Origin of the sequence: Streptomyces sp. NPDC088194 (assembly GCF_040702025.1) — a bacterium.
Lineage (GTDB): Bacteria > Actinomycetota > Actinomycetes > Streptomycetales > Streptomycetaceae > Actinacidiphila.
This window is the reverse complement of record NZ_JBFBIV010000023.1, coordinates 55,470-113,140: the sequence shown is the minus strand read 5'-3', so window position 1 is coordinate 113,140 and position 57,671 is coordinate 55,470. Positions and strand designations below refer to the sequence as shown.

The 57,671-nt window shown below is 72.2% G+C and carries 47 protein-coding genes and 1 pseudogene (2 of these 48 cut by a window edge); 18 read left to right on the top strand and 30 right to left on the bottom strand.

Going from position 1 to position 57,671, the window contains the following annotated elements; all coding sequences use genetic code 11:
• Positions 1-69, top strand: the 3' portion of a protein-coding gene (locus tag AB0399_RS15465; protein ID WP_366411614.1) for a helix-turn-helix transcriptional regulator. 891 nt of this gene lie to the left of the window's left edge; 69 of the gene's 960 nt are visible here — the last part of the coding sequence; the start codon falls outside the window, past its left edge; it ends in the stop codon at positions 67-69.
• 60 nt (positions 70-129) lie between these two features.
• Here the strand turns inward: AB0399_RS15465 and AB0399_RS15460 are convergent, their stop codons facing one another.
• Both AB0399_RS15460 and AB0399_RS15455 read right to left on the bottom strand, forming a co-directional pair.
• Positions 130-2,562 carry a tetratricopeptide repeat protein gene (locus tag AB0399_RS15460; RefSeq protein ID WP_366411613.1) on the bottom strand — a complete coding sequence of 811 codons (2,433 nt, stop codon included), beginning with the start codon at positions 2,560-2,562 and terminating at the stop codon, positions 130-132.
• A gap of 181 nt (positions 2,563-2,743) precedes the next feature.
• Positions 2,744-4,171 (bottom strand): PLP-dependent aminotransferase family protein, encoded by a 1,428-nt coding sequence (locus AB0399_RS15455; RefSeq protein ID WP_366411612.1) that lies wholly within the window; start codon positions 4,169-4,171, stop codon positions 2,744-2,746.
• Between AB0399_RS15455 and AB0399_RS15450 the strand changes: the two are divergent.
• Positions 4,170-5,087 (top strand): annotated as a pseudogene (locus tag AB0399_RS15450) (DMT family transporter); the annotation flags it as partial. The gene AB0399_RS15455 and the pseudogene AB0399_RS15450 sit on opposite strands and share 2 nt — an antisense overlap.
• Positions 5,088-5,749: 662 nt before the next feature.
• On the opposite strand, the gene AB0399_RS15445 reads toward AB0399_RS15450, so the two are convergent.
• On the bottom strand, positions 5,750-6,661 hold the full coding sequence (locus tag AB0399_RS15445) for an LLM class flavin-dependent oxidoreductase (protein WP_366411611.1): 912 nt from the start codon (positions 6,659-6,661) through the stop codon (positions 5,750-5,752).
• Positions 6,662-6,722: 61 nt separating this feature from the next.
• Between AB0399_RS15445 and AB0399_RS15440 the strand changes: the two genes are divergently transcribed.
• Complete coding sequence (locus tag AB0399_RS15440) at positions 6,723-7,184, top strand: MarR family winged helix-turn-helix transcriptional regulator (RefSeq protein ID WP_366411610.1); 462 nt, start codon at positions 6,723-6,725, stop codon at positions 7,182-7,184.
• Positions 7,185-7,406: 222 nt separating this feature from the next.
• Here AB0399_RS15440 and AB0399_RS15435 read toward each other — a convergent pair whose 3' ends face one another.
• Positions 7,407-8,528: a Gfo/Idh/MocA family oxidoreductase gene (locus AB0399_RS15435; RefSeq protein ID WP_366411609.1), complete on the bottom strand. Its 1,122-nt coding sequence runs from the start codon at positions 8,526-8,528 to the stop codon at positions 7,407-7,409.
• A 91-nt stretch (positions 8,529-8,619) separates the two neighbouring features.
• Between AB0399_RS15435 and AB0399_RS15430 the strand changes: the two genes are divergently transcribed.
• Complete coding sequence (locus AB0399_RS15430; protein WP_366411608.1) at positions 8,620-9,255, top strand: TetR/AcrR family transcriptional regulator; 636 nt, start codon at positions 8,620-8,622, stop codon at positions 9,253-9,255.
• 561 nt (positions 9,256-9,816) lie between these two features.
• Here the strand turns inward: AB0399_RS15430 and AB0399_RS15425 are convergent.
• The 5 genes from AB0399_RS15425 to AB0399_RS15405 form a co-directional block, all read right to left on the bottom strand.
• Complete coding sequence (locus AB0399_RS15425; RefSeq protein WP_366411607.1) at positions 9,817-10,890, bottom strand: alkene reductase; 1,074 nt, start codon at positions 10,888-10,890, stop codon at positions 9,817-9,819.
• A gap of 343 nt (positions 10,891-11,233) precedes the next feature.
• Positions 11,234-11,722 carry a MarR family transcriptional regulator gene (locus AB0399_RS15420; RefSeq protein WP_366411606.1) on the bottom strand — a complete coding sequence of 163 codons (489 nt, stop codon included), beginning with the start codon at positions 11,720-11,722 and terminating at the stop codon, positions 11,234-11,236.
• A gap of 185 nt (positions 11,723-11,907) precedes the next feature.
• Entirely contained in the window at positions 11,908-12,822 is a 915-nt protein-coding gene (locus tag AB0399_RS15415; RefSeq protein WP_366411605.1) for an NADP-dependent oxidoreductase, read from the bottom strand.
• A gap of 315 nt (positions 12,823-13,137) precedes the next feature.
• Positions 13,138-14,196, bottom strand: coding sequence for an ornithine cyclodeaminase family protein (locus tag AB0399_RS15410; protein ID WP_366411604.1), 1,059 nt, complete (start codon positions 14,194-14,196; stop codon positions 13,138-13,140).
• Complete coding sequence (locus AB0399_RS15405; RefSeq protein ID WP_366411603.1) at positions 14,193-14,948, bottom strand: helix-turn-helix domain-containing protein; 756 nt, start codon at positions 14,946-14,948, stop codon at positions 14,193-14,195. The genes AB0399_RS15410 and AB0399_RS15405 overlap by 4 nt, the downstream gene beginning before the upstream one ends.
• A 251-nt stretch (positions 14,949-15,199) precedes the next feature.
• Here AB0399_RS15405 and AB0399_RS15400 point away from each other — a divergent pair, with 251 nt between their 5' ends.
• A complete protein-coding gene (locus AB0399_RS15400; protein WP_366411602.1) occupies positions 15,200-16,543 on the top strand; it encodes an amidohydrolase family protein in 1,344 nt (447 codons plus the stop codon).
• Complete coding sequence (locus tag AB0399_RS15395) at positions 16,540-17,604, top strand: membrane dipeptidase (RefSeq protein WP_329373350.1); 1,065 nt, start codon at positions 16,540-16,542, stop codon at positions 17,602-17,604. The genes AB0399_RS15400 and AB0399_RS15395 overlap by 4 nt, the downstream gene beginning before the upstream one ends.
• A 34-nt stretch (positions 17,605-17,638) precedes the next feature.
• Here AB0399_RS15395 and AB0399_RS15390 read toward each other — a convergent pair whose 3' ends face one another.
• The 11 genes from AB0399_RS15390 to AB0399_RS15340 all read right to left on the bottom strand — a co-directional run bounded on the left by AB0399_RS15390 (position 17,639) and on the right by AB0399_RS15340 (position 31,479).
• Positions 17,639-18,574, bottom strand: coding sequence for a LysR family transcriptional regulator (locus tag AB0399_RS15390; RefSeq protein ID WP_329373348.1), 936 nt, complete (start codon positions 18,572-18,574; stop codon positions 17,639-17,641).
• A gap of 163 nt (positions 18,575-18,737) precedes the next feature.
• The gene (locus AB0399_RS15385; protein ID WP_366411601.1) at positions 18,738-19,502 is read right to left on the bottom strand and encodes an SDR family oxidoreductase; all 765 of its coding nucleotides are present in this window, start codon (positions 19,500-19,502) and stop codon (positions 18,738-18,740) included.
• Entirely contained in the window at positions 19,499-20,257 is a 759-nt protein-coding gene (locus tag AB0399_RS15380) for an SDR family oxidoreductase (RefSeq protein WP_366411600.1), read from the bottom strand. Before AB0399_RS15380 ends, AB0399_RS15385 begins: the two co-directional genes overlap by 4 nt.
• Positions 20,254-21,162 (bottom strand): SMP-30/gluconolactonase/LRE family protein, encoded by a 909-nt coding sequence (locus AB0399_RS15375; protein ID WP_329373342.1) that lies wholly within the window; start codon positions 21,160-21,162, stop codon positions 20,254-20,256. Before AB0399_RS15375 ends, AB0399_RS15380 begins: the two co-directional genes overlap by 4 nt.
• Entirely contained in the window at positions 21,159-22,688 is a 1,530-nt protein-coding gene (locus AB0399_RS15370; protein WP_366411599.1) for an altronate dehydratase family protein, read from the bottom strand. Before AB0399_RS15370 ends, AB0399_RS15375 begins: the two co-directional genes overlap by 4 nt.
• Positions 22,689-22,916: 228 nt before the next feature.
• Positions 22,917-24,017 (bottom strand): ABC transporter permease, encoded by a 1,101-nt coding sequence (locus AB0399_RS15365; RefSeq protein ID WP_366411598.1) that lies wholly within the window; start codon positions 24,015-24,017, stop codon positions 22,917-22,919.
• Positions 24,010-25,014, bottom strand: a complete 1,005-nt coding sequence (locus tag AB0399_RS15360; protein ID WP_366411597.1) for a sugar ABC transporter substrate-binding protein — start codon at positions 25,012-25,014, stop codon at positions 24,010-24,012. Before AB0399_RS15360 ends, AB0399_RS15365 begins: the two co-directional genes overlap by 8 nt.
• The gene (locus tag AB0399_RS15355; RefSeq protein WP_366411596.1) at positions 25,011-26,102 is read right to left on the bottom strand and encodes an ABC transporter permease; all 1,092 of its coding nucleotides are present in this window, start codon (positions 26,100-26,102) and stop codon (positions 25,011-25,013) included. Before AB0399_RS15355 ends, AB0399_RS15360 begins: the two co-directional genes overlap by 4 nt.
• Positions 26,099-27,604 (bottom strand): sugar ABC transporter ATP-binding protein, encoded by a 1,506-nt coding sequence (locus AB0399_RS15350; RefSeq protein WP_366411595.1) that lies wholly within the window; start codon positions 27,602-27,604, stop codon positions 26,099-26,101. Before AB0399_RS15350 ends, AB0399_RS15355 begins: the two co-directional genes overlap by 4 nt.
• A gap of 488 nt (positions 27,605-28,092) precedes the next feature.
• A complete protein-coding gene (locus tag AB0399_RS15345; protein ID WP_366411594.1) occupies positions 28,093-29,616 on the bottom strand; it encodes an altronate dehydratase family protein in 1,524 nt (507 codons plus the stop codon).
• Between the two features lie 468 nt (positions 29,617-30,084).
• A complete protein-coding gene (locus AB0399_RS15340) occupies positions 30,085-31,479 on the bottom strand; it encodes a ricin-type beta-trefoil lectin domain protein (protein WP_366411593.1) in 1,395 nt (464 codons plus the stop codon).
• Between the two features lie 364 nt (positions 31,480-31,843).
• Here AB0399_RS15340 and AB0399_RS15335 point away from each other — a divergent pair, with 364 nt between their 5' ends.
• Complete coding sequence (locus AB0399_RS15335; RefSeq protein WP_366411592.1) at positions 31,844-32,905, top strand: MoxR family ATPase; 1,062 nt, start codon at positions 31,844-31,846, stop codon at positions 32,903-32,905.
• Positions 32,902-34,704, top strand: a complete 1,803-nt coding sequence (locus AB0399_RS15330) for a VWA-like domain-containing protein (protein ID WP_366411591.1) — start codon at positions 32,902-32,904, stop codon at positions 34,702-34,704. Before AB0399_RS15335 ends, AB0399_RS15330 begins: the two co-directional genes overlap by 4 nt.
• Positions 34,705-35,106: 402 nt before the next feature.
• Here AB0399_RS15330 and AB0399_RS15325 read toward each other — a convergent pair whose 3' ends face one another.
• From AB0399_RS15325 to tdh, 4 genes are all read right to left on the bottom strand, one after another.
• The gene (locus AB0399_RS15325) at positions 35,107-35,913 is read right to left on the bottom strand and encodes a DUF6461 domain-containing protein (protein ID WP_366411590.1); all 807 of its coding nucleotides are present in this window, start codon (positions 35,911-35,913) and stop codon (positions 35,107-35,109) included.
• A gap of 103 nt (positions 35,914-36,016) precedes the next feature.
• Positions 36,017-36,937, bottom strand: a complete 921-nt coding sequence (locus AB0399_RS15320) for a LysR family transcriptional regulator (protein ID WP_366411589.1) — start codon at positions 36,935-36,937, stop codon at positions 36,017-36,019.
• A 4-nt stretch (positions 36,938-36,941) separates the two neighbouring features.
• Positions 36,942-38,153 carry a glycine C-acetyltransferase gene (locus AB0399_RS15315; RefSeq protein WP_366411588.1) on the bottom strand — a complete coding sequence of 404 codons (1,212 nt, stop codon included), beginning with the start codon at positions 38,151-38,153 and terminating at the stop codon, positions 36,942-36,944.
• A gap of 129 nt (positions 38,154-38,282) precedes the next feature.
• Positions 38,283-39,311 (bottom strand): L-threonine 3-dehydrogenase, encoded by a 1,029-nt coding sequence (tdh, locus tag AB0399_RS15310; RefSeq protein ID WP_329373318.1) that lies wholly within the window; start codon positions 39,309-39,311, stop codon positions 38,283-38,285.
• A 436-nt stretch (positions 39,312-39,747) separates the two neighbouring features.
• On the opposite strand from tdh, the gene AB0399_RS15305 reads away from it, so the two are divergent.
• The 7 genes from AB0399_RS15305 (at position 39,748) to AB0399_RS15275 (ending at position 48,664) form a co-directional block, all read left to right on the top strand.
• Complete coding sequence (locus AB0399_RS15305) at positions 39,748-41,883, top strand: ROK family protein (RefSeq protein WP_366411587.1); 2,136 nt, start codon at positions 39,748-39,750, stop codon at positions 41,881-41,883.
• Positions 41,884-41,909: 26 nt separating this feature from the next.
• Positions 41,910-42,806, top strand: coding sequence for an ABC transporter permease (locus AB0399_RS15300; protein ID WP_329374575.1), 897 nt, complete (start codon positions 41,910-41,912; stop codon positions 42,804-42,806).
• Positions 42,799-43,725, top strand: a complete 927-nt coding sequence (locus AB0399_RS15295; RefSeq protein WP_329373314.1) for an ABC transporter permease — start codon at positions 42,799-42,801, stop codon at positions 43,723-43,725. Before AB0399_RS15300 ends, AB0399_RS15295 begins: the two co-directional genes overlap by 8 nt.
• Complete coding sequence (locus AB0399_RS15290; protein ID WP_366411586.1) at positions 43,725-44,726, top strand: ABC transporter ATP-binding protein; 1,002 nt, start codon at positions 43,725-43,727, stop codon at positions 44,724-44,726. The genes AB0399_RS15295 and AB0399_RS15290 overlap by 1 nt, the downstream gene beginning before the upstream one ends.
• Positions 44,701-45,717, top strand: coding sequence for an ABC transporter ATP-binding protein (locus AB0399_RS15285; protein WP_329373309.1), 1,017 nt, complete (start codon positions 44,701-44,703; stop codon positions 45,715-45,717). Before AB0399_RS15290 ends, AB0399_RS15285 begins: the two co-directional genes overlap by 26 nt.
• Before the next feature lie 60 nt (positions 45,718-45,777).
• The gene (locus tag AB0399_RS15280; RefSeq protein WP_366411585.1) at positions 45,778-47,373 is read left to right on the top strand and encodes an ABC transporter substrate-binding protein; all 1,596 of its coding nucleotides are present in this window, start codon (positions 45,778-45,780) and stop codon (positions 47,371-47,373) included.
• Between the two features lie 100 nt (positions 47,374-47,473).
• Positions 47,474-48,664, top strand: a complete 1,191-nt coding sequence (locus tag AB0399_RS15275) for a Gfo/Idh/MocA family oxidoreductase (RefSeq protein WP_329373305.1) — start codon at positions 47,474-47,476, stop codon at positions 48,662-48,664.
• Between the two features lie 78 nt (positions 48,665-48,742).
• Here AB0399_RS15275 and AB0399_RS15270 read toward each other — a convergent pair whose 3' ends face one another.
• A complete protein-coding gene (locus AB0399_RS15270; RefSeq protein ID WP_366411584.1) occupies positions 48,743-49,837 on the bottom strand; it encodes a DUF4037 domain-containing protein in 1,095 nt (364 codons plus the stop codon).
• A gap of 172 nt (positions 49,838-50,009) precedes the next feature.
• On the opposite strand from AB0399_RS15270, the gene AB0399_RS15265 reads away from it, so the two are divergent.
• Both AB0399_RS15265 and AB0399_RS15260 read left to right on the top strand, forming a co-directional pair.
• Positions 50,010-50,180 (top strand): hypothetical protein, encoded by a 171-nt coding sequence (locus AB0399_RS15265; protein ID WP_329373301.1) that lies wholly within the window; start codon positions 50,010-50,012, stop codon positions 50,178-50,180.
• Positions 50,181-50,398: 218 nt separating this feature from the next.
• A complete protein-coding gene (locus tag AB0399_RS15260; RefSeq protein WP_329373299.1) occupies positions 50,399-50,791 on the top strand; it encodes a PPOX class F420-dependent oxidoreductase in 393 nt (130 codons plus the stop codon).
• 143 nt (positions 50,792-50,934) lie between these two features.
• Here the strand turns inward: AB0399_RS15260 and AB0399_RS15255 are convergent, their stop codons facing one another.
• The 5 genes from AB0399_RS15255 to AB0399_RS15235 all read right to left on the bottom strand — a co-directional run bounded on the left by AB0399_RS15255 (position 50,935) and on the right by AB0399_RS15235 (position 55,118).
• Positions 50,935-51,903: an aminoglycoside phosphotransferase family protein gene (locus AB0399_RS15255; RefSeq protein ID WP_366411583.1), complete on the bottom strand. Its 969-nt coding sequence runs from the start codon at positions 51,901-51,903 to the stop codon at positions 50,935-50,937.
• Positions 51,893-52,462, bottom strand: a complete 570-nt coding sequence (locus AB0399_RS15250) for a universal stress protein (RefSeq protein WP_366411582.1) — start codon at positions 52,460-52,462, stop codon at positions 51,893-51,895. Before AB0399_RS15250 ends, AB0399_RS15255 begins: the two co-directional genes overlap by 11 nt.
• Positions 52,463-52,644: 182 nt before the next feature.
• Positions 52,645-53,451: a helix-turn-helix transcriptional regulator gene (locus tag AB0399_RS15245; RefSeq protein WP_366411581.1), complete on the bottom strand. Its 807-nt coding sequence runs from the start codon at positions 53,449-53,451 to the stop codon at positions 52,645-52,647.
• Positions 53,444-54,013, bottom strand: a complete 570-nt coding sequence (locus AB0399_RS15240; protein WP_329373291.1) for a carboxymuconolactone decarboxylase family protein — start codon at positions 54,011-54,013, stop codon at positions 53,444-53,446. The genes AB0399_RS15245 and AB0399_RS15240 overlap by 8 nt, the downstream gene beginning before the upstream one ends.
• A gap of 289 nt (positions 54,014-54,302) precedes the next feature.
• A complete protein-coding gene (locus AB0399_RS15235) occupies positions 54,303-55,118 on the bottom strand; it encodes a class I SAM-dependent methyltransferase (RefSeq protein WP_366411580.1) in 816 nt (271 codons plus the stop codon).
• Positions 55,119-55,607: 489 nt separating this feature from the next.
• Between AB0399_RS15235 and AB0399_RS15230 the strand changes: the two genes are divergently transcribed.
• Positions 55,608-57,671: the 5' portion of a lectin gene (locus AB0399_RS15230; protein WP_366411579.1), read on the top strand. The gene runs 1,341 nt beyond the window's last position; the window shows 2,064 of its 3,405 coding nt (coding positions 1-2,064); the start codon lies at positions 55,608-55,610; its stop codon lies off the right edge, out of view.

Below are 57,671 nucleotides of genomic sequence, written 5' to 3'. Positions count from 1 at the left end.
CCCCCGCCGGACACCGCCCCGCGCCCGTCATCCCGGGGGCACCGGGCGGAGGGCCCTGGCCGGGCGTGATGGCCGGCCCGCTGTTCCCGGCTTCCCCGGACGCGCCCCCTGCGCGTCGCCGGACGATCGTCACCCGGCATCGGGAGTGTCCTCGTCTGTCCGGAGCATGCCCTGCCATCTGGCGAGGTTGTTCCGGGCCGTACGGGTGCTGGCGTGGTCGGGGCCGAGCACCCGCGCTATGTCGTCCAACAGCTCGGCGAAAGCGGCCGCGGCACCCTCCACATCCCCCGCCTCCCCGCGGAAGTAGGCGAGGTCGTTCCGCGCGATGAAGGTGTCCGGGTGGTCGGGGCCCAGCACGCGCACCGAATCCTCCAGCAGCTCGGCGAAAGCAGCCACAGCGCCCTCCGTGTCCCCCGCCTCCCCCCGCGACTTGGCGAGATTGTGCCGGATCGTGAGGGTGTTGGGGTGGTCCGGGCCCAGTACCCGCAGCGAATCGTCCAGCAGCTCGGCGAAAGCGGCCGCAGCGGCCGCCATGTCCCCCGCCTCCAGTTGCAAGTAGGCGAGATTGTGCCGAACGGCGAGGGTGTCGGCGTGGTGGTCGTGGCCCAGTACCCGCACCATGTCGTCCAGCAGCTCGGCGAAGGCGGCGGTGGCGCCCTCCACGTCCCCCGCCTCTTTTCGACGTGAGGCGAGATTGTGCCGAAAGATGAGGGTGCTCGGGTGGTCGGGGCCCAGCACCCGCAGCGAATCGTCCAGCAGCTCGGCGAATGCGGCCGCGGCGCCCTCCACGTCCCCCGCCTCCCCGCGGAAGTGGGCGAGGTTGCTCCGGACGATGAGGGTGTCCGGGTGGTCGGGGCCCAGTATCCGCACCATGTCGTCCAGCAGCTCGGCAAAGGCCGCGGCAGCACCCTCCACGTCCCCCGCCCAGCCCTGCCACTCGGCGGAGTTGTTCCGGGCGCCGAGGGTGAAGTAGCTGTCGGGCCCCAGGTAGCGGGCGACGGTCTGCGCCAGCCGGCCGAAGTAGTCCCTGGCGGCTGTCGCCTGACCGACCCCGCCGAGGCTGCCACCGGCCTCGTACAGCACCTTGTGCGCTTCCGGCTGGTACAGGGCCTGCTCCGAGTGTCCGGCCAGGACGGCGGTGTTGGCGCGGAGCGCCTGGGCCAAGGCGGTGCCGTACTCGTTGTCCGGCCAGGCGGCGAGGAGGGCGTCGGCCGCGGCACGGGCGAGGTGGTCGTGCCGGCCGAGGGTGAGCGTGTCGCGGACGGCGCGCTGGACGAGCTGGTGCACGCGGACGGCCTGGTGGGGAGTGCCGGGGGTGTGGTCGATGAGGCTGAGGCGATGCAGGGCGCGGAGCGCGAGCGTCGCCTCCCTCGGTGTCACCGGGTCCGGTTCCCCGGCTGGGTCCTGCCCGGTGGGAGTGCGGTGCGCGGCGAGGTGGGTGCGCGCGGGTTCGCTGGTCAGGACGGTTTCGGGGATGCCGTTGGGATCGAGCAGGGCGGCGAGTCGGAGCATGGGGCGGGCCAGGCCGACCGGGCGGAGGGTGTCCGCGCGGTCGACGGACAGGGACCAAGCGGCGGCCAGGGCCACCGGCTGGTCGTCGGGGAGCCGATCAGGGGCGGCGTCGGCGAGTGTGGTGGCGCGATCGGCCAACTGCTCGCGGTAGGCGGCGACATCGTCTCCGGAGTCGACGAGGTAGGCGGCTGCCTGGGACAGGGCCAGGGGCAGGTGCCCGAGATCGCGGGCCAGGGCGGCGAGGCGGTCCGCGGGCTCGGTGCGGTGGTGGGCATGGAGGGACGCGGCGAGGTAGGTGACGGCCTCGTCCGGGGTGAACAGGCCGACCGGCACCAGGTGTCGGCCCGCTCCGGTCAGGGCGGCGTCGCGGCGGCGGGTGGTGACCAGGGTGTGGCCGTACGGGCTGTCGGGCGGCCACAGCCCGCGCAGGTCGTCGGGATCGGCGACGTCGTCCAGGACGACCAGCCACCGGCACGGCCTGGCCGCGGCCTTGGGCGTCATCCAGGCCAGGAAGGCCGCCGCTGCCTCGTCGGGGGCCTCGGGGTCGGCTCGGCACAGTTCGACGCCGGCCTGCGCATAGCTGCTCACCACCGGGGAGCGGTCGCTCGCGGTGACCCAGACCAGGACGTCCACGCTGCCGTCCTGCCAGGCGCGGCGGGCGTGGTCGGCGGCGATCTGGGTCTTGCCCACCCCGCCCATGCCGGTCAGGACCTGGCCGGGCACACCCGTGGCGCCGCCGCCGGCCGTCATCCGCAGCAGGTCCGCTTCGGTGCGGCGCTGGAACGGCCGCGCCCTGGGCGGGATCGTGCCGATCTGATGCGGCCAGGGAGCCGGTTCCCGCGGGCCGCGGTGCTGGTGGACCACGGTCATGTTCCCGCTGATCGCGGTCGCGCCGGGACCGGTCGCGGTCGCGTCCCCGGTACCGGATACCTCCTGCACCGGGGAGGCCGGCGCCGTACCGGAGGAACTGCCGGGGGCGGGGCCGCGGTAGCCGCTCACCGCGTTCCCGCCGTCCTCGGCGTGTGCGTCGCCGGTACCGGTCACGCGCACCGCGGCCCCCTGCGCGCGATCTCCGGGCCCATCCCGACCATCCCCTCGTCCCCCTCGCCCCACTCGCCCCACTCGCCCCACTCGCCCCACTCGTCCAACGGCCGTGCGGCATAACGACGTTACCCGGGAAGAGCCGACACGGCAGCCGCTCGCCCCGGGTCCCTCGGGCGGCAGCCCGCCTTCACAGTCCCGGAGCCGTCTCGGCGAGCGCGCGGGACAGCCGCTCGACTCCTTCCACGATCTCCTCGGGGCCCGCGGTGGCCGCGAAGGCGATCCGCAGGTGGGGCGCCGGGGCCTCCGCCGGGAAGTAGGGGCGGCCGGGGGAAATGGCCACGCCCGCGCGGAGGGCGGCGTGCGTCAGCGCGGTCTCGTCGGTGCCGTCGGGCAGCCGCAGCCACAGGTGGTAGCCGCCGAAGGGTACGGGTTTCGGGACCAGGCCGGGGAGTTCGCGCTCCAGGGCGGCGACCATGGCGACGCGCCGCTCGCGCAGACCGGAGGCGACCGCGCGCAGATGGCGCGGCCAGGCCGGGGCGCCGACGAGTTCGAGAGCGGCCTCCTGGAGGGGGCGCGGCACGAAGAAGTTGTCGACGAAGTGGACGGCGCGCAGCCGCTCCAGCGCGGGGCCGCGGGCGATCATGGCTCCGACCCGCAGGTTGGGCGATGTCGGCTTGGTGAGGGACGTGATGTGCACGACGGTGCCGTGCCGGTCCTCGGAGATCAGCGGGGGTGGCAGCGGGTCGCCGTGCCCGAGGTGGCGGGCGAAGTCGTCCTCGATGACGAACGCGCCCGCGGCGTGCGCGATGTCGAGGACCACGCGGCGGCGCGCGTCGGCGAGGACGGCGCCGGTCGGGTTCTGGAAGAGCGGCTGGCACAGGAACACCCGGGCGCCGCTGGCGGAGAAGGCGTCGGCGAGCAGGTCGGGGCGTACCCCGTCCGCGTCGATCGGTACCGGTACGAGCCGCAGACCGGCGGCACGGGCGACGGCCAGCACCCCCGGGTAGGTGGGCGATTCGACGAGGACCGGTGCTCCCGGGGGTGCCAGGGCTCGCAGCGAGGCGGTGAGGGCCGCCTGCCCGCCCGCGGTGACCAGCACCTGGGCGGGTCCGACGCCGGCGCCTCGGCCGAACCAGGTGCGCAGCGCGGTCAGCCCGTCCACGGGCGGCCGTTCCCAGGCACCGGCCCGGCGGGCGGCCCTGGCCAACGCGGTGCCGAGCTCCCGCTCGGGCGCGAGAGTCGGGTGCAGGTAGCCCTCGTTGAAGGGGATCACGTCCTGTGCGTGCGTGGCGAAGTTGGCCAGCACCCCGGAGGCGTCGACCACGCGCGGCGGGCCGTCCGGGTCCTGCGTGGTCAACGCCACCTGCTGCCAGGATGTGTCGATGCTGTCGATGCGCGCCGCGTGGTTCGGCGCGCGGTAGGTGCCGGCGCCGGGGCGGAGGATGACCAGGCCCTCGGCCGCGAGGGTCGACAGCGCGCGGGAGACGGTGACCGGGCTGACCCGGAACCGCTGCACCAGTGTCCGGCTCGACGGCAGTTTCTCGCCCGGGGAGAAGCGGTTCAGCTCCGCCCGAAGTGATTCGGCGACGGCGGTCGCACTGCTATCGTCGTTCATGAGAGATGACAATAGCGCTACCATAGCGGCCGCGGTACCGGTTGCCGGTGCCGTGCCAGGCGATTCGACCCCGCGCGGCACCCTGCTCGCCTGCCTCGGGGTCGCCGTCTTCTCGCTCACCTTTCCCGCCACGCACTGGGCGTTGAGCGGCCTCGGGCCCTGGAGCACGGTGAGCCTGCGTGCGGTGCTGGCGGCCGCGGTGGCCGGAGTGTTCCTCTTCCTGGGCCGTGTCCCGCTGCCGGACCGGGAGCACTGGCCGGGACTGGCCGTGGTCGCCCTCGGGGTGGTCCTCGGCTTCCCGTTGCTGACCACGCTCGCCCTCGGTACCACCGACACCTCGCACGCGGCCGTCGTGGTGGGCGCGCTCCCGCTGTGCACCGCGGTCATCGGCGCCCTGCGCACCGGCGTACGGCCGTCCCTCACGTTCTGGGTCGCGGCCGTCGCCGGCGGAGCCGTCGTGGTGGGCTTCGCCCTGGGGACGGGCGGCGGGGCGCTCACCGCGGGGGACGGCTACCTCTTCGCCGCGCTGCTGGTGTGCGCGGCGGGCTACGTGGAGGGCGGTCGGCTGGCCGCGGTGATGCCCGGCTGGCAGGTGGCCGGCTGGTCGCTGGTCGGCGTACTGCCCCTGACGGTTCCGGGCGCGGCGGTCGCTCTTGCCTGTGAACCGGTGCGGCTGACCGGCGAGTCGGTGGGCGGGCTGGTGTGGCTCGCGGTGGTGGCGCAGTTTCTCGGTCTGCTGGTCTGGTACCGGGGGCTGGCTGCGATCGGGGTGGCCCGGGCCAGCCAACTCCAGCTCGCGCAGCCCGTGTTGACCCTCGTCTGGTCGGCGCTGCTGCTCGGCGAGCACCTGGGGGCAGCGACCCTGCCGACGGCGGTGGCGGTGCTGGTCTGCGTGGCGGCGACCCAGCGGGCGCGGACGAGGACGGCACCCGCGGACAGCCCCCGCATTCCCGCCCGGTTCGACGAGGAGCCCGCGCGGGTCGGGTCCGAGGATGCGGGTGTCGGCGGTGCCGGGATGGGCGCTGCCGGAGTGGGGGCGCCGGAATGGGGGGTGCCCGGGATGGGCGCTGCCGCTGACCGCCTCAACCTCGATCCCCGGCTCGACCCCGACCACTGATGCGGACGCGAGCGCTTTGACCAGGCCGAACGCGCACGTGATGCGCCCGGCGAGGCGGCGCCGGGCGCTCATCGCGCCGAGCGGCTCCCCGGCCCCGAAGGTGAGCGCCACGGGGAAGCCCGCCACGGCTGCCCTGGCCGCCCTCACCCTGCTCATCGCGCTCGCCGCAGCAGCCACCCAGTCCTTGCTCGCCCCGTTCACCACCACCAGCACACTCGCGAGCGCTGCCGCGCTGCGCGACATCCCGCCCGACTACCTCACCCTCCACATCGACGCCGCCCGCACCTGCCCCGGCCTCTACTGGACCGTCCTCGCCGCCAGGCGACGACTACGCCGGCGCCAGTCGGCGCCAGTCGGCGCCGGACCTGCGGGACGGCGAAGACGATGCGGACGTGTGGAGTTGCCGCGGCTTCTCGGCAGCCGGCCACGCAGGTTGCCGGTGTCGGTTGAACAAAGGCCGGTCAGGCGCCCTTCTCACGGACAGGGGTGATGATCTCGTCGACGAGCCAGCGGGCGGGCTTGTCCGGGTAGGGGCGGGGCAGCGCGAGGACGACGTGTCGGATGCCGGCAGCGGCGAGTGCGTAGACGTGGGCGCGGGTGGTTGCGGGGTCGGCGTAGTCGACGATGATCTGCGCGGAGCGGGTGATCTCGGCGGGGTCGCGGCCGATCGCCGCGCAGTGCGCGTCCAGGACGCGGGCGCGCTCGGCGATCCGGTCGGTGCTGTTGTGGGGCGGGCCGGGGATGTTCCAGATGTCGGCGTGCTCGGCGATGATCCGCAGGGTGCGGTCGCCCCAGCCGCCGAGCAGCAGCGGTGGGCCGCCGGGCTGGACCGGGCGGGGTCCGTTGCGGGTGCCGCGCAGGGTGGTGAAGGCGCCGTCGTGATCGAAGACCTCCTCGGTCCACATGCTGCGCAGAATGGTGATCGTCTCGGTGAGGCGGGCCAGACCCTCGCCGGGGCTCGGGAGCGGGAGGCCGTAGGCGGCGTACTCGGCGACGGCCGGGTTGGGGCCGTCGGGCTGCCGGGTTCCGCCGACGCCCAGGCCCATGATCAGGCGCCCTTCGGAGATCACGTCCACGGTGGTGGCGATCTTTCCGAGGTGGGCGGGGGCGCGCAGCACGTTGCTGGTGACGAGCAGGCCGAGACGGAGCCGGGTGGTGCGAGCGGCCAGTGCGGCCAGCAGCGTCCAGCCCTCCAGGACGGCGCCGCCGGGCGGCCCGGCCAGCGGCATCAGGTGGTCCCACAGCCAGGCGTCGTCGAGTTCGGGCAGTTCGTCGGCTTCTTCCCAGACGCGGAGGATGTCGTCGTAGGCCAGGTGCATGGGCGTCGTCTTGACGCCGAAGCGGAGTGCGCGGTGAGGTACGTCAACAGGCATGACCATCAGCCTAGTTGATCGTCAGGACTGCTGATGATCAGATGATGGTTAAGGTTTGGGGATGGCAGAGAATGACGACGACGGGGCCGCGGTCGAGGAGTTGCTCGGCACGCGGCTGGGCTACCTGCTCAAACACGCGCAACTGCGGCTGACCGAGCACGCCGGGCCCGCACTGGCCCCGTTCGGGCTGGACGCACGGGAGTTGGCGGTGCTCGCGGTGCTGGCGGCGGGCCGCCCGCTGTCCCAACTGGAGGCCGCGCGGCGGCTGGGCGTGGACCGTACGACGATGGTCGCGCTCGTAGACGCGCTGGAGGGCAAAGGGCTGGTGGAGCGGCGCCGCAGTGCGGAGGACCGCCGCCGCAACGTCGTTGAGTTGACCGAGCGGGGCAGACGGGCGCGGGCCGATGCGGAGGACGCCCGCGAGGCGGCGGAACGCGAGTTCCTCGCCCCACTCGGCGAGAAGGACGCGGCGCGCCTGGTGAAGTCGCTGCAGGTGCTGATCAGAACGCCGAACGGGCCCTGAGCGGGCCCTCGTTCAACCGGAATGCCTCGGCGGAGGTCCGACCAACGGGTGCTCGCCGAACCGGGTCTGGGCGAGGAAGCTCCCGAACGAGGACCGGCGCGGACCGGCGCGGCCCGACCGCGCTCTTCCGGTCGCACATCAACCCGTACGGAACCTTCCGCCTCGACATGGACGAACGGCTCGGCCTCGCGACGGCAGCCACTCCCCGATCAGTCCGGCCTGTCAGCCCAAGCGTTGCCGGGTGCCCGTATCCGCGGAGAGCCTGATCGCGTCAAGCAGGCGGTGCAGCCGCAGGCCGGCATCGAAGTCCGGGACGCTGCGTGAGCCGGTGCGGAGGTCGAGAGCCAGCCGGGCGTACATCTGGGCCACGTTGAAGCTCTCGGCGGCGGGATCGAGCCCGGAGACCCAGCGGTACCGGCTGGGAACGGGCAGCTCTTGAAAGGTGCCGTCCGCATCACCTGGCCCTTGCAGGCGCAGTTCACCGATCTGGATGCCTGCTGGGCCGGCAGCCCCGGTGGAGACGATGGCCAGGTCTCCCTTGGTGCCGGAGATTTCCAGTCGGGTCCCGGCGCCGGTGACCTTGGCGTCGTGGACGTGGGCCGACACGACGGCACCGCTGGTGAGGGTCGCGTTGAGAAGGAGGTGGTCGGGGGTCGTTGCCTCCACGGTGTCACCGGTACCGGCGATGGTACGGACCGGGTGCTGGCCGGACACCATCGCCGACAGGTCGCTGATGCCACCGAGCAGGTACTGCACCGCGTCGAGCGTGTGCCCGCCGGCGACCTCAAGCGTCCCGGCACCGTTGTTGCGATCGAGGGTGTAAGCCGCCCAGGCGGGAATCCGCTCCCCAGGTCCCTTCCCGCGGGCGGCGTGAACGGTCGCCGAGGTCACGCGTCCTACACGACCATCGGCGACCAGCTCGCGGGCGTAGGCGATCGCCGGGGCATACCGCGCCTGGAGCCCGAGCACGTGGTGCACGCCCGCGCCGTGGGCTGACTTCGCGAGGGCCGCGGCCTCCTGGGTGGTTCGGGCCAGCGGCCACTCGCAGTACACGTGCTTGCCGGCCGCCAGCGCCGCCTCGACCAGTTCGGCGTGCGCAGGAACCTTCACGGTGATGACGACCAGGTCCACCTCAGGGTGCTCGGCGAGTTGCCCGGCGTCGGTGAAAGCGTGCGCGGCCCCGAACTCCCGCGCCGCGGCCCGCGCGCTCTCGGGGCGGCTGGTGCCGACCGCGGTGATGCGGTACTCCGGCAAGGCCAGCAAGGCCGGGACGTGCGCCCGGGCGGCCCAGCCTCGGTCGGGGCTCGCCCCGATGATGCCCACGCGGATTCTCTTCGCTTCCATGGCAGCCCCCCAACCAAACGGACCGATCTTGTCCGGTTGAAGACTCTAGCCAAGCGGACAGGATCGGTCCAGTTATCGCTAGGATCAGCGCATGGACCAACCGCGCAGCACAGTGGACCGCCTGCTCGTCGACGAGTCGGGCCGTCGCCCCCGCGCCGACGCGCGGCGCAACGTCGAGCGCCTGGTGGAGGCCGCGCGAGTCGCGGTTGCCGAAACAGGCGTTGAGGTGTCCGCCCACGAGATCGCGCGCCGGGCAGGCGTAGGTGTCGGCACCTTCTATCGCCGCATCCCCTCCCTTGACGCGCTCCTGGAGATGGTGCTCGTGGAGATCCTCGACGAGATCTCGGACGTGGCCGATCAAGCCCTGGAGGACCCGGACGCCTGGAACGGACTCCGCACGTTCGCCGGGACTTACGTGCGCCTGCGGGCAGAGAGCTGCGGCGTCAGCGAGGCACTCGGCGGGGCCTGCGGGGTCACTCTCACCCAGCGCCTGGAGGACCTGCGAGGACGGATTCGGCGTCTCGTGGAGCGCGCCCAAGCGGTCGGCGCCATGCGGACGGACGTCGCCTGGCAGGATGTCCCCTTCCTGCTCGCCGCCGCCGCGACTGGTGAGCGCACCCTGGACATGCGAGCGGGCGGTCGGCAGTGGGAGCGCAACCTCCAGATCATTCTCGACGGACTGCGCACGACTCAGCCGAGCACACTGCCGGGCACTGCGCCGACCTGAATTCCGACCCCGATGTCTCCAGCTGGGGCGGAGCGTCGGCGAACGACCGTCTGCCGACTCTCGCGCCCCTGACCACGAACCCGCAGGTGGACAGTGTCGGCAACTCGCGTCGACGATCAACGGCGGTGAACCGTCCGGCCGATGGATTCCGACGACGCTCCTCGGCTACTGCCGCACATCGACGGCCGACCGGAACCCCGATCATCCGATCGACGCACCTCTCCCCCACGGCCTGTCCAACGGCTCTACGGCACGCGAGTAGTGCTCCGGCATCTACCGGGAGGCACGGCCCCGGAGGTACGGCCCGGATCTCGCGGATGGTGCGGCCGGATACGTCCGCGTGCGTGATTCGTGTGCCGCACGGTCCCACGGCCGGGCGGGCGCGAACCGGAGCCGCGGCGGCGTACTCGGTGACGCCCATCCACCGGCCACGCGAGTGCGGGCCGTTCCGGTCGGCGAGGTGCAGGTCACGCAGGCGGGACAGGCCGCCCGAACAAGGTCATCCGCCGACCCGGCAGGAAGCCACGTCCGGGCTCGGCCCGTCCCGCGTTGCGACCTGCCCTACAGGTGCGGGTAGTCGGTGTAGCCGTGGTGGTCGCCGCCGTAGAAGGTGGCGGGATCGGGTGTGTTGTACGGGCCCTGGGCGGCCAGCCGGGCGGGCAGGTCGGGGTTCGCGAGGAACAGCGCCCCGAAGGCGATCATGTCCGCGGTGCCGTCCTGGATCAGGGTGAGGGCGTCCGGGCCGGTGCGCTCGGGGAGGGTGAACGGGTTGAGGATGAACGTCGAGGGCCAGGTCTTGCGCAGGCGTGCGGTCAGCGTTCGGTCGACTCCTTCGAGCATGTGCAGGTAGGCGAGGTTCAGCTCGCCGAGCTTGGCGACCAGGGTGGTGTAGGTGTTCTCCACGTCCGCCGCGTCCTTCTCGGCGATGTCGTTGTAGGGGTTGCCGGGCGAGATGCGGAAGCCGGTGCGGTGGCCGCCGATCGCCTCCGCGACGGCGGCGGCCACTTCCAGGCCGAAGCGGACACGACCGGTGACGTCGCCGCCCCAGTCGTCGGTGCGCTGGTTGGTGTTGGGTGCGAGGAACTGGTGGATCAGGTAGCCGTTCGCGCCGTGGAGTTCCACGCCGTCGAAGCCGGCGGCGATCGCGTTGCGTGCCGTGTCGGCGAAGTCGGCGATGGTGCGGGTGATGGCGTCGGTGTCCAGTTCCCGCGGGGTGACGAAGTCCATCGGACCCTGGTGGGTGAACACCTGGCCCCTGGCGGCGACGGGTGAAGGCGCGACCGGGCTCAGACCGGCAGGAAGCAGGCTGGGATGGCTGAGGCGGCCGGTGTGCATCAACTGCGCGAAGATCACTCCGCCTTCGCGGTGGACGGCATCGGTGACCCTGCGCCAGGCGGCCACCTGCTCCGGCGCATGCAGGCCCGGCGTGTCGGGGTACCCCTGGCCGACCGGCGAGGGCTGTATCCCCTCGGTGACGATGAGGCCGGCACTCGCGCGCTGGCTGTAGTAGGTCGCCATCAGATCGGTCGCGGTGGCCCCCGGCCCGTAGGCCCGGCTACGGGTCATCGGAGCCATCACGATGCGGTTGGCCAGCGGGCGGCCGGCGACGTCGATCGGAGCGAATGCGTCCATCATGGAATCTCCCTGTGGTCACGGAGGAGGGAAGAAGGGTCGCCTGCGGCACGGCCGAGGCCGGCGGGGAACCCGAGTGGCGCGCGAAGGCGCGGGGCTCCCACCTGCTCGGGCGTGTGTGGCGGGCGTGTATGTACGTGCGTTTCCTGGCTGTTGCCAGGCGCGTGCGACGCACCGGTGAGACGGCCGCTCGGGCACGGCGCTCACAGATCCGCGCGGAGCGATGCTTTCTTCTTGGGCTGCCCGGACTACCCGGACTGGCTGAACGGCCTGGGCTGACTGGGCTGACTGGGCTGACTGGGCTGCCCGTTGGACGATTCCGGGCAGCCCTGGGGAACCGGGCCGCTCAGCCGAGTTCGGCGCCAGGCACGGGGCGCCCGTGATCCCCGATCGACTTCTCGATCGTGTACGCACACGCGGTGAACGCTGCGATCTGATCAGCAGTCAGGTCGCGCACGGAGAGCTGCTCCAGGGTGCGCCACATGTCGGCGATGGGCTCCTGAAGGGCCCGGCCGGCATCCGTGAGGCTGACCACCATGACCCGCCGGTCGTGGGCGGCCGGTTCCCGCGTGAGCAGTCCGGATTCCTGCATGCGGCGCAGTGACTTGGAGACGGTGGAATGGTCCAGGCCGACACAGCCCAGCAGTTCGGCCTGGGTCTGGCCGTCCTTGTCGAAGAGCTGCATCAGCAGCAGTTCCTGCCCAGGGTGCAGGTTCATGGCGCGCAGCATGGCGGCGGCGCGGGCGCGGTGGGCGCGAGCGAGCTGGAAGATGGCGTAGCTCAATCGCCCGTCACGCGCCGTGGCCGGCGGCTCGGGTGAAGTGCTGTCGGGCATCGCTACTCCATGGGCATGGTGAGTGGACAAGGTGCGGAGGCAGGCGGCGTGTGCGGCTACGGGGATCGTACGAGCCGGCTCGCGTGCGGTGGCATCCGCACGGCCGTGTTCTCAGCAAGCCGGTACGCCGGTAAGCCTGCAATCCGATACGCCGGTACGCCGCCTCAGGAGCCCGCACCTGCTGTTCAGTTGACGGTGAGGACGATCTTGCCGCGGTTGTGGCCGGCATCGCTGGCCTGCTGCGCCTTGGCGGCTTCCGCGAGCGGGTAGGTGGCCCCGACCGTGGTCACCAGGGTGCCGTCGCCGGCCTGCAGAGCCAGTTCGGCCAGCCGGGCGGCGGAGCGGCGCTGCGGGCCCTCGGCGAAGACGACACCGAGTTCGCGGGCGCGGAAGTCGGCGGTGGTGACGATCCGGTCGGTGCCGCCGCGCAGCGTGATGGAGTCCTCCAGGGCGCCCTTCCCCGCGGCGTCGAAGACAGCGTCCACCCCCTCGGGGGCGAGGGCCCGGACCCGTTCGACCAGGTTCTCCCCGTAGACCAGCGCGGTGGCGCCGAGCGAGGCGACGTACTCCTGGTTGGCCGGGCCGGCGGTGCCGATGACGCGGGCGCCGCGGGCGACGGCCAGTTGGACGGCGATGGTGCCGAGCGCACCGGACGCGCCGTGGATCAGCAGCGTCTCGCCCGAGGCGAGGCCGAGCAGGTCCAGCACTCGTTCGGCACCGTCGCTCGCCACGGGCAGCGCGGCGGCGTGTGCCCAGTCCAGCCCGGCCGGCTTGTGGGCGAGAACGGACGCGGATGCCACGGCGTACTGGGCGTAGGAGCCGGTGTCGGACCAGCCCAGCACCTCGTCGCCTTCCTTCAGGTGGTCGACCCCCTCACCGACGGCGTCGACCACACCGGCGATCTCCCCGCCGGGCACGGCGGGGAGCGTGGTCGGGAAGATCGCCTCCATGCCGCCGGAGCGGATCTTGCCGTCCACCGGGTTGACACCGACGGCCCTGACGCGGACGCGTACCTGGCCGGGGCCCGGCTGCGGGACCTCGATCTCCGCCTCGTGCAGGACCTCGGTGCCGCCGAACGTGTCGAAAACGATGGCCTTCATGACTGCTGCCTCCCCAAGGATGACGTCACCGGCCACCTTTACGTGGCCAGCCACATAAAAAGTACCACCGTTTATGTGGCTAGCCAAGTAATTGCTCGGCGAGGAGGGCGCGGTCGCGACGAAGGGGCTCCGGAGGGGCGCCGATCTTGGCCTTGCCGCGGCGACGCGCGAACCCGTTCGCGGACCGGGCGGACCGGGCCGGGCGGACCGGGCTGCGTGGACCGGGTTGCGTGGACCGGGCCGGGCGGCGCCCGGGAGTTACGGCCGGCGAGGTGCCGAACGTGGCAGCGACGGTGTCGCCCTCGAAGCCGACGCCTACGAAGCCGACGTCATCGACGGTGAGGCGCCCGGCGGCCCTCCGCGCGCAGCGGCTCCCGCACTCCCGCGACGCGCCAGGTGGGCGTCGTGCGCCACGCGGGCGGCTGCCACGTCGAGGGCGGCGTGCCCGGTGGACTTGAACAAGGTCAGCTCGGTGGCGTCGCGGCGGCCCGGGCGCGAGCCGCTGAGCACGGCGCCGAGGAGGGTGAGCCGGGACGGGTCGACGCCCTGGAGTTCGTGGGCGCCGGCCGGGGGCGGGGCGGCGGCCGCGCCGTCCCACTCGGCGAACAGGAGCGCGTCCCGGACGGTGGCCGAGTCGACCTCAGGACCGCCCGAGCCGCCGACGGAACTGACGTGGGCACCGGGCCGCAGCCACGCGCGGTCCACGACGGGCTCGCGGGCCGCGGTGCAGCACAGGACGGCGTCGGCGCCGCGGACCGCCGACTCGACGCAGGGCGCGGCCACGACGCCGTGCCGGGCGGCCAGCGCGCGGGTGCGGTCCGGATCGCGCCCGGCCACGGTGACGGTCGGCGCGGCGCCGTCCGGCCAGGGGAGGCGACGGGTCGGGAGGTCGCCCTCGGGCGCGCCGAGGACGGCGGTCAGCAGGGTGAGTTGGGCGTCCGCCTGGGCGCCCGTGCCGATCACCGTGACCTGCTCGGTGCCCGGCCGGGCCAGGGCCAGCAGGGCGGCGGTCGCGGTGGCCGCGGTACGCAGGGCGGTCAGCGGTTCGGCGTCGACCAGGGTGAGCAGGCGCCCGTCCGTCTCGTCGAACAGGGCGACGACGCCTTGGTGCGCGGTGCGCCCGGGGTGGGCCGGGTCGTCGAAGACGGTGACCAGCTTGGCAGCCAGCCCGAGGCCGGGGACGTGGGCGGGCATCGCACCGAGCAGGCCGTGCGGCCCGAAGGCGGCTATACGGGGCGGCGCGGAGACGGCCCCCGCGGCGATCGCGGCCAGGGCGGCGCCGACGGCGTCCAGCAGCCGCAGCGGGTCGAGCGCGGCCACGGTGGCGTCGTGGCCGAGGACGGCGGGCCCGGACTCCCGCTCCCCCGCGGTCATGCCGCGCCCCCCGGTACGCCCAGAGCGGCGGCCAACTCCTCGACCGCCGCACGCAGTTCGTCCCGCAGCCGGGAGAGGTTCGGCTCCTCGAACTCCGGAGTCGGCCCGACCAGGGTCAGCGCGCACAGCGGCCGGCCGTCCGGGGTGAGGACGGCGCGGCTGACGGACGCCACCATCCGCTGGGTGCGGCCGATCTGCACGCCCCAGCCGGTGCGGGCCGTATGGTCCAGGTCGGCGAGCAGACCGTCGGGGCCCTCCAGGGGATGGCCCGCGGCGGCGGCCGCCGCCAGGTAGGGGGCGCGGGTCCGCTCGTCCATGGCGGCGACCAGGGCCAGCGGACCGGCGAACCGGTGCACCGGCAGGAGTTCGTCGCGCAGGTCGCTGATCATCTCCAGCCGTGCCGGGCGGACCACGTCGACCACACGGGACCGGTCCTCCTCGGGGACCTGGAGGTTGACCATCGTCGCGGTGGCCGCGGACAGCCGCTCCAGTACCGGCCGGGCGATGCCGACCAGGGAGTGCGCGGCGGTCGCCCGCGAGAGCTGGAGCACGACGGTGCCCGGCAGGTAGCGGTCGCCGATGCGCATCACCCAGCCGCGGCGGACCAGGTCGGCCAGCACCCGGTGGGCGGTGGGACGTTGCAGGCCGAGGGGGTCGGCGATCTCGCTGAGCCGCAGCGGGCGGCCGGACCGGGCGACCGCTTCCACCAGGTCCAGGGCCTTGTCCACGGCGGAGTTGCCGGACGCGGGCACGGAGCGGTCCTCTCGTTGTCGGCGCCGGGCGCCGCGTTGCCGGCACCGGGCGGCCCGGACGGGTCCGCGGACGCCCGCGCGCTCCGCGCCGGCGGAGGTCGCCGGACGCGCGGGGCGCCTCGGCCTCCCCGGCGGCTCGCGGGCGGGTCCGCCACCCCGTCCGAGGGGCGGGTAGGGTGGCCGCTGTTCCGACCAACGGATCACCTGTTGCAAGCAATGTAACAGTCCGGGCCTGGAGGGAGAACCGACCCATGAGTGACGAGCCCGTCGCCGCCCCGACGCCTTTCGCCCCGGCGCCGGCCGGCACCGTGGTGCTCTACCGTGGCGCGACCCTCGTCGACGGCACCGGCGAGGCCGGCCGCCCCGGGACCACGATCGTGGTCGACGGCGAGCGGATCGTACGGGTCGCCGCCGACGCCGAGGTCGACCCCGCCGACTTCCGCGACGCCGAAGTCGTGGACGTGACGGGCGCGTTCGTCCTGCCCGGCCTGATCGACTCGCACCAGCACCTGGCGACACCGCCCAACCGCCCGGTCGCCGAGGCCGTGTTGCGCCGCGACCTGTTCGGCGGCGTGACCACGGCCCGCGACATGGCCGACGACCTGCGCCAGGTCGGCGACCTGGCCCGCGCCTCCCGGGTCGGCGAGATCCCCGCCCCGGACCTGTACTACGCCGCGCTGATGGCCGGCCCGACCTTCTTCGACGACCGGCGGACCTGGCAGGTCTCCCAGGGCGCGATACCGGGCCGGAACCCGTGGATGCAGGCGGTGGACGAGGACACCGACCTTCCGCTCGCCGTCGCCATGGCGCGCGGCACCTCCGCCACCGCGATCAAGATCTACGCGGACCTGCCGGCGGACCGGGTCGCCGCCATCACGGCGCAGGCGCACCGGCAGGGGCTCCTGGTCTGGGCGCACGCCGCCGTGTTCCCGGCGAAGCCGGGCGAGGTGGTCGCCGCCGGAGTCGACAGCATCTCGCACGCGAGCCTGCTGGTCCACGAGGCCGCAGAGGGACCGCTGATCCGCTACCGGACCAAGCCGCCGGTGGACGCGGCCCGGTTCGAGCGGGGCGACGACCCGGCGATCGAGGCCCTGTTCGGGATGATGCGCGCCCGGGGCACGATCCTGGACGCCACCGCGTCGATGTGGGGCAGGATCGCGGCCGAGGCCGGCGACGCCGCGGAACCACGCGAGCGCGCCCTCGCCAACGACGCCGTCACCGCCGCGATCACCGCCCAGGCCCACCGGGCCGGTGTGGAGATCTCCACCGGCACCGACAGCGACCCGGACCCCGCCTCGGCCTGGCCGCCCCTGCACGACGAGTTGGTCCACCTCCACGAGCGGTGCGGCATGACGCCCCTTCAGGTCATCCGCAGCGCCACCCTGATCGGCGCGCGCAGCCTCGGAGCCGAGCACGAGCGCGGCACCGTCGAGGAGGGCAAGATCGCCGACCTGGTCATCCTCGGCGCCGACCCGGCGGCCGACCTGGCCGCCGCCCTGCGCAGCGTCCGCACGGTCGTCAAGCGCGGCCGCCCGCACCACCGTGCGGACTTCGTCGAGCCGGCCCCCGCCACGGGAACGGCGGTGGCGAAGTGAGCACCCGCACCCCGCTGATCGTCAACGCCCTCGGCGAACTGCAGAACCCGAACGCGTCCGCGGAGACCGCCGGGTCCCTGGTCCAGAGCAGCAGCGACATCCGCGTCGACGAACGCACCGTCGCCGACGCCCGCGCCTCGGGGCTGACCGCCGTGAACATCACGCTCGGCTACACCATCGGCGACATGGAGCCCTACCCGCACACCCTCGCCGAGATCGAGGTGTGGGACGGCATCCTCCGCGACCACCGGGCGGACCTGCTCAAGGTGCTCACCGCACGGGACATCCTCCGCGCCCGCGAGGAGGGCCGGATCGGCGTGGTCTACGGGTTCCAGAACGCGGTGGCCATCGGCCGTGACCTGGACCGGGTGGCGGAGTTCGCCCGCCTCGGCGTCCGGGTCGTGCAGCTGACCTACAACCAGGCGAACCACATCGGCGACGGCTCCATGGCACCGCAGAACCGCGGGCTCAGCCCCTTCGGACGGGAGGTCGTCGAACGGCTGGGCGAGCACCGGCTGATGGTCGATCTCTCCCACAGCGGCGAGAACACCTGCCTGGAGGCGGCCCGGATCGCCGGCGCGCCGGTCTCGATCAACCACACCGGCTGCCGGGCGCTGTGCGACCTGCCGCGCAACAAGACCGACGAGGAACTGCGCCTGGTCGCCGAGCGCGGCGGCTTCGTCGGGATCTACTTCATGCCCTTCCTCGCCGCCTCCGGCCACCCCACCGCCGACGACGTGGTCGAGCACCTGGTCCACGCGGTGAACGTGTGCGGCGAGGAGGCGGTCGGCATCGGCACCGACGGGCCGGTGACCGCGATCGACGACCTCGACGGCTACCGGGCCACGCTGGCCGAGCACGTGGCGGAGCGCCGCCGCGCCGGGGTCGGCGCGGCCGGGGAACGCGCCGACACCTTCCCCTTCGTGGTGGACCTGCGCGGCGTCGACCAGTTCCGCAGGCTCATCGGGTTGCTGGAGCGGCGCGGCTGGTCCGAGGAGCGCATCGCCCGGGTCATGGGCGGCAACTTCGTCCGCTACGCCGAGCGGATCTGGGGAAGCTGACCGCACGTCGGTTCCGCGCGCCGACCGCGACGGCTCACGCCTCGGCGTGCAGCGGCCGTACGCCCGCGGGCAGCGGTGTGTGCTCCTGGGCGTGCAGGAAGGCGCAGACGGCCGCGTTGCTGGAACGCCGCCGGGTCCAGAACAGGGCGACGTCGCGGTGCGCGGTGGGCGACTTGATCCGGCGGACCGCGAGCCCGTCGACCGGCGTGGTCTGCACGGCGAGTTGGTTGATGACGCCGATGCCGAACGCGGAGCGGACCAGGGCGACGAGAGTCGCGGGGTGGTCGGTGAGGTAGGCGACGTCCGCCTTCGACTCGTACTCCCCGAGCATGTGCCGCAGGTCGAAGCCGCCGCCCTCCTCCTCCGAACCGGCCGGGTTGCCGATCAGCGGCCGGGACAGGATGTCGTCGATGCCGATCAGGGGTTCCGCGGCGAGCGGATCGCTGTCGCGCATCACCGCGACGATGTCCTCCCGCCAGATCGTGCGGTGGCACAGCGTGGGTTCACGCATCTTCGGCAGCGTGGGCCGGAACGCGATGTCGACGACACCGGTCGCGACGGCCTCCTCCAAGGTGGCCGCCGTCCCCTCCCACAGCTCCACGGTGAGCCCGGGGCACTCGGACTTCAGGACCTGCAGCAGCGCCGGCAGATAGGTGGAACTCACCGACGGGTAACTGGCGACGGTGAGGTGCGCGACGAACTGGTCCTGCGTGCTGCGGGCGGCGTCCACACCGCGCTGCAACTCCTGGAGCGCCGCCTGGGCGTGCCCGTAGAAGAGCTCTCCGGCCGGGGTGGTGCAGATCGGGCGGGCCTTGCGGTCGAAGAGCGAGACGCCCAGGGCGTGTTCCAGCGCGGCTATGTGCGCGCTCACCCGCGACTGCGAGAGGTGCAGGGTGTGCGTCGCGGTACCGAATCCCCCTCGGTCGGCGACCGCGAGGAAACTGCGCAGCCACGCCGTCTGCAGAGACATCGCGTCGCGCGTCACCATGGTTCCCTGTTCTGACGGGAGACCATCGTCGCCGGTGGAAAGGGTCACTGGAGTTCCTTTCGTGTGCGGGCCAAGCTACCCCCGCCGACGCCGACGCCTCTAGGGATGTGCTCGCGGACAGCCGGGCCGGGCCGGGCCGGAGCCGTCAGGCCGCGGTGAGGCCGCCGTCGATGATCAGCGCGGTCCCGTTGATGAAGCGGCCCTCGGGTCCCGCGACGAACGCGATAGTGGCCGCGACCTCCTCGGGCGAGCCGAGCCGCCCGTCCAACTGCCGGGCGGCCATGGCCTGCCGGGCCGCGGCCGGGTCGGGTGCGTTCGCCACCATCGTGTCGACCCACTCCGTCGCCACGGTGCCGGGGCAGATCGCCACGCACCGGATGCCGTCCTTGGCGTGGTCGACCGCGATGGCCCGGGTGAGGCCGACCAGCCCCGCCTTGGAGGCGCAGTACGCGGCCCGCCGCGGCAGGCCCACCTGGCCGGCGACCGAGGCGACGTTGACGATCACCCCGCCGCCGCTGTCGAGCATCAGCGGCAGCATCGCGCGGGCGGTCAGGAACGGCCCGGTGAGATTGACCGACAGCACGCGGTCCCAGTCCTCGTCGCTGGTCTCCAGCACCGTGGCGGCCAGGCCGATGCCCGCCACGTTGACCAGCAGGGCGGGTGCGCCGCGGGTGACGGCGACTTCACGGGTGACCGAGCCGACCTCGTCCGGGTTGCGCAGGTCGGCGGGGAACGCCCGCGCCGCGCCGCCCGCGTCCTCGATCTCCGCGCGGGTCCGGGCCAGGCCGTCCCGGTCGACGTCCATCAGCGCCAGGTCGTATCCCGCCTGCGCCAGCCGGTGCGCGGTGACCCGGCCGATGCCGGAGGCCGCGCCGGTGACCACCGCGACCCGCGGGCGCGCGGCGCTCACGTGTACGCCAATCCGGGCAGCGCGCCGTCCATGGCGTAGCCGCCGTCGACGTCGAGGCAGGCGCCCGTGGTGAAGCACGCCTCGTCGGACGCCAGGTAGCAGATCGCCGCCGCGATCCACTCGGGCGGTGCGATGCCCAGGGGCACCCGGGAGGCCAGTGCCCGCTCCACGTCGGGCGTGTAGATCGGCGCGCTCATGCCGGTGCGCACCGGCCCGGGCCGCACGCAGTTGACGGTGACGCCGTGCGGCGCGAGTTCGGAGGCCATCGTGCGCGTCATCGCTTCGAGGCCGCCCTTGGTCGCGGTGTACGGGGCGGCGCTCGGTTCGGAGACCACCGCGTGCACCGACGAGACGTTGACGATGCGGCCGCGGACGTCCGCCTCGACCATCATCCGGGCGACGGCCTGGGCGAGGAAGAACGTGCCGGTGAGGTTGACCGCCATGACGCGGTCCCAGTCGGCGCGGCGCACGTCGAGGAACGGTGCGATGTGCAGGACGCCCGCCACGTTGGCGAGCACGTCGACCCGCTCGTAGCCCTCGCGCAGGGTGGCGGTCAGCACGTCGGCGGCGTCCTCGTCGGCGATGTCGAGGCCGAGGGTGCGCAACCGGTCGGTGCCGGCTTCCGGCCAGGGCTCGTCATGGCGCAGGTCCACGGCGAGCACGCGGGCGCCTTCGGCCAGCAGCCGGACGGCGGTGGCGCGGCCGATGCCGGAGTTGGCACCGGTGACGACCGCGACTTTGTCGGTGAATCTCATTGATCGCCTGCTTCTTCGGTTTCTTCGATCGTGAGGGCGGTGGTGAAGACGTGTCCGGGCAGCCCGGGTGTGGTGGCCTCGCGGCGCAGCACGGCGCCGGACAGCGGCCACTGCCGGAGCTGGTCGTCGGTGAGGCCGTGCGAGGCGGAGGTGATGTACATCGTGCGCAGGCCGGGGCCGCCGAAGGCGACGCTGGTGGGCCGCAGCACCGGCAGCGCGACGCTCTCGCGGACCGATCCGTCCGGGGCGAAACGGGTGAGGTGGGCGCCGTCCCAGAACGCGCACCACACGTCGCCGGCCGCGTCGACCCGGAGCCCGTCGGGGACGCCGTCCAGGCCGGTCGTGTCGGCGAAGACCTCGCGCTCGCCGATCGAGCCGTCGGCGAGGTCGAAGCGGTAGGCGTGAATGCGGTGCTGCCGGGAGTCGACGAAGTACATCCGCCGGCCGTCGGGCGACCAGTCGATGCCGTTGGAGCAGTGGAAGCCCTCGTCGGCCGTGCGGTAGGTGCCGTCGCCGTCGAGCCGGTAGAGCCGTCCGTCCGGGCCGGACTCGCTGTCCTCCAGCGACCCGGTCCAGAAGCGTCCGGTCGGGTCCACGCCTCCGTCGTTGAAGCGGCACGACGGGCGGTCCGCCTCCGGGTCGGCCAGCAGCCGCCGCCGTCCGGTGCGCACCTCGACGAGGTGCCAGCCGTCGCGCAGGCCCGCGACCAGGACGCCGGGGTCCTCGGTGAGCCCGAGGCAGCCGACCTGCACGCCCAGCCGCAGGACGTGCGGGGCGTCGTCGCCCTCCGTCCGGCTGAGGATCTCCCCGGCCACGATGTCCACCCAGTACAGCGTGCGGGTCCGGGCGTCCCACAGCGGCCCTTCCCCCAACCGGTACCGACCGGGCGAGAAAACGTCCGTCACAGTACGGCTCCCATCCGCCAGGGCGCGATCTCCTCCGCGCCGAAACCGAGTTCCTCGGACTTGCTCGACCGTCCCGACGCGGTGTCCACCAGCAGCTCGAACAAGCGGGTGCCGTGGCGGACCTGCTCCGCGTGCGACAGGGCGGGTCCCGCGTCGAAGTCGACGTCGCCCGTCATGTGCCGGAACAGCCGGGTGGTCGTGCTGATCTTCACGCAGGGCACCGGGCGGGAGCCGAACAGCGAGCCCCGACCGGTGGTGAACGCCAGCAGGTTGGCGCCGCCGGCAACCATGCCGGTCGCCGACACCGGGTCGTACCCGGGGGTGTCCATGAAGGTCAGGCCGGGTGCGGTGACCGGCTCGGCGTAGTCCACCACCGCGTTGAGCGGGCTGGTGCCGGCCTTCAGCACCGCGCCGAGCGACTTCTCCCAGATGGTGGTGATACCGCCCGCGCGGTTGCCGGCGGACGGGTTGTCGTCCAGTGCGGCGCCGTTGCGGCGGGTGTACTCCTGCCACCAGCGCAGCAGTTCGTCGATGCGCCCGGCCAGCTCCGGCGTGGCCGCGCGGTCTTTCAGCAGGTGCTCGGCGCCGTGGATCTCGGGTGTCTCACCGAGCACGACCCGGCCGCCGGCGGCCACCAGCAGATCGGCGGCCACGCCCAGGGTCGGATTGGCGGTCAGGCCCGAGTAGGCGTCGCTGCCGCCGCACTGCAGGCCGAGGACCAGCTCGGACACCGGGATCGGCTCGCGCCGCGGCCGCGCCGTCCGGTCCGCCAGGCGGGCGATCCGGCGCAGTCCCTCGGCCACCGCGGCGGCGGTGCCGCCGTGGTCCCGGATCGTCAACTCCTCGACGGGGGCGGCCCCGAGGCCGCTCTCCACCTGGCCGGCCTCGCCCCCCAGCCCGACCAGCAGGACGCCGGCGATGTTCGCGTGGGCGGCGTAGCCGTGCAGGGTCCGGCGCAGGATGTCCGCGCCGGGGCCACCGTCCGGCGTGTCGCGGCCCAGGTCGTGGGTGAGGGCCACGACTCCGTCGAGGCCGGCCCGGCCCGCGTGCGCCGCGCCCGCCGCCTGGGCGACGAGCCGTGCCACGGTCGCCGACGACCCGGTGGCCGGCAGCACGGCGAGGTAGTTGCGGGTGGCGGCCCGCCCGTCCGGGCGCCGGAAGCCGAGGAAGTGCTCGCGGGTGGGCGCCGCGGGCGGCTGCCACCCGGCCGTCGCCGCACCGCGTGCGGACGAGGCGGCCGGCTCCCGCCCCACCCCCATGTTGTGCAGGTGCACATGGTCCCCGGGCGCGATGTCCGCCGTGGCGTGGCCGATCGTCTCGGCGTACTTGCGCACCGCGGCGCCGCGCGCGATCGCCTTCAGCGCGATCTTGTGGCCGGCCGGGATGTCGCCGCGTGCGGGCACGGCGCCGGTGTCGACGGCGACTTCCGTGCCCGCGGCGACGTCCGCCAGGACGAGCCCCACGTTGTCGGGACCGGGACGGGCGACGAGCGGAGTGACCAACTGCTGGTGTGGATCGTCAATCACCCGGAATCCAATCGCACACGTCCGTGCCGGCTTCCTGCCGGCCGGTTGCGGACAAGGAACAATGAGGGACCGGAGTACGGCCGCGGCCGTAGTCCCGATCATAGGGAGCGGTTCTCCGTGCCGACAGCGCGTCCGGCGGAAGAGCGTCATCCGGTATGCGGATCGGCCGGCCGAAGGCGGCGTCGGGAGAAGGCGGCCGCGGGAGCACCCGGCCCACCGTCCCGCCGGTCAGGCGGCGGCCGTCCGCGGCCGCACCCAGCGGGCGAGGCCGTCGGCACTGGCGGCCAGGAAGATGAGCGCGCCGGTCACCATCTGCTGGTCGTAGGAGGCCAGTCCCAGCAGACTCATCCCGTTGGAGAGGAACCCGAGGAACAGCACCCCTGTCGCGGTGCGCAGCAGGCTCCCCCGGCCGCCGAACAGGCTGGTCCCGCCCAGCACGACTCCGCCCACGACGTTGAGCAGCAAGGGGCTGCCCATACTCGCGCCGGCCCCGGCCAGTTCGGAGGTCAGGACGACGCCCGCCAGCGCCGAGAACAGGCCCGCCACCGCGTAGACGCCGACCTTCACCCGGCCGACGCTGACGCCGTTGACACGGGCGACCTCCTCGCTGGCGCCCAGCAGGATGACGCGGCGTCCCCAGGCCGTACGGGTCAAGGCGATCTGCGCGCACACGTACAGCCCGAGCGTCATCCACACCGCGTACGGCACGCCGCCGGGACCGTCGATGCTGAAGTCGATGAATCCGGCCGGCACGGGGGCGATGGTCCTGCCGTGGCTGAGCAGCGTGGTGCCGCCGCTGACGACGTACAGCGCGGCGAGGGTGACCGCGAACGGCACGACGGGCAGCCTGGCGACGAGCAGGCCCACCAGTGCCCCGATGCCGGCGCCGACCAGGAGCGCGAACGCGATGCCCGCCGGGACGCTGTGGACGGTGGTGATGACCCAGGCGCCCGCGACACCGCTCGCCCCGATCACGCTCCCGGTGGACAGGTCGATGCCCCCGGTGAGGATGACGAAGGTCGCCCCGATGGCCGCGATCGCGACCACGGTCGACTGGCTGAACACGTTGATGATGTTCGAGGACGTCAGCAGCCCGTCGGTGGTCACGCTCAGCACGACGATCAGCACGGCGAGGGCCGGCAGCATCGACAGGTCCGCGAACCATGCGGGCCGGCGGACCGGATCGCGCAGCCGGGCCAGGGGCGCCGGTCGCGGTCGGGCGCCTACGCCTGCGTCGGCGTCGGTGTCGGTGTCGGTGTCGGTGTCGATTGCCGGGGTCACGGGGGCGGACGCGTGCGCCGGGTCCTCACCGGTCCTGGAGCTAGCCACCACAACCCCAGACCCGGGACTCGGTGGCCGCGCGGTTGGCCTGGTCGAGGGTGACGCCGGCGCTGCGGACCGTCCTGGGCACGACGTCCTTGCCGGCCAGCGCCGTGGTGATCGACGTGACGGCCTCCTTGCCGAACTGGTCGACGCGGGTGGCGATGTCGGCGTCCAGGGTCTTGTCGCGGATGGCCTTGCAGCCGTTCTGGTCGCCGTCGATCGTCACGAGGAAGACGTGTTGGGGGTCGCCGACCGGTGCCAGCCGCTTGGCGGTGGTCAGTGCCGACTGCACGGACGGCAGGAGGAAGTCCGAGGGGACGAAGACCGCGTTGATGCCGGGGTTCTTCTGCAGCGCGTTCGAGGTGCCGTCCAGCGCCTGGGACGGGTCCCAGTTGGTGGGCACCTGGCTCACCACGGTCACCTTCGGGTTGCCCTTGAGGGTGTCGCCGAACCCGTCCCGGCGGCCGATCGCGTTCTGGTCGGTCAGCGCGCCCACCAGTTCGAGGACCTTCAGCGGCTTGGTCCTGGCCGCCGCGATGAACTCGTCCGCCGCCAACTCGCCGTCGGCCTTGGGGTCTCCGGTGATCTGGAAGGAGATGTCCTGCTCGTCGGCGACCGCCCGGTCGATGGTGACGAAGGGGACGTGGCGGGCCTTGGCCAGGCTGATCGAGGAGGCGATCTGCTTGCCGTCCTGGGCGATGACGATCAGGGCGTCGACCCGGCGGGTCTGGATCAGGTCCTGGATCTGCGACGCCTGCTTCTGGGCGTCCTGGTCGGCGACGTCGAAGACCACCTTGTAGCCGGCCGAGGCGGCCGCCTTCTGGATGGCCGACTTCTCCGACGTGCGGACCGCGTTGAGCAGGTCGAAGCTGACCCCGATCGTGCCGTGGCCCTTTCCTGACGCCGCTCCCGAGCCGGACGTGGAGGTAGGGCCGCAGGCCGCGAGTGCCAGGGTCGCCATGGCGGCCACGGCCGCGCATCGGGCAACGGGGTACCGTCTCATCTGAACTCCTTCATCATGGTTGCGCCGGCTTCCGCCGGCTCGGTCCGGCCCCTGCCCCACGGAGCGCCACCGGCCGGCGCGACCGCCCGGACCAGCTCCCGCCACCGCACCGCGGCCGCCAGAACGGCGACGAGCAGCACCGCGCCCCGCACGATGTCGAAGACGTAGGGCGAGGCTCCCGAGAACACCAGGCCGGTCTGCGCGGTGGTGAGGACGAGCGCGCCCAGCACGGTGCCGGTGACGCTCCCCCGGCCGCCGAACAGGCTGGTGCCGCCGAGGACCACGGCGGTGACGACGGTCAGTTCGTACCCCTGGCCGATGGACGGCTGCACCGCGCCGAGGCGGCCGGTCTGGGTCAGGGAGGCGAGCGCGGCCAGCAGTCCGGCCAGCGCGTACGCCCCGACGGTGACCCGCCGCACGGGAAGGCCCGCGTGCACGGCCGCCTCCCGATGGGAGCCCACCGCCTGGAGGTACCTGCCGAACACGGTGCGGCTGAAGAGCAGTCCCCCGCCGACGGCCGTGCCCGCCGCCAGCCATACCGGCACGGGGACGCCGAGCGCGGTCGCCGTGCCGATCCCGCGCAGGTTCGCCGGCAGGGTGATGTTCTGCTGGCCGGTGATGTGCCCGCCCGCGCCGCGGAAGACCTGGAGCGTGGCGAGGGTGACGACCAGGGCCGGCACCCGGGTCGTCGCGACCGCGGCGCCGTTGACCAGCCCCATGCCCACGCCGGCCGCCGCGACCGCGAGGAAGACCAGGCCGGCCGGTCCGCCGGACAGGGCGTCGCTGGACTCGATGGCGGCCGCCAGGAAGAGCATCGAGCCGACGGACAGGTCGATGCCCGCCGTGATGATCACGTAGGTGGCGCCGACGGCGGCTATGGTCAACGGGCTCGCCTGGACGGCGATGTTGCGGAAGTTCGCGGTGCCGGCGAAACCGCCGTAGGACACGGACAGCGCGGCCAGCAGGACCAGGAGGACGGGCAGCAGCGGCTGCCGCCGCACACCGGCGAGAAGAGCGTCGCGGACGTAGCGGACATCGCGGATGTCGCGGATGTCCCGGACGTCGCGGACCCGGGTGGCCGGCTTCATCGCCCGCCTCCCGTGGCGAGCCGGATGACCGCTTCCTGGGTGGCCTGCGAGCGGTCCAGGACACCGGCCAGGGCGCCGTCGTACATGACCCCGACGCGGTGGCTGAGGCCGAGCACCTCCTCCATCTCCGAACTGATCAGCAGGATCGCGGAACCGGCGCGGGCCAGGTCGACGAGCAGGCGGTGGATCTCCGCCTTCGCGCCCACGTCGATGCCCCGGGTCGGCTCGTCCAGGATGATCAGCCGGGGCCTGCCGGCCAGCCACTTGCCGATCACGACCTTCTGCTGGTTTCCCCCGCTCAGCGAACGGCCGCCTGACTCCAGCCCGCCGCGCGCGACCAGCCGCACCTTGGCGGCGAGTTCCCCGGTGAGACGGCGTTCCGCGCCGCTCCTGAGCCAACCGCCCCACCGGGAGGCGGACACCGAGCCGAGCACGACGTTGGACAGGCTCTCCCGGATGGGGCGGTCGAGGAACAGCCCCTCGTGCGCCCGGTCCTCGGTGACGAACGCCATTCCGGCCGCTATCGCGGCCCGCACGTCGCCACGGCGCAGCGGTTTTCCGTCGACCTCGATCCGCCCCGCCTTGCCGCCGAGCCCGAAGACGGCCCGGGCGACCTCGGTGCGGCCGGAGCCCATGAGTCCCGCCAGTCCGAAGATCTCCCCCTGGGCGATGTCGAACGAGATCCCGTGCACCCGCGCGTTGTCGTCCAGATCCCGTACCGACAGCATGACGTCGGGCCGGGGCCGTGGAAGAGCCGGATGTCCCCGGGCCAGTTCGCGGCCCACCATGAGCGATTCGAGGGTGGTCCGGTCCAGTTCAGCCGTCGGCCGGTCGCCGACGACGCGTCCGTCCCGCATCACGACCACCCGCCCGCTGAGCCTGGCGATCTCCTCCAGGTAGTGGGAGATGTAGAGCACCGCCACTCCGTCGTCGCGCAGTTGCTCGACGATCCGCATCACCAGCTCGCGCTCGTCGAGGTTCAGCGAGGCGGTCGGCTCGTCGAAGACGACGGCGCGCGGGTCGGCGGCGAGCGCCTTGGCGATCTCGACGAGTTGGCGCTGCCCGGCGGCCAGGTCCCGCACCACCGCGTCGGGGCCGAAGCGGGCTCCGACCCGCTGGAGGAGGGGGGCCGCGATCCGCCGCAGCCGCCCTGGCCGTACGACCGGCGACCGCCCGGTGCGAAGCCGCCCGATGAGGATGTTCTCGGCGACCGTCAGGTCCGGGAAGAGGCTGGTCTCCTGGTGGACGGTGGCCACACCGGAGTGCCTGGCGCCGCCCGTGCCGGCTGCGGGCCCGGCCCCGCCGAACTCGACCCGTCCGGCGTCGGGCCGCAGGATGCCGCCGATGAGGTTCTTCACCGTGGACTTGCCCGCGCCGTTCTCCCCGGCCAGCGCGACGACCTCGCCGCCGGAGACGGTGAAGGACACGTCCTGGACCGCGGCGACGCCACCGAACGACTTCGACACGTTGCGCACCGCGAGCGTCGGCGCCCGGCCGGTCATCCTCGGCTCGCAATCCCGGCGATCGGGGTTGCCCGCGCCGGCGACGCGCAGCCCGCCGTCGCGTCAGCCGGGCAAGCGGTGCCCGGCTGCGATGTGCCGATCCGCCCCCAGTGCTCAGACATGCTTCCTCCGTGGAGTTCCGGTCCTGTGTACGTCGGCGGGCTCGCGTCCTTCCGCCGTCGCGCTCTCGTGCATGCCGAAGGGAATGGCAGGGGACGGCCCTTGGTACCGCTCTTCTCCCGGCGTCGAATTCCCGCTCGTCAGGATGCGATCGACGCTAGGCCCCGGGGTCGCGGGTGTGAAGTTCGTGTTTCAGCAGGCGTCAATCCGTTAACCGGATAGCCGCCCTGCCCACCGCCGTCGCCAAGCGGCGGGCATGCCTTTGCACCGCGCCGCGGAGGCCGACGGTTCGCTATTCCGGCGATTCGCGCGGGGCGGGGCAGAACAGGGCAGGGAAGGTCAGGACAGGAAGGGTCAGCGAGTGGCGGTCACAGCACCGCGCCCATCCGCCACGGCGTGATCTCCTCGGCGCCGAAGCCGAGTTGCTCCGCCGTGGTCGGGTGTCCGGACGCGGTGTCCACGAGGGCCTCGAACAGCAGCCGGCCGTGTGTCACGTGTTCCGGGCGGGCCGTCGCCCGTCCACCGTCGAAGTCGATGTCGCCGCTCATGGCCTGGTAGAGCCCGGTGGTGGTGCTGATCCGTACGCACGGGGTCGGGCGGGAGCCGAACAGCGAGCCGCTGCCGGTGACGGAGGCGAGCACCGTCGCTCCCCCGGCGACCATGCCCGTCGCCGAGACCGGGCCGTGCCCGGGGGTGTCCATGAGCGTCAGCCCTGCTCCGGTCACCGGATCTGCGTACCCGACGACGTGCTCCACCGGGGCGGTGCCGGCCTTCAGTACGGCGGCCAGCGACTTCTCGCCGAGCGTGGTGATGCCGCCGGCCCGGTCCTCCCGCGTGGGTTCGCCGTGCGGGCCGGCGCCTTCGCGGGCGGCGTACTCCCGCCACCACGCGAGGAGTTCCTCGATACGGACGGCGACGCCGGAGGTCGCGGCCCGGCGGCGCAGAAGGTGCCCGGCGCCGTGCAGGGCGGGTGTCTCGCCGAGGACCACCCGCCCGCCCGCGGCCACCAGCAGATCGGCGGCGACGCCCACCGCCGGGTTCGCGGTGATCCCGGACCAGGCGTCGCCGTCGCCGGACTGCAGTCCCAGGGTGAGTTCGGCCAGCGCAACGGGTTCCCGGCGCAATGTCCTTACCTCGGCGACGAGTTCGGCGACCTGGGCGAGGGCCGCCCGCACCGCCGCCGCGGTGCCGCCGACGTCCTGGATGGTCACGGTGGTGTCCGCCACGTCGCCGAGGGCGTTCCCGGGCTGGTTGATCTCGCAGCCGAGGCTGACCACAACCGCCCCCACCACGTTGGGATGCGTGGCGTATCCGTGCAGTGTGCGGCGCAACAGGCCGTCGCCCGGGGTCCCTTCGGCCATCCCGCAGCCCAGGTCGTGGGCGAGCGCGATGACGCCGTCCAGGCCGGGCACGCCGGCGTGTTCGCGTTGCGCGGCCTGCGCGACCATCCGGGCCACGGTGGCCGAGCAGTTCACGGTGGGCACGATCGCGATGTAGTTGCGGGTCGCGCCCCGGCCGTCGGGGCGGCGGTAGCCGAGGAAGTGGTCGCGGGTCGGGGCGGCCGGCGGGGACCAGGCCGGCGGGGCGGACCACCCGCGCTCACCGGGGTGGTCCTGGCCGGGCCCGAGGTTGTGCAGATGGACGTGGTCGCCGGGTCTGATGCCGGTCAGCGCCACCCCGATGACCTCGCCGTGCCTGCGGACCGGCTGTCCGGCGGCGACCACGCGCACCGCCACCTTGTGTCCGGCCGGGATGTCCGTGGCGGCCGGGACCGTCGTGCCCCCGACCATGACGGGAGCGCCGCCCGGCGCGTCGCCGAGGACCACTCCGACGTCGTCGACGTCCGGGCGCAGGACCAGCGGCCGGACCGGGGTGAGGGCCTCCCCGTTCATACCGTGGCCTGCCGGGCGGTACCGATCGCCGGGTGCGGCATTTCCCCGAGCCTTTCGGCAACGTGCCGGGCCCCGGCGCGCGTGACGCGCATTCCCTTTGCGGAGCGGTCGTTCAGGAAGCGGTCGGGGCCCGGAGGGGGCCCCGGGGAGCGAGTCGTCATGTCACCGACGGTAAATTCCCGTTCCGGAAAACCCAAGTGCGAGAATCGGCAGGCGTCCATCCGGATTTCGGATCTTTCCTCCGGCGAAACGGGCGCCTTACGGAAACGGGCCGGCGGTTTCGTGATTCTCCCGGCGGCGGGCTTCTCCCGTTGGCGGTTCGCCCGGGCGGCGGATCGCCCGGGCGGCGGTTCGCCCAGCGGTTCGCCCGGGCGGCGGTTCGCGGGAATGCCCGCCGCCGGTCACGGTGACGGTTCCCGTGGCCGGCGGCGCGCGTACGCGGTGGCGGTCCCTGCCTGTAGGGCCTGCCTACAGGGTCTGCCACTTCTGGTTGTCGCCGTTGCCGCAGGACCAGAGCTGGACGTTCTGCTCGCTGTACAGGTCCGCGTCCAGGCAGAGCTTGGAGCCGGCGTTGCGGATCGTCCCGTCGGAGAACTGGTACCACTGCTGCCCGGCCCCGCCCTGGCAGTCGTCGATGACCACATGGGTGCCGTTGGTCGTACCGGAACCCGCGGCGGCCAGGCACTTCGTCCCGCCGTACACGGTGATCGTCCCGTCGGAGTGCCGGGTCCACTGCTGGTTGTCACCGCTGCCGCAGGTCGTGACCTGGACCTGGACGCCGTCGGCCTGCGACGCGCCGGGCACGTCGAGGCACGCGTCGTAGCCGACGTTCTGCAGCCGGGTGGTGTCCGAACTCGGCGTGCCCCAGGCGTACTTGAGACGGTTGACGGCGGTGGGGTTCGGCGTCCACAGCGGCAGGTTCTGGGTGCTGCCGCTGTCGAAGCCGCTGAAGAGCCGGAGGATGTTCAGCGAGTCGTGGTCCGGGCTCGTGGTCCTGCCGCCGATGCCGTGGCACCAGATGGCACCGAGGTTGTACTCGCGTATGACGTCGGTGATGGCCCGCAGGAACGCGACTTCCTTGGGGGTGGTGGCGCTCGGAGTGGCGTCGTAGTCGATGCCGTTGTCGGCGTCGGCGCCGAACTCCTCGATGACGGTGCGCGAGGGGCAGTTCCCCATGTACGTCTTGATGTCGTTGACCCAGTCGTCGTAGCTCCGCGCGCCGTAGGGGAAGGCGTAGCGGTGCATCGCGAGGTAGACGCCGTCGAAGCGGGAGTCACCGCACAGCGGTCGCAGGTCGCTGCCCCAGCCGCCCGAGTCGGCCTCGGCGCCCTCGATGAACATCCGGTTCCTGGGCAGGCCGTTGGCGCTCTCGCGGGCGATCCAGTTGGCGGCGAAGTCCAGCCACTGGGCGGTGGTGAAGCCGACCGGCTCGTTCATCGGGTCGAAGTAGACCAGCGGGTTGGACAGGTACTTGGCGACCTCCGTGTCCCACATCTGGTTCCAGGTGGGCAGGTAGCTGTCGGCGATCTTGTTGCTGCCGTCCTCGGACCAGTAGCACAGGATGACCTTGAAGCCCTTGGCGGTCGCGGCGTCGATGACGGCGTCGTAGGTGTGCCAGTCGGCGGTGGCCGGGTTCATCGGCAGCCGGACGGTGTTGGCGCCCAGCGTGCTCTGGAACGTGGCGAACATCGCGTCGGCCTTGCTCCTGGCCGAGTTGTAGTCGTCGTCCGCGGACAGTCCCTGCAGCACGAGCCGGTCGGGGGTGAAGTTATCGCCGAGGCGGGACCAGTGCACGCCGTGGAACTGGCTGGGGTCGAGGCCGCTGTCGGCGGCGGCGGCCGGGGATGCGGTGGACAGCGTCATGAGCGGCACCGTAGCGAGCAGGGCCAGGGCACACAGCATCCAGGCCAGCACGCGGCGAGGGAGACGGGTGCGCGCGGAGGCGGGGGCGGGGTCTTCGGGGTGGTTGGCAACGGGAGTGGGGGGCGGCATGACTTCCTCTCCGGCTTGGCGCGCGAGAGTGGCCGGACGTGGCCGTGAATTCACCGCAACGCGCCGTTGACAGGGTGGAAACGAAGCTATCCGCGCTCCCCACGTGCGTCGATCGCGTCTTTCGGAACACCCGTATCCGTGTGGCGAATAGCGGCCCTGGAAAACGAGGTGCGACTGCCCTCGCCGCCCCCGTACGCTGGGCGAACAGAAAATCCCCGGCGGAGGAGCCAACCGCTTGCAGGCCGCGATAACCGTCACGCCCACCCAGATCCCGGACCTCCTCCTGGGCCTCGCCACGGTCCGCCCGGTATTCCTCTGGGGCGCCCCCGGCATCGGGAAGTCCTCCCTGGTGAGGAAGTTCGCCGACTCCCTGGGCCTTGAGTGCGTAAGCCTGCTGGGCACGCAGCTCGCCCCTGAAGACCTGATCGGCGTGCCGCAGATCCGCGACGGCCGCTCCGTGTTCTGCCCGCCGGAGGCGATCGCCCGCGACGAGCCGTACTGCCTCTTCCTGGACGAGCTCAACGCCGCGACCCCGGATGTGCAGAAGGCGTTCTACTCTCTCATCCTCGACCGCCGGATCGGCAACTACGAACTCCCGGCAGGCTCGATCGTGATCGGCGCCGGCAACCGCGCCACCGACAACGCCCTGGCACGCCCCATCGCCTCCGCACTCGTCAACCGCCTCACCCACGTCCACCTGCGTGCCTCGGCCACCGACTGGCTGGTGTGGGCGGGCGAGAACGGCATCCACCCCTGGGTGGTGGACTACCTCTCCGACCGGCCCGACCACCTGTGGTCGCAGCCGCCCAAGACCGAGGAGCCGTTCTCCACGCCCCGCTCCTGGCACATGCTCTCCGACGCGCTGCACTCCTTCGGGCCGGCGCTGGACGAGGAGACGCTGAAGGTCGTGGCTCACGGGACGCTGACCCCCGCCCACGCCGTCTCCTTCTGCGGGTACGCCAAGATCGTGCGACACACCTACGGCATCGAGGCGATCATCAAGGGAGACGCCTCCTGGCCCCGCCGCATCGAAGACCGCGACCTGCTCTACTACCTCGCCGAGGCGTTCCGGGGGCGGCTCGTCAAGGAGCTCCCGGCCCGGCGCGAGCACGCCTCGGCCGCCGTGCGCGAGACCGCCTACCGCGCCAAGTCGCTGCTCGTCCAGCTCGCCGAGATCTCCGTCGAGGTCGCCCAGACCGTCATCGCCGAGGACGCCGACGGCAACCCGGTGCTGCCCGCCTGGTTCCTGGTGGAGGCCGCCCGCGACATGCCGCGCCTGGTCGAGGCCCGGCGTTGAGCCGGTCCCGCAAGCAGGGCGCAGACCGCCCCGACCCGGCCGCCGAGGCTTTCGCCGCCGGCGTGGACCTGGTGGGCCGCAACCCCGCCCTCGCAGCCATCGACGCCGACTTCGTCCGCGCCCAAGGCAACGCCGACGCCCCGGGCCAGGGCCTCGTCCGGGCGGACTCCAATGGGCGGGTGAACGTCCACCCCACCCGCCGAGCCGAACCCGGCGAGTGGGCCTGGGCGCTCGCCCATGCCCTCCTCCACCTCGGCTTCGGCCACCTCCCCGCCGCCAAGGAGCCCCGCGAGCAGCCCGACCGCTTCGACCTCGCCGCCCGCTGCACCGTCGTCAACCGTTTCCTCACCACCTTCCCCATCGGCACCACCCCCGACCACCTCCCCACGAGTTACCCCGACGGCGACGAGGAGCAGCTCGCCGCCCGCTGGCGTAAGACCGGCGTCCCGGCCGCCTACGAGCGGTGCGGCACCGCGGACGGCGAACCCGACCAGTTGCTGGTCCAGTGGCCGCACTGGAACACCGTCCTGCCCGACCGGCAACTCGCCTTCGCGTACGCCCTGACCCGTACGGTCTCCGCCGCGATGGACGTCGCGGGTGGCCGCCGGGACCGGCTCACCGGTGAGCGCGTCGCCCAGCGTCCCTGGGATCGCGCCCTCAACTGGTTCGTCTCGTCCTACCCGCTGCTCGGCGGCCTCGCGGCCGGACTGACCGTCGTCGCCGACGCCGAACTCGCCCGCGTGCACGACATCTCCGTGGCCGCCGTGGACGCCACCGCCGGCGAGATCTACATCAACCCGCTCAAGCGGTTCACGGACGAGGAGTGGCGGTTCATCCTCGCCCACGAGATGCTGCACGCCGCGTTGCGCCACGGCGGGCGCCGCGGCTCCCGCGACCACTATCTCTTCAACGTCGCCGCCGACTACGTCATCAACGGCTGGCTGACGGAGATGAGCGTCGGCGCGATGCCCGAAGGGCTGTTGTACGACGCCGAGTTGAAGGGTCTGTCGACCGAGGAGGTGTACGACCGGATCACCACCGGGCTGCGACGTGGCCGGCGCCTTGCGACCCTGCGCGGCAAGGGCGCCGGCGACATCCTGGGCGAACCACTGCCCGGCCGTCCCGCCGACCCCGTCGACCTCGACGAGTTCTACCGGCGCGCCCTCGTCCAGGGCCACCAGCTGCACACCGACCGACAGCGTGGCCTGCTACCGGCCGGACTGATCCAGGAGATCCGCGCGCTCGCCCACCCGCCCGTCCCGTGGGATGCCCAACTGGCGCGCTGGTTCGACGAGTTCGTGCCGCGGCCCGAGCTGGTACGCAGCTACTCCCGGCCCGCCCGGCGCCAGGCCTCGACCCCCGACATCCCGCGCGCGGGCCGCTCCTTCCCGCCCGAGGAGGTCGCCCGCTGCACCTTCGGCGTCGTCCTGGACACCTCGGGCTCGATGTCCGGCCCGCTGCTCGCCAAGGCACTGGGCGCGATCGCCTCCTACGCCGAGGCGCGCGACGTGCCGGCCGCCCGGGTGGTGTTCTGTGACGCCGCCGCCTACGACGCCGGGTACCTGGCGCCAACGGAGATCGCCGGGCGGGTACGGGTCAGGGGACGCGGCGGCACGGTCCTGCAACCCGGCATCGACCTGCTGCAGCGGGCCGACGACTTCCCGCCGACGGCCCCCGTCCTGGTGATCACCGACGGCTGGTGCGACGTGCTGCGGGTCCGCCGCGAGCACGCCTACCTGATCCCGGAGGGCGCGGGGCTGCCTTTCACCCCGCGCGGACCGGTCTTCCGGGTGCGCTGACCGGCAGGGCCGCTTCACCGCAAGGGCTCCCCGCAACGTCACCTGGCCCGCTTCGCCGGTCCCTTCTCAGCCCGCGCGGTCTGGGGTGCCGCCGCCGGTGTGGTCGTGGAGGTGGCGCTCTCGCCTTACCAGGCAGGGCTGGTGACGAAGTGGGTGTCGTAACGGTGTTGCCCGGTGAGCAGGCTGTCGCGGCCGGCTTCGCCCCGGCGGGCGGGCGGCCACCCTCCGGCCGGCGCGGTTCGGCGGCGGTACCCGCCGGTCGGCTGTGCTGGGGCGCCGCCCCCGTCTCGACCCGTCCGGCCGCGACCTGCCGGCGCCGGCGCCGGCGCCGGCCTCCGACCAGCGCTCCGCCGCATGGTCGGCTCCGCGGCCAACCCCCGAGGGGCTTCCGGAGCCGACCGCTCAGACCGTGTCCTCCGGGGCGGAGAGGGGGTCGATCCTCGGGTGGTCGGCCTCCGCGCGGCGGCGGGAGGCGGCTTCCTCGATCCGGGCACGGGTGAACTTCCGGTAGAAGCGCTCGCCGTGGGCGTCGGTGATGTCGACGACGACGGTGGTCCACTCCTCGGCGGGCTCGTCGGGGACGAGCCCGAGCCGGTAGTGCGCGTCCCGGAGCACTTCCTCCGTCAGCCGGACGCCGGTGAGCCGCTCGGTCAGGGCGAGGACCGCCGCCTTGTCGTCGGTGCCGCCGCTCCTGCGGTCCTCGTCCCGGAGGTCGCAGCCGACCTCGCGCATCATCGGGAGGAGGGCGTCGGGGGTGCTGCCGCTTCTGAACGTGGGCCCTTCGAAGGTGGTGCGCAGCTCCCCGTCCTCGTACCAGGAGAAGCCGTTGATGGGCTTGCCGCCGTTGCGGGAGTGCTCCACGGCCCGGCCCCCCGCCGAGAGGGCCTTCATGAAGCGCGGCTGGATGCCCGTGCCGCCCCGTGCGAGTTCCCAGACGAGTGTCCAGTCGTCGTCCTCCCCCGGCACGGTGAACGCGCCGGCGAGGAAGGAGCTGTCCGAGTGGTCCAGCTGGTCGCACAGCTCGTCCTGAAGCTGGATCAGCTCCTCGACCCCCGCGCATGTGCCCTGCGGCTCCGCGCCCATGACCCGCAGCACCTCCTCCGGGGGCACGCCCCGCACCAGGGCCAGGCTGTAGCCGCACTCCAGCGCGTGGCCGAAGAGCGGGGAGGAATGTATCCAGGCGTAGTCCTGCGCGGTCACCGAAGTCATGGGCCGATTCTGACCGCTGCCACCGACAGTGCGGCCCTCCCCGCCGACCCGTGGCATCAAGGCGCCCTGACGCGACCGCCTGTGGCGCGGCGCCTCGCGCCGGTCAGTCCGCGTCGGGGCTCGCCGTGGCGGCTGCCTCCTGGAGTTCCGAGAGGACCGGGCGGATCAGGGGGTGCTGCTCGGCGCCGCGCCGGACCGCGGCGAAGACCCGGCGGGTGGCGGGGCTGCCGGCGACGGGGCGGATCACGACGTCGGGCAGGTGCACCCCGCGCAGCGCGGAGCGCGGCACCAGCGCGACACCCGCGCCGACCCCGACCAGCGCGGCGACCGCGCGGAAGTCGTCGGACGAGTGCGCGACGCGGGGCTGGAAGCCCGCCAGCTCGCAGGCGAGGGTGACCACGTCGTGGCAGGGGTTGCCCGGGTAGGGGCTGATCCAGTACTCGTCGGCGAGGTCCTCGACCCGGACCCGCTCGCAGTCGTACAGCCGGTGGCCGCGCGGCAGGACCGCGTCGAAGGGCTCGGCGTACAGGGCCACCCGGGACAGCCGCTGGTCGTCGTCGCGCGGCGCACCGCGGTACTCGACCGCGACCGCGACATCCGCGTGCCCGTCCAGCACCATGGCCAGGCTCTCGTCGCCCTCGGCGTCGCGCACGCGGACCCGGATGCCCGGGGACGACAGCGTCAGCGCGGCCATCGCCCGGGCCAGCACGGTGGTGATGCCTGTGGCGAAGGACACCACGGTCACGGTGCCGGCCGCCCCGCCCGCGTAGGCGGCGAGCTCGGCCTCGGCCCGCTCCAGCTGGGCCAGCACGGTGCTGCTGTGCGCGACCAGGATCTCCCCGGCGGCGGTCAGCCGGACCCCGCGGCCGTCACGCACCAGCAGCTGGTGGCCGACCTCGGCCTCCAGTGCCGCGAGTTGCTGCGAGACCGCGGAGGGGGTCAGGTACAGCACGGCGGCCGCGGCGGTCACCGTACGGTGGTCCGCCACGGCCCGCAGGGTTCGCAGCCGGCGCGTATCGATCACCTGGTCATCCTGCCAGGGACTCCCGGGCGGCCACGAATGCCGCGACGGCCCGCTCGACGTCCTCGGCGGAGTGGCTCGCGGACAGCTGCACCCTGATCCGGGCCTTGCCGTGCGGCACCACCGGGTAGGAGAAGCCGATCGCGTAGACGGAGTGCTCCAGCAGCAGGTCGGCCAGCCGCCCGGCCTGTTCGGCGTCGCCGATCATGACCGGGACGATCGGGTGGCCGCCCGGCGCGAGCTCGAAGCCCTCGTGGGTCATCCGCTCCCGGAACAGCGCGGTGTTCTCCTGGAGCCGGGCCCGCAGCAGCGGTCCCGGGCCCGCCTCGGAGTCGTCCTCCAGCAGGTCGAGCACCTTCAGGGAGGCGGCCGCGATCACCGGGGCGAGGGAGTTGGAGAACAGGTACGGCCGGGAGCGCTGGCGCAGCAGCGCCACGATCTCGGCGCGGGCGGCGACGTAGCCGCCGGAGGCGCCGCCGAGCGCCTTGCCGAGGGTGCCGGTGAGGATGTCGATCCGGTCCATCACGCCGTGCAGTTCGTGGGTGCCGCGCCCGCCGGGGCCGACGAAGCCCACCGCGTGCGAGTCGTCCACCATCACCATGGCCCCGTAGCGGTCGGCCAGGTCGCAGATCTCGTCCAGCGGGGCGACGAAGCCGTCCATGGAGAACACGCCGTCGGTGACGATCAGCTTGCGGCGCGCGTCACCCGCCTCCTTGAGCCGCTGCTCCAGCTCGGCCATGTCCCGGTTGGCGTAGCGCAGCCGGCGGGCCTTGGACAGCCGGATGCCGTCGATGATGCTGGCGTGGTTGAGCGCGTCGGAGATCACCGCGTCCCGCTCGTCCAGCAGCGTCTCGAAGACGCCGCCGTTGGCGTCGAAGCACGAGCTGTACAGGATCGTGTCCTCCATGCCGAGGAACGCCGACAGCCGGGACTCCAGTTCCTTGTGCACCTCCTGGGTGCCGCAGATGAACCGCACGGAGGCCATGCCGTATCCCCAGCGGTCCAGCGCGTCCTTCGCCGCGGCCACCACGTCGGGGTGGTCGGCCAGGCCCAGGTAGTTGTTGGCGCAGAAGTTCAGCACCTCGCCGGGGCGGCCGCCCGCGGTCACCTCGACGGTGGCGCTCTGCGGTGTGCCGATGACGCGCTCGGGCTTGTGCAGACCGGCGGTGCGGATCTCGTCGAGGGTGGCGCGCAGATCCGCGCGGACGGAGTCGAGCATCGGGAGGGTCTCCTTGAGGCGAGGGGCGGGAGCCGGGGGCGAGGGGGCAAGTGCGGGTGCGGGTCCCGGAGTTCGGGACATGGCGCGGTGCGGGTACGGCGGGCGGCGCGGGACGTACGGCCGGAGCGCTCAGGCGGTCCAGTCGAGGATGACCTTGCCGCAGCGCCCGCTCGCCGCGTCGTCGAACGCCTCGTCGAAGTCCTGGTACGAGTAGCGGCCGGTGATCACCGGGCTGAGGTCGAGACCCCCTTCGAGCAGCACCGACATGGCGTACCAGGTCTCGTACATCTCCCGCCCGTAGATCCCCTTGAGGGTGATCATCGACGTGACGATCCGGGCGAAGTCGACGGCGAACTCCTCGGCCGGCAGGCCGAGCAGGGCGATCTTGCCGCCGTGGGTCATGTTCGCCACCATGCTGCGCAGTGCCTCGGGGCGGCCGGACATCTCCAGGCCGACGTCGAAGCCCTCGCGCAGCCCCAGCGCGCGCTGGCCCTCCTCGATCGTGGAGGTGCGCACGTCCACCGCGAGGCTCACCCCGACCCGCTCCGCCAACTCCAGCCGGAACGGGCTGACATCGGTGATCACCACGTTGCGGGCGCCCGCGTGCCGGGCGACCGCAGCCGCCATGATCCCGATCGGGCCGGCCCCGGTGATCAGCACGTCCTCGCCGACGAGCGGGAAGGACAGCGCGGTGTGCACGGCGTTGCCGAACGGGTCGAAGATCGCGGCGACGTCCGGGTCCACCGGCACCCGGTGCACCCACACGTTGGCGGCCGGCAGCGTCACGTACTCGGCGAACGCGCCGTCCCGGCCGATGCCCAGGCCGACGGTGCTGCGGCACAGGTGCCGGCGTCCGGCCAGGCAGTTGCGGCAGGTGCCGCAGACCAGGTGCCCCTCGCCGCTGACCCGGTCGCCCGCGGCGATGCCGGTCACGCCGGGCGCGACCTCGACGACGTCGCCGACGAACTCGTGGCCCAGCACCAGCGGGGTGCGGATCGCCTGCTGCGCCCATCCGTCGTACGCCCGGATGTGCAGGTCGGTGCCGCAGATGCCGGTGCGCAGCACCTTGATCAGGACCTCGCCCGGGCCGAGCGCGGGCTCGGGCACGTCCGTGAGCCACAGGCCGGGCTCCGCCTTCGCTTTCACAAGTGCCTTCACCGGCGGACTCTCCTGAGCTGGGTGGGATCACCGCGACGTGACCGCCGTGGCGATCCCACCTTTCCGCCCCGTGCCGCGCCGGGTCCATCGAGGGTTTCTTAAGCCCCACCCAAGCTGGGCTTCATGATCGCGCCGGCCGAGCGAAATACGGACTATTCACCTCAATATCCTTGAATACGCCCACGCCGCGCGCGGGGGCGAAAACGCGCGGGCGCACACGTCCCAAAACGCCCATGGATTCGCATGTCCGATGATTCACCGCATCGACTCACAAGGGTGTCTTCGCCGCCCCCGCAGCGGAAGTCCACATGCCGGACAGGGTCTTGACCTGCCGAAAGACTGGCCCGAATCTCTTGCGCAACAGCCTTCTTAACCAATATGAAAGCTGCTGTGAAACCCGAGTGTCGGGCAGCCGGCGAAGGCAAGGACGAGAAAAGTGGCGAATTCGGACGGCAAGCGCACGATCGGCTCGCGTGCGCTCTGTATTGCCGCGATCCGGGATCTGGGCCGGGCGACCATCGCCGAGATCGCCGCCCGCGCGCGCCTCTCCAGGCCGACGGTGGAGGCCGCTCTGGCGGACCTCACCTCCGACGGCCTCGTCGAGGCCGAGGCGGACCAGGTCCAGCACGGTGAGACGGGTGGCCGTCCCGCCAGGCAATCGAGGTTCCGCGCCGAGACGGGCGTCGTCGTCGGCGTCGATCTGAGCGCCTCCGAGATGCAGGTCCTGCTCACCGACCTGGCGGGCCGCACCCTCGCGATGGGCTCGTCGGGGCAGCCCACGTGCAGCGACGCGCGGCCCGATCCGAGCCGGGTGGTCTCCGTCGTCGACGACGCCCTCGGTCGGGCCGGCTTCACCCGGGCCGATCTGCGGGCGGTCGGTATCGGCACCGCGGGGCTGGTGACGCCGAGCGGCGAGGCCCTGACATCGCCGGTCAGGTCCTGGAACGGCACCAACCTCCAGGACCGGTTCACGGCGCTGCTGGGCGTCCCCGTGATCGTCGACAACGACCTGTCGCTCGCCGCTGCGGCCGAGTCGTGTTTCGGTGCCCTGGAGGGAGCCGGGACCGGCGTCTACGCGCTCACCTGGCACCATGTCTCGGCTCGGATAACGGTCGACGGCGCGGTGCTTCGCGGGCGCCACAACAGCGCCGGCGAGGTCGGCCTGCTCCGGTCGTTCAGCGACATCGAGTTTCCCGTCGGGCCGCTGAACGAGGCCGTGTCCCAGATCGCGCGGCCGCTGGAGCGGTTGCTCGCGGACCCCACGGACGCGGAAGGCCGCAGGACGCAGCAGGCGCTGGTGTCCGCCATGACCCCGGCCATCGGTGCGCTCGTGCTCGCCGTCGACCCCGACGTGGTCGTGCTGGGGGGCGAACTCGCGCGTTTCGGAGACCTGATCGCCTCGGACCTGGCCACCGCGGTGGGCGAGTTCACCGACGGCGCGGGCGAGCTCGACGTCGTGATCACCCCGACCTCCCTCGGCCGGCACGGGGTGTGTGTCGGCGCCGTTCACCGGGCCTTCGAGAGCTTCTCCGGCGCGATCTACGGCACCGAGGAAGTGGCGCCGCCGCGGGTGGACCCCGACCTCGCCTCCGGCGCCGGGCTCCCCGTGAGCCACCCGCGGATCGCCTTGCTGGACGGCGGCGGGGCGCTGGGCGAAGCGGTCAGGGCGTCACCGCTGGCGAGTGGAGTCCGCAACCACGCCGAGGTGTCCGAGGTAATGGCACTCGGCATCGCACCGGAGCACGTGTTCATCGATCTGCCCGGCCCGGAGCGGGTCGAGGCGGCGAAGGCCGTGCTGGAGCGCGGGATCGGCGTCACGCTCGCGGCGCCGCCGGCCGACTCGCCGGCCGCGCTGGACGAACTGCTGGAGGTGGCCCGGCGGACCGGCGCACCGATGCGCGTCGACCACGCGCCGCGCAGATCTCCGGCGGTCCGTACGCTCAAGCGCTGCGTCGCCGACGGCCTCGTCGGGGACGTCAGCGCCATCTGGTGCCGGCACCTCACCGGGACCGATGTCCACGTGACGGACGATCAGCTCGCTCTCGACGTCGACGTCATCCACTGGCTGTCGGGTGGCACGACTGAGCACCTCAGCGCCGTCGCGTCCCTCCCCCGCCCTGACCGGGCCACCGGTGACGAACCGCGGCTCTCGATGATCGCGTTCGTGCTGGACAACGGTGTGCCGGCCGGCTACATGCGCGGGTGGGGCGCGGGTCCGGATCGGCGCTACTACACCGTCGTCGGGACGACCGGCCGCCTGGAGAGCGACGGCGACCAGGTCTGGCTCACCGCGACCGCAGCGGAGGCCGGAGAGCGGACAGCGGACCCGACCGGGGCCCGCGCCGACCCGTCCGCCCCGCTGCCCCCACCGCCGCCCGAAGACCCGCTGGACGTACGGGCGGTGACGGCCGGCCCCACCCGCTCGGTCCGGGAGGCGCGCGAGGCGATGGCAACGGTGCACGCGATCCGGCTCTCGCTTCTGCGTGACGGCGAGCGCTGCCGTGTCGAGCCGCCCCCCGCGTATCTCGTCACTTACTTCACCAGCACGAACCAGGAGGAACCTCGGTGCTGAGGTACACGATCACGCGAGTGCTGTACATGATCCCGACCGTCATCGGTTCGACGCTCCTGATCTATCTGCTGGTCTTCCTGGTACCCGGTGACCCGGTGCTGGCGCTGGCCGGCGGCAACAAGCGGCTCTCGCCGTCGAGCATCGCCGCGATCCGCAAGCAGTACAACCTGGACGACCCTTTCTTCGTGCAGTACGGGAAGTACCTCGACAACGTGCTGCACGGCAATTTCGGATACGACTTCAACGACAACTCGGTCACCGCGCTGATCAAGACCGCCTTCCCCTACACCTTGGCGCTCGCGCTGTCGGCCTTCGTGTTGAAGATCGTCATCGGTGTGCTGCTGGGGGTCTGGGCCGGGCTGCGCAAGGACGGCATGCCCGAGAAGTTCAACCTGTTCTTCACGGTCGTCTTCCTCGCCGTACCGGGTTTCCTCGTCGCCTACTTCTCCCAGTACCTGATCGGTATCAAGGGGCACCTGCTGCCGATAGCCGGTGTCCAGGCGGGCTACCCGAAGGCGTTCATCATGCCGGCCCTGGTACTGGCGCTGGAGACCGCGGCACCGCTGGCGAGGCTGACCCGGACCAGCCTGGTCGACGTCCTGAAGGCGGACTACATCACGACGGCGCGGGCCAAGGGCGCCTCTCCCGGCCGGGTGATCTGGCTGCACGCCCTACGGAACGCGTTCCTGCCGGTGGTGACCTACCTCGGGCTGAGCCTGGCCAGCCTGCTGGGCGGTTCGGTGCTGATCGAGTCCATCTTCAACCTGCCCGGTCTCGGCGGCACCCTCGCCACCGCGATCTCCCAGCAGCAGGGGCCGGTCGTCGTCGGCGTCTCGGTGTTCCTGCTGCTCTTCTACCTGGTCACCGCCCTGGTGGTCGACCTGCTCTATCCGATCATCGACCCGAGGGTCCGCCATGTCTGATGCCATCGAGGCTCTGGTCGCGACCGGAGCCAAACCCGAGCCGTCCGCTCCCCCGCAGCGCGGCGGGAAGCGCCCCGGGCTGGTGACGCAGGGGCTGCTCCGCACCCGCCGGCAGCCGTTCTTCATCCTGTCCGTGCTCATCATCGCGCTGGTCGCGGCGATGGCCGCCGTACCGGGGCTGTTCACCCACACCGACCCGCGGGACTGCTCCCTCGTCGACTCCCGGCTGGGCCCCCGATCCGGGCATCCGTTCGGCTACGACATGCAGGGCTGCGACTACTTCTCCAACGTCGTCCACGGAGCGCGGATCTCCCTGGAGGTCGGCCTGCTGGTGGCGATCTTCACGTTCTTCATCGCGATGATCGCCGGTGCGCTGGCGGGGTACTTCGGCGGCGCCGTGGACACCGTCATCTCCCGCACCGCCGACATCGTCCTGGGTGTGCCGGTCGGGATCGCCAGCCTGGTAATCCTCTACCAGTTCAAGTCGCGGACGGTGTGGACCATCGTCTTCGTGCTGGTGCTCTTCAGCTGGGCCGGAACGATGCGGTACCTGCGCGGTTCGGTGCTCCAGATCAAGCAGTTGGAGTACGTCCAGGCCGCCCGGGTGCTGGGCGTCCGGCACTGGGGAATCCTGCGCCGGCATGTCATCCCCAACGCGATCACTCCCCTGGTCGTGATGTCGACCCTCAGCGTCGGCGCCGCCATGACGGCCGAGGCGGCCTTCTCCATCCTTGGTGTCGGCATCAAGCTGCCGGCGTTCTCCTGGGGCGTCCAGATCGCGGCGGCCAGTACGGACGGCAACTGGCAGGTCGCCCCGCACCTGATGTTCTTCCCGGCCGGAATGCTCGGCCTGACCACGCTCGCCTTCGTCGTGTTGGGCGAGAACCTGCGTGACGTGCTCGATCCCAGGGGGCGTTGATGAGCAACCCACTGCTCGAGGTCAAGAACCTGGGCATCGAATTCCGCTCCGGCGAGCGCCGGTTGCCGGCCGTCCAGGACCTGAGCTTCAGCATCGCCCGGGGCTCGACCCTGGCCGTGCTGGGCGAGTCCGGATGCGGCAAGAGCATCACCGCCAAGGCGATCATGGGCATCCTGCCGACACCGCCCGCGCGGATCACCGGCGGACAGATCCTGCTCGACGGAACCGACCTGCTGGGCCTGTCGCCCAAGGCGTTCCGCAAGGTGCAGGGGGCCGAGATCGCCATGGTCTTCCAGGACGCGCTGTCGGCGCTGAACCCGGTGGTGCCGGTGGTCCGGCAGATCGCCGAGCTGTACCGCATCCACCGCGGCGCCGGTCGGCGTGACGCGGAGACCGCCGCCATCGACATGATGAAGGCGGTCAAGATCCCGGACGCCGCGAACCGGGCCAGGGACTACCCGTTCCAGTTCTCCGGCGGGATGCGGCAGCGGATCATGATCGCCATGGCGCTGGCCCTGGAGCCCAAGCTCCTCATCGCCGACGAGCCGACCACCGCGCTCGACGTCACCGTCCAGGCGCAGATCCTCGACCTGCTCGCGGAGCTCCAGCAGGAGCGCGACATGAGCCTCATGCTCATCACGCACGACCTCGGCGTCGCCGCCCACATCGCCGAGGATGCCCTGGTGATGTACGCCGGCGGCGCGGTCGAGCAGGCACCGATCGCGGAGCTCCTGGACCGGCCCGCCCACCCGTACACCATCGGCCTGCTCGGCTCGATCCCCGGACCGGAGCACCGGGGCGCGGACCTGCCGACCATCCCGGGACTGCCGCCCCAACTGGCGAACCGGCCGAGCGGATGCGGATTCCACCCCCGCTGCCGGTTCGCCACCGACCTGTGCCGGACCAAGGCTCCGCACGAGCTCCAGGTGTCCGCCGACCGCACGGCAGCGTGCCATCACTGGAAGGAGGCCATGGATGAATACCAGGCTGCTGGCGCTTGAGGACGTCAGGCAGGCGTACAAACCCAAGAGCGCGAAGTTCGGTGCCCGGCAGACGGGCACGGTCCGCGCGGTCGACGGCGTGACGCTGGACGTGGCGCCCGGTGAGACCGTCGGCCTGGTCGGCGAGTCCGGCTGCGGGAAGTCGTCGCTCGCCAAGCTGATCGTCGGGCTGGAGCGGCCGGCGTCAGGGCGCGTGCTCTGGAAAGGACGCGACCTCGCGGAGATGAGCCGCGCGGAGACGAGCGCCTTCCACCGCGGCGTCCAGCTGATCTTCCAGGACCCGTTCGCCTCGCTCGACCCCCGCCGTACGATCCGCGACTCGGTCGCCGAGGGCATCCTCGCCCACAGGCTGTTGCCCAAGCAGCAGATCCCGCAACGGGTCGACGAGCTGCTGGCCGACGTGGGCCTGGACCCGGCACACGCGGACAAGTACCCGCACGAGTGCTCCGGCGGCCAGCTCCAGCGGGTGGGCATCGCCCGGGCCCTGGCGCTCGGCCCCGACCTGCTGGTCTGCGACGAGCCCGTGTCCGCCCTGGACATCTCCGTCCGGGCGCAGGTGCTGAACCTGCTGAACCGGCTCAAGGAGAAGCACGGTCTGACGATCATCTTCATCGCGCACGACCTCGACGTGGTCCAGCACATGTCCGACCGGATCGTCACGATGTACCTCGGGAAGATCGTCGAGGAAGGACCGTGCGACGCGGTCTACGGCACCTCGGCCCACCCGTACACCCGGGCGCTGCTGTCGGCGGTGCCGAAGAGGCTGCCGCCCGGGCACCGGATCGACCGCGTCGTGCTGGAGGGCGATCCGCCGTCGCCGATCGACCCGCCGCCGGGCTGCCCGTTCCACACCCGCTGCTACACCGCCGTCGCCGAGTGCGCCGAGACCCTCCCCGCGCTCACCGAGGTCGGCACCGGCCACCGGGCGGCCTGCCTGCGCGCCGAGGACGTGCGTGCCTCCCGTGTCGGGCTGCCCTACCGGGCTTCCTGACACCTCCGCCTGCCTGGCCCCCTGCTCATACCGGGGTCCGTACCCCTGAGAGGAACCGCATTGAGAGTCGCCAACACCGTCGTCGCCGCAGTCACGGTCCTAGCCGCCTCGGCAGCTCTCACCGGCTGCGGCAGCCTCAACGGCACCTCGGGCGACGGCATCCGGTCGGGTGCCATCACCGCCGTGCAGACGGGGACGATCGCCCGGATCACCGGCCCGCAGAACCCCGGCAGCCAGATCGGCATGGCCCTGTGTGAGGGGCTGACCAGGATCGACGACGCCGGCAAGGTCCAGATGGACGGGGCCCAGAGCGTCAGCAGCCCCGACCAGGTCACCTGGACGATCAAGGTCGCCCCCGGCCGGACCTTCTCCGACGGCACGCCGATCACCGCGCAGACCTGGGTCGACTCCTTCAACTTCACCGCACTCGGTTCCCACGCGATGGCCAGCAACTACGCCTACGAGCACGTGCGGGGGTACCCGGAGCTGAACCCGGCGAAGGGCAAGGCCAAGAGGACCACGCTGTCGGGGCTGAAGGTGATCGACAAGAGCACCTTCACCCTGACCACGGACAGCCCGAACAACGACCTGCCCTACATGCTGGCCACGCTGCCCTTCTGCCCCATGCCGGAGTCGGCGTTCAAGAACCCGATCGCCTACGACAAGAAGCCCGTCACCAACGGCCCCTACGTCCTCACCAAGCTGAACCCGCAGTTCCAGGCGGTGGTGGAGCGGCGCAAGGACTACAAGGGCTGGATACCCGAGGGCGCGGCGAAGAAGATCACGTTCCGGGTCTACAACGACCCCAACACCGCCTACCAGGACGTGGTCGCCGGCAACACCGACGTGCTGCGCAGCCTGCCTCCGGGCCTCGTCGCCCAGGGCAAGAACGCGCTCGGCGACAAGGGCCTGACACCCATCGCCAAGAACACGCTGGAGACCTACATCACCTGGCCGACCTACCTGGACAAGAAGTACCCCAAGGAGGTCCGTGAGGCGTTCTCGATGATCGTCGACCGGGACGCCATCTCCAAGCACCTCTTCCTCGGCTCCAGCCAGGCCGCCCGCTCGCTCATGCCGAACTCGGTGTCCGCCTACCGCCCGGACGCATGCGGCTCGACGTGCGGCTTCGACCCCGCCGGTGCCAAGAAGCTGCTCGAACGGTCGGGCTTCAAGGGCACCATCCCGCTGCTCTACGACTCGTCGGACACCACGTTCGCCGCCGCGGCGCTGGCCATCTCCAACGAGGCGAAGAGGATCGGGCTGAACATCGAGCCGCGGCCCAGGCCGACAGCGGCACTCGGCGCGGACACCAACAACTACGCCCTGGACGGGCCGAGCATCGCCCTGTGGGGATCGTCGTTCCCGAGCGCGTCGGAGTGGGTGGCCTCCGTCATGGTCGACGCCAACTACCGGCTGAAGTACACCAACGCGACGGCGTCCTCGGAGGTCACCCAGGCATGGGCGGCGAAGAGCCCGGCCGACGCCGATCGGCACTGGCGGGCCGCGGAGGACTCGATCCTCGCCGACCAGGTCATCCAGCCCCTGTACTACCAGGTGATGTACATCGCGCACGACGCGTGCCTGAAGCCGCACTCCGCCGGTGGCGACATGCAGATCTACCGCACCCAGATCACCTGCAAGACCAGCAACTGACGCGTATCGCGCGGGTGCGGCGACCGACCGGCCGCCGCACCCGGCGCGTACCCCGGTGGCCGTTCCGGTCACCAAGCTATGCAACGAGGAGTCATCGCACATGGACGCACGCATCGGCATCATCGGTTTCGGCCTCAGGTCGAGCCTGTGGCGCTACGCCCACAACCCGGGGAACGGCTCGCGGGTGGTCGCCGTCTGCGACAGCGACGAGCGCGGCCGCACCGACGCGGTGGAGAAGATCGGCGACGGCGTCCAGGTGACGGCCGACATCGACGAGTTGCTGGCCCTCGATCTCGACGCCGTGATGGTGCTGACCCCCGACCACCTGCACGCCGAGCATGCGGTCCGGACGTTGGAGGCGGGGGTGCCGACGTTCCTGGAAAAGCCGATGGCGATCACCATCGAGAGCGCGGACCTGATCCTGGAGACGGCCTACCGCACCGGGACCCGGCTCTACATCGGGCACAACATGCGGCACATGCCGGTGATCAAGGCCATGCGGGACGCGATCCTGGCCGGCCGGATCGGCCAGGTCAAGGCCGTCTGGTGCCGGCACTTCGTCTCCGCCGGCGGCGACTTCTACTTCAAGGACTGGCACGCCGACCGGACCAAGTCCACCGGGCTGCTGCTGCAGAAGGGCGCCCACGACATCGACATCATCCACTGGCTGGCCGGCGGCTACGCGACGAGCGTGTCGGCCATCGGGTCGTTGAGCGTGTACGGCGACATCACCGATCGGCAGGACAACTCCGGGCGCCGGATGTGGGACTGGTACGACACCAACAACTGGCCGCCCACCGCCCAGCGGGAGTTGGCGCCGAAGATCGACGTCGAGGACATCTCGATGGCGAACCTCGTGCTGCACAACGGCGTGCTCGCCTCGTACCAGCAGTGCCACTTCACGCCTGACTACTGGCGCAACTACACGGTCATCGGCACCGAGGGCCGGCTGGAGAACTTCGGTGACGGTGAGGGCAGCACGATCAAGCTCTGGAACAAGCGTTCCGACGCCTATCGTGAAGAGGCCGACGAGATCATCGAGGTGCCTCCGGCCGAGGGCGGCCACGGCGGGGCCGATCCGATGCTGATCTCCGAGTTCGTCCGATTCGCGGTCGAGGGCGGCCCGACCATGACGTCCCCGGTCGCCGCCCGGCAGTCGGTGGCAGCGGGGATCGCGGGAACGGAGTCGATCCGCGGCGGTGGCGGCGCGGTCCAGGTGCCGCCGATCCCCGCCGAGATCGAGGACTACTTCCTCCGCGACCAGGTCAAGGCCGACCACGCGGGGCTCTAGTGCCGTGGCATCGGGCAGCGCGGAGTACGTCCGCGCTGCCCGCTGCGGGTGCGTAGGGGCGTACGTGCGGGGGACGGGTCAGGACGTCGTGCCCGTGGCGCCGGCCGGTGCGTAGGGGACGTAGGGGACGTGGCGGTGGCGCAGGGCCGCGTTCGGGCTCGCGGTGAGTTCGGTGCTGTCGACGTACTGGTCGACGGCGCCGATCGGGGGCCGGGCGCGCAGGGCGGGGTCGGTGATGGTGGCGGTGAGCGCGTGCGTGAAGCGGTGGGCGTCCAGCACGAGGAACGGGCGGTCGTGGAAGGGCCGGACCGAGGGGTCGAGCGGGTCGGTGAGGGCGAGGGCGTTGTGGAGCGCGGCCGCGGCCTCGTAGGCGGGCGTGAGGTGCCGCTCGCGGGCGCGCCAGGTGCCGGCGGACAGCGCGCCGGTGAGGTGCGGGGTGAGGTCGGCGGCGCAGGGCAGCGCGGCGAAGGCGGTGCCGAGCCACTTGCCGTAGGGCGGGTAGACCCGGTGCATCAGCAGGCACAGCCGCATCAGGTCGCGGACCTGGCGGGCGGCCACCACCGCGGAGCCGAGTTCGTCGCCGACCTCGCCGCAGCGGCCGACGAAGGGCTCCTCCTGCGACAGCCGCATCCACTGGCAGGCGAGAACGTGGCGCCACACGTCGTCCGGGTACCAGGCGAGCTGCTCGCGGTACGCGGCGAGCCGGCCGAGCCCGTCGTGGAAGACGGCGCCGGCGGTGAGTTCGCGCAGGGTCTGGGTCGGCGTCGTCAGCCAGGCGGAGACCGGTACCCCGCCGGCCGGGTCCGCGCCGAGCTGCTCGGCGAAGTACGCGCCCAGGTCGATGACGTCGACCCGGTGCCGGGCCGGCGTCCCAGGCGGGAACTCCCAGCGCACCGGGTGGCCGCCGAACGCCTCGGGCAGTTCGCGCTCCAGCAGCGCGGTGAGATCGGCGGCGCGGGCACGGAAGTCCTCGCCGCCGAGGAAGACCTGCACCCGCGGGCCCCAGGCGTGGTCGGTGGAGCGCTCGGTGTCGTACCCCTGCACCTCGGAGCCGGCGCCGATCAGGCCCGCGGAGTACGGCACCGGTCCCAGCGCGGAGTCCAGCAGCGGCCCGACGATCTCGGCGTGGAACGCCTCGGCGAGCGCGAGTCCCGGTACGAACGATCCCGTCACCCCTCCACCCTCCCAGAGCCCGCCCCCGCCCGGCGACCCGGTTTCCCCACCCCGCCCCGCGCCTCCCCCTCCTCCAAGGGGCCGGGCGCCCTTCACCGATTCCGCGGTGGGCGGGCGGCCCGTCGTGGTCATACGGTGGTGGAGTACGCACTCCCATCGGGAAGTGAGCGACATGGACAAATCCAGCGACAAGGATCAGCGAGCACGGCAGGCCGCCGAGGCCGAGCGGCGCTCGAAGGAGAGCGGCGCCCACGAGGCGGACGAGACCAAGGACCGTGGTGACGAGCACCTCGTCGAGGACGAGGACCGCTCCATGCAGTCCCTCAAGCGCGACGACCGGTAGCTCACCGCGACCGACCATCGCTCACGGTGAAACGTCCGGTCCTGACGGCGCCCGCCCGGCAGCACGGGCGGGCGCCGACGCGTTGCGCGCCCCGGGGATACGGCACCCACGCCGATCGGAGCCGGCCGGTGCCGGCCGATGTCACAACGGGACCGCCGCCCCTGTCGTACCTGCGCAAGGCCCGCACCCCCGCGGGCGAGAAGCAGCGGAGGCATCCGATGACGCACACCCGTACCCCGTTCGAACCCTTCGTCCGGCAGAAGACGATCCTGCTGACCACGTACAAGAAGGACGGCACGCCCGTCGGCACGCCGGTGAACATCGTGGTCGACGGGGAGCGGGCCTTCTTCCGGACCTACGACGCCGCGTGGAAGGTCAAGCGGCTGCGGAACAACCCGCGGGTCGAGATCGCGCCGTCCACCGTTCGGGGCAAGCCCACCGGCCCGGCGGTCGAGGCGCGGGCCACCCTGATCACCGGGGAGGAGGCCGACCGCGCCGCGAAGTCCCTCGCGCACAAGTACCCCTTCCTGCACGGGGTCCTGGTGCCCTTCGTGCACCGCAGGAAGCACTACGCGACGCTGCACTACGCCCTGACGGCGCCGGGCGAGTAGGTCGGCTGGGTCCGCGCCCGCCGGTCCGACGGGTGTCGGCCCGCCCGTCGGGCGGCGCGCTCCTGCGGCCGTTCACGATCAAGGCGGAAGCGGGCAGGCCCGGCCGAGCCCTCGTCCTCGGCCGCGGCCCGGACCGCGTCGGCTCAGCGCAGCGTGTCCATCAGGATCGCGACATACGCGTCCAGCCGTTCCTCCACCACTCGCGTCGTCAGCTCCGTCCGCCCCGCCTCCCGCCACGGCCGCGAGAACTGCCGCACCTCTTCCGACGCCGCCAACCCGTCCCGGACCAGCCAGTACAACCGCTCGCTCGCAGCAGCGGCCAGCACACCGCCCGCCTCCTCGTACGCCGCGGCGAACCGCAGCCCCCACGCCGGACCGTGCAGCAGCGCGAGATTGGTGCAGCAGTGCGCGACATCGAGGTCCGCCGGACCCCAGCAGGCCCCGGCCCAGTCGACGACACCGGCGATCCGGACGCCTGCCGGACTTGACGCCGGCGCGTCGAAGAGCACGTTGCCGGGCTGGAAGTCCCGGTGCAGGAACCGCCCTTCCCAGCGCGGAACCGGCCCGCGGATCACGTCGATCGCCGCAGCCCACACCGCCGCGTCACCTCCCTCCGGAACCACGACGGTGTCGGCGGTCGTCAACGCCACATACCCCCGTACCCGCTCGACCGGGCGTACCGCATGGATCGCCACGAGGTGACGGGCGAGCAGAGAAACGCGCCGCTCCACTCCCTCGTCCTCAAGGACCGTCCGGCCCGGCAGGCACGTCATGAGGAGCGACGGAAACTCGCAGTGCGCGGCAGTCGCGTCGACCGCGATCAGCCCGGGCGCCGGCACACCGGTCCCCACGAGCAGGGTCAATGCGACGGACTCCCGGTCCAGCCAGTCCTCCGCGTCCTCCACGTCCACGAAGGTCCGCAGCACCAGGTCACGGGTACGCCCGTCCCGCGCGCCGACGGTCAACTTCCGCATCTCGGCCGTGATACCGCCGTGCAACACCTCACTCCCGACGATCCGCTCGCCGGCCTCCAAGTGCCGGCTGACCCAGGCCAGCGTCAACGGTCGCACCGGTTGTTCCGCGGAACAGGCGCGCTCTCGCTCAACTCCCATGCCGTCTCCTGGAGCCGTCCGACCTGCCGTACCCCCCGGCGGACAGCAACCGGGTCAGTTCCCGATCCGCGGACGTGGAGTGCTGCTCAAGCCCCACTGCCAGACGCAGCCGCCGCAACGTGGTGTGTTCCCGGTCGGCCACCGGTACCGCGACCACGGGGACCCGGCACTTGCGCAGCAGCCTGCGGACCATGCGGCGCGCCAGCACCCCCCGCCACGACGGCGGGTGAGCGACCATGACGAGGTCGGCCCGCACCTCCCGGGCGATGCGGGCCAGGCCGGCGGCAGGATCGCCGTGCAGCTGGCGCAGCCGTAACTCCGACAGGGGTCCGGCCAGTTCCCGCACCTGCGCGGCGACCCGTGCGTGGGCCGCCTCGTGGGCGCCCGGTTCCTGATACGGAATGAATCCGGGCGTGCCCACCAGCACGAACTCCCGTCTGAAGTGCACCGGCAGCACCATCCCCTCGTAGCGGCAGGCCATCGCCGCCGCCATCTGCAGCACCGGCCGGCAGCGCGGGTCGTCCGACACCATCACCACGATCAGCGGTTGCTCCTGCACGGCCCGCTCCCTTCGTTTCGGCTTGCGCCTGCTGCGTGGTCGTCGAAGACGGCGACCGTGCGCCCAACGCTCACAAGCACGTTGCCCGCACGGTCGCCGAGGTACGCCGGTCACCGACCCCAGTCCTTCTCGTCGAAGGTCTTCACGTCCAGACATCGAGGGCTGCTCCAGCGCCGCCGGGGTCAGGGCTGCGCCGCCTCAGCGAGTTGACGCGCGTGGGACCGGGTCTCGTCGTTCATCGGGAAGAAGCACTCGATGCGCAACTCCTGCAGCGTCACGTCCTGCGGTGTCCCGAGCGTCGTCACGGTGGAGAAGAAGTCGAACCGCCGGGCGCCGCGCACGTACCGGATCGGCACGATCGGCAGCACCGGCGTGGCCGCGTCGAGCGACCGCAGCGAGGCCGGCACCCCGGGGTAGTCCAGCACCTCGTCGAGAATCCGCTGGGCACGCTCGTCGGTGACACCCCCGATCGCCTCCCGGCGGGCGCGCCGGACCAGCGCCTCGGCAACCTCCGGCCAGTTCGTCACGTGCCGGCGGACGCCGTCCGGGTGGAACATCCGGCGCAGCACGTTCGCCGGTCCGGGACCTGTCTTCGCCTGCCCGTCCTGGAGGAAAGCGAAGAAGCGGCGAGCGGCGGCGTTCGTGTGCCGGATGTCCCAGCTCCGGTCCATCACCAGAGCCGGAAAGGGCTCCTGCTGCGTCAGGATGGTGTCGAGCGCGTCCCGGACGGCGGCGAGCGACGGCGCGTCCAGTTCGGACTCCGGGTACTCGGGCGCGAACCCGGCCTTGAGCAGCAGGGTGTTGCGTTCGCGCAGGGGTACGTCGAGCACCTCGGCGAGCTTCAGGACCATGGCCCGGCTGGGGTTCGCACGGCCGGTCTCGAGGAAACACAGGTGGCGGACCGACACCGCGGCCTCGGCGGCCAGCGCCAGCTGGCTCAACCGCCGGGCGCTCCTCCAGTGTTTCAGCAGGTGACCGACGTCAGACACCACTCGAGTATCCCGCAGTCCACGCGTGCGGCCGCACCGCCACCTCCAGCGGTGGCCGGGCCACGTTCGCGGTGTAGTTCGTCATCGCGGAGATCGCCACCCCGGTGATCACTTCGAACAGCTGCTCCTCGGTGAAGCCGGCCGCCGTGAACGCCGCCACGTCCGCCTCGTCGAGCCGGCCCCGCTTGTCGATGAACGCGCGGGTGAGCGCCGACAGCGCCGCCATCCGCGGGTCGGCGGGCAGATCGCCGCGGCGCAGGGCCTCGACCACGGCCGGTTCGACCCCGTCCGCGAGCGCCTCCAGCGTGTGGAACGCGACTGCCCATTCGCTGCCGTTGGCAACCGCGTTGGACAGCAGCAGGACCTGCCGTTCGTCCGGGCCGAACGTTCCGTCACCCCGGAAGTGCCCGAATGCGGAGAAGAAGGTGTTCAGCAACGCCGGCGAGTTCGCCATGAGCCCGGCCGCGGCCGGAACGAACCCGAATGCCCCCTGCAAGGCCGTCAGCGGCTCCTTCACGGCTTCGGACGCGGTGTCGGCGGTATGGATCTGGTAGCTGGTCATGACTCGGAGTCTGCGGCAGCCACGACGTCGAACCAATTCCCTCGGAGGTAAACGCGCGCGAGACCGCCGGCACGTGGTCACCGCAGCGGATCGACGAGGCCGGCAGCTGATCCCGCGTTCCGCTCCGCGTCGAACGGGGGCTCACCCAGCACCTCGACGACCTTTCGCCGCATCTCACGCCCTTCGTTCACGTCGTCCGGGTCCAGGACGCCCTCGTGCCGGCGAGCGCGCCTGCTACGCCGGCCGTGGACGCGACAGGATGCGGACCTGTCAGAGGGCGGCTCGTGGTTCACAGGGCGCGGGCGAGGAAGACGTCGGTGACCTGGAGTACGTCGATTCCGCCGCCGTGGGCGTCGAGCACGCGTCCGGCCTCGGCGAGTGCCTGCCGGCGATGGTCCTCGGGCAGGATGCGATAGGCGGACAGCGAGGCGAGGTGGCCGAGGTAGCGGTCGGTGTCGTACCGCAGGTCCTGCCGGAACCGGACCGATCGCAGGTCGGTGAAGCGGCCGTCCCGGCGGCATTCGGTATCCGGCCAGTCCTGGTCCCAGTTCCCGGGCTCGTCGCCGGAGAGGTCGGCGGCCAGGAAGCGGTGTGGTGAACCGGTGATGCCGTGACGGTCGCCGATACCGGCGAGTTCGGCGCGCAGTCCGGCGTCGTGTATCCCGTGAGGGTTTCTGATCAGCGCCACGGAACCGCCGGGGGCGAGCGCGGCGTGGACCAGGTCCCAGCGCCGGTCACGGTCCAGGAAGTTCCAGGCGGAGGCGGCGAACAGCAACCCGTAGTGCCGCCCGCCCGGTTGCCACCGCTCGAAGTCGCCGACCTCGACCCGGACGTTCGGATGGCCGGCGGTGTTGCGGCGCAGGACCTCGGCCATGCGGGCGTCGGGCTCGACGCACACCAGCGGAATCCCCAGCGCGGCGAACGGCACGGTGGCCTTCCCGGTACCCGCGCCGACCTCCACCGCCGGACGGTCCCCGAGAGCCGCGTACGCCAGGACCTCCGTGACCATCGCGGGCGAGTAGCCGGGGCGGGCGGCATCGTAGAGCTCGGCCACCTCGCCGAAGACCTTGCTGCGCGCGGCGTTGACGTGTCCCTCTGAGCCCATGAGCGTCCCTCGGCTTCGTGATCGGCAGGCGGGCACCCTACCGACCGGAACGCTTCACCATCCACCGCTTTGGGAGCCGCCCCTTCCTCGATGACCACAGGGACGGAGCAGCAGGCGGTCGCCTGCCCCGCGACGCGCACGGCTCCCGTCCCACCGCGTCGGTTCGCCGGGCCCGACGCCGGTCGGCTCGGCCCCACCGCAGGTCCCGCTCCCGCGCCGACGCGACACGCGAGGTGACCTCCGCCGAAGCCGTCGGCGGACCGTCCGGCGGGCGGTCGCGACACGCCTGGGGAGGTGCGCGGGGTGGGAGCGACGGGAGTGAAGACTCCTCCTGGGTCATTGACAGGCCCTCAGGGTCCGCGCTCTACTCATGCCTCGTGCAGATTGGCAACGTTGTCAGTCCGTGAGCCGTACGACGCCGCTGTCGATCGAGGACGCCACCCGTCCCTGGCACACCCATGTGTGACGCACGAATCGCGGAGGCAACCGATGGTCAGACAACGGCGCCCCGACCGGGCCCGTTTCAGCAGCAGATTCCGTCAACGCCTCGCCGTGGTGTCCCTGTTGGGCATCGCAGCGCTCCCGATCCAGTCCCTCACCGGCGCCGACGCGGCGTCGGGGCCGCAACTCGTCGCGGACCCGGCCGCGTTGATCAATCCGCTGATCGGCACCTCGGGCGCCGTCAACACCTTCCCCGGGCCCGACATGCCGTTCGGCATGATGCAGTGGGGGCCGGACACCACCCCTGACCGGACGCAGGGCGGCGGCTACGAGTACAAGGACAGCAAGATCTCGGGCTACAGCCTGACGCACATCTCCGGACCCGGCTGCGACGTCGCCGGCGACGTGCCGATCCTGCCGGTCACCGGCGCGCTGTCGGGGAACCTCTCGAACCTGTCCTCGCAGTTCAGCCACGACGACGAGCAGACCGGCGTGGGCTACTACGGCGTCACCGACTCCGCCGGGGTCAAGACCGAGCTGACCGACACCACGCGCGCGGGCCTGGGCCGGTTCACCTTCCCGGCCGGCACGCAGTCGAACCTGCTGCTCAAGCTGAGCAGCGGCGCCTCGCAGGTGGACGGCACCCGGGTGCAGGTGGTCAGCGACCGCGAGGTGAGCGGGTCGGTGGACAGCGGGCACTTCTGCGGCGCGGCCAACCGCTACACCCTGCACTTCGACATCAAGTTCGACCAGCCCTTCACCGCGAGCGGCACCTGGGTCGGCAGCACCATCAACCCCGACGCCACCAAGCTCAGCGAGGGCCGGCCGCAGCAGAAGCTCGCCACGCACTCCAACACCCCGCTGCACGAGCAGCACTTCACGGTGCCGGGCAGCGCATCGCCGAAGATCCACCCCAGCGGCGGCGCCTCGCCCTCCGCGAGCCCGGACAACTCCACCGCGAGCCCGCAGAGTTCGTCCGCGGCCACGTCCGCGACGGCGGGCCCGCCGGTGACCGGCGCCAACGGCATGTACCTCACGTTCGACACGGCGAAGAAGGCCGCCGTGACGGCGGCCGTCGGCATCTCGTACACCAGCGACGGCAACGCGAAGTCCAACCTGTCGACCGAGGTCAAGGGCTGGAACTTCGACGCCATGCGGAAGGCCAACCACACCGCGTGGAACGACGTGCTGGACAAGGTGCGGATCGGCGGTGGCAGCCACGACCAGCAGGTGCAGTTCTACACCGCGCTCTACCACGCGCTGCTGCACCCGAACGTGTTCTCGGACGACAACGGCCAGTACATGGGCATGGACGACCAGGTCCACAAACTGACCAAGGGTCAGAAGGCCCAGTACGCCAACTACTCGGGCTGGGACACCTACCGCTCCCAGACGCAGCTGATCTCGATGGTCGCGCCGAAGCAGACCGGTGACATCGTCACCTCGATGCTCAACGGCTACGACCAGACCGGCCTGCTGCCCAAGTGGGCGTCGAACAACGGCGAGAGCTACGTCATGGTCGGCGACCCGGCCACCTCGATCATCTCCGACGCCTACGCGTTCGGGGTGCGCAACTTCGACACCGCGCACGCCCTGTCGGCGATGGAGCACGAGGCGACCGCGCCGAACCAGGACCGCCCGGGCGAGGCGGTGCGCGACGCGAAGGGCTACCTGCCGCTGGACGGCACGTACTCCTGCTGCAACTTCTACGGCCCGGTCTCGACCCAACTGGAGTACGACAGCGCGGACTACGCGCTGGCGTCCTTCGCGAAGTCGCTGGGCAAGACCGCGGACTACAAGAAGTTCGCGACCCGCGCGCAGGACTGGATGAACGTCTTCAACCCGCAGACCGGCTACATGCAGGCGAAGAACTCCGACGGGCAGTTCGCCGGCGGCTTCACGCCGGGCACCTCGAACGGCTTCGTGGAGGGCACTTCGGCGCAGTACACCCCGATGGTGCCGTTCGACCTCCAGCAGTTGATCACCGCGCGCGGTGGTACGGCGGCCTACGGGTCGTACCTGGACAGCCTGTTGAGCGACATCGCCGATCCGTCGGGCACCAACGCCGACCTGAGCAACGAGCCGAGCCTGGAGATCCCCTGGGAGTACAAC

Excerpts from the sequence above, each read along its gene's own strand:
- AB0399_RS15455 (WP_366411612.1), bottom strand. The coding sequence starts at position 4,171 with ATGAACGACGATAGCAGTGCGACCGCCGTCGCCGAATCACTTCGGGCG.
- AB0399_RS15445 (WP_366411611.1), bottom strand. The coding sequence starts at position 6,661 with ATGCCTGTTGACGTACCTCACCGCGCACTCCGCTTCGGCGTCAAGACG.
- AB0399_RS15440 (WP_366411610.1), top strand. The coding sequence starts at position 6,723 with ATGGCAGAGAATGACGACGACGGGGCCGCGGTCGAGGAGTTGCTCGGC.
- AB0399_RS15435 (WP_366411609.1), bottom strand. The coding sequence starts at position 8,528 with ATGGAAGCGAAGAGAATCCGCGTGGGCATCATCGGGGCGAGCCCCGAC.
- AB0399_RS15430 (WP_366411608.1), top strand. The coding sequence starts at position 8,620 with ATGGACCAACCGCGCAGCACAGTGGACCGCCTGCTCGTCGACGAGTCG.
- AB0399_RS15425 (WP_366411607.1), bottom strand. The coding sequence starts at position 10,890 with ATGATGGACGCATTCGCTCCGATCGACGTCGCCGGCCGCCCGCTGGCC.
- AB0399_RS15420 (WP_366411606.1), bottom strand. The coding sequence starts at position 11,722 with ATGCCCGACAGCACTTCACCCGAGCCGCCGGCCACGGCGCGTGACGGG.
- AB0399_RS15415 (WP_366411605.1), bottom strand. The coding sequence starts at position 12,822 with ATGAAGGCCATCGTTTTCGACACGTTCGGCGGCACCGAGGTCCTGCAC.
- AB0399_RS15410 (WP_366411604.1), bottom strand. The coding sequence starts at position 14,196 with ATGACCGCGGGGGAGCGGGAGTCCGGGCCCGCCGTCCTCGGCCACGAC.
- AB0399_RS15400 (WP_366411602.1), top strand. The coding sequence starts at position 15,200 with ATGAGTGACGAGCCCGTCGCCGCCCCGACGCCTTTCGCCCCGGCGCCG.
- AB0399_RS15390 (WP_329373348.1), bottom strand. The coding sequence starts at position 18,574 with ATGTCTCTGCAGACGGCGTGGCTGCGCAGTTTCCTCGCGGTCGCCGAC.
- AB0399_RS15380 (WP_366411600.1), bottom strand. The coding sequence starts at position 20,257 with ATGAGATTCACCGACAAAGTCGCGGTCGTCACCGGTGCCAACTCCGGC.
- AB0399_RS15360 (WP_366411597.1), bottom strand. The coding sequence starts at position 25,014 with ATGAGACGGTACCCCGTTGCCCGATGCGCGGCCGTGGCCGCCATGGCG.
- AB0399_RS15355 (WP_366411596.1), bottom strand. The coding sequence starts at position 26,102 with ATGAAGCCGGCCACCCGGGTCCGCGACGTCCGGGACATCCGCGACATC.
- AB0399_RS15350 (WP_366411595.1), bottom strand. The coding sequence starts at position 27,604 with ATGACCGGCCGGGCGCCGACGCTCGCGGTGCGCAACGTGTCGAAGTCG.
- AB0399_RS15345 (WP_366411594.1), bottom strand. The coding sequence starts at position 29,616 with ATGAACGGGGAGGCCCTCACCCCGGTCCGGCCGCTGGTCCTGCGCCCG.
- AB0399_RS15340 (WP_366411593.1), bottom strand. The coding sequence starts at position 31,479 with ATGACGCTGTCCACCGCATCCCCGGCCGCCGCCGCCGACAGCGGCCTC.
- AB0399_RS15325 (WP_366411590.1), bottom strand. The coding sequence starts at position 35,913 with ATGACTTCGGTGACCGCGCAGGACTACGCCTGGATACATTCCTCCCCG.
- AB0399_RS15315 (WP_366411588.1), bottom strand. The coding sequence starts at position 38,153 with ATGCTCGACTCCGTCCGCGCGGATCTGCGCGCCACCCTCGACGAGATC.
- AB0399_RS15300 (WP_329374575.1), top strand. The coding sequence starts at position 41,910 with ATGATCCCGACCGTCATCGGTTCGACGCTCCTGATCTATCTGCTGGTC.
- AB0399_RS15295 (WP_329373314.1), top strand. The coding sequence starts at position 42,799 with ATGTCTGATGCCATCGAGGCTCTGGTCGCGACCGGAGCCAAACCCGAG.
- AB0399_RS15290 (WP_366411586.1), top strand. The coding sequence starts at position 43,725 with ATGAGCAACCCACTGCTCGAGGTCAAGAACCTGGGCATCGAATTCCGC.
- AB0399_RS15285 (WP_329373309.1), top strand. The coding sequence starts at position 44,701 with ATGAATACCAGGCTGCTGGCGCTTGAGGACGTCAGGCAGGCGTACAAA.
- AB0399_RS15275 (WP_329373305.1), top strand. The coding sequence starts at position 47,474 with ATGGACGCACGCATCGGCATCATCGGTTTCGGCCTCAGGTCGAGCCTG.
- AB0399_RS15265 (WP_329373301.1), top strand. The coding sequence starts at position 50,010 with ATGGACAAATCCAGCGACAAGGATCAGCGAGCACGGCAGGCCGCCGAG.
- AB0399_RS15260 (WP_329373299.1), top strand. The coding sequence starts at position 50,399 with ATGACGCACACCCGTACCCCGTTCGAACCCTTCGTCCGGCAGAAGACG.
- AB0399_RS15255 (WP_366411583.1), bottom strand. The coding sequence starts at position 51,903 with ATGGGAGTTGAGCGAGAGCGCGCCTGTTCCGCGGAACAACCGGTGCGA.
- AB0399_RS15240 (WP_329373291.1), bottom strand. The coding sequence starts at position 54,013 with ATGACCAGCTACCAGATCCATACCGCCGACACCGCGTCCGAAGCCGTG.
- AB0399_RS15235 (WP_366411580.1), bottom strand. The coding sequence starts at position 55,118 with ATGGGCTCAGAGGGACACGTCAACGCCGCGCGCAGCAAGGTCTTCGGC.